We start from the raw sequence: 55,883 nt of genomic DNA, 5'->3' as shown, positions 1-55,883 counted from the left end.
CCACCCTGGCAATGACTTCGCCTACACGGACCGATTGCCCCTTGGTCACTGCAATGCCCTGCAGGTGGTTATACGTGGCGACAAGGCCGTTGCCGTGATCGATTTCCACGCGATTGCCGCCGCCCCAGGGGTGCCAACCCACGGCCCGGACCACGCCGGAGTCGGCTGCGTAGACCAGCGTGCCGCAAGCCGCGGCGAAATCCTGGCCCCAGTGGAACTCGCCCGGCAATCCGGTGAACGGATCGATCCTCAACCCGAAGGGAGAGCTCGGAAGCAGCATTTCGAGCGGCGCGTAGAGTTTCCCGGCAGGCGGCCGGTCGAGGGAGCTCGACGAGACATTGAGAGTGCCAACGCCGTTCTTATCGAGGGTTTGGACCGGGGAGCGTTCAAAAGACACCGTGGCTTTGTCACCTGCCTGGACCGGGGCCGACGGCGGGCTTGGGGGCACGGTCTCCTCGGCGCTCGAGGTGGCACCATCGGTGGGCAGCATTCCGGGTTCGACTTGGCCAGTGGCCAAGGATCCATCGCTTGCCGCTCCGCCCAAACCCGGGCCCTGGAAACCGAAAGCGAGGATTACCACGACAGCGAGGAAGCACGCCGAAAGGACCCGGCCGAATTTTCTTGTGAGCACCAGGTCGACGACCTGGCCAGACTCATGATGCTTTCCCACAGCGGCTCCTGAGACGGGCGCTCATCCCCAGTACGGGCGCGCTTGTCCCATTGTGGCCGTTGCGAAATCGAATGGGAACACTCGACTTCATACTTGGCCGGTCCGCGAAACACTCGCCGGACCGTGGCGGGCTACTCGCCGAGGTTCTCTTTAAGCAGGGCGCGGTGCTCGACGGCGGCATCCGAATGCAGCGTGCGCCCGGCGTCGGTCAGCTCGAGGTACAGCGAGCGGCGGTCATCCGCGCAGGTCACGCGGGACACGAGTCCGGCTTTCTCCAAGCGGTCAACAACCTTGGAGACAGCGCTCTGGGTCATGGGAGTCCGCTCGCCCAGCGCCTTCATTCGGCAGGCAGAGTCAACGCTTTCGGCAACAAGATCGAGGATTTCGAACTCGTTCAGGCCGATGTCGAACTTGGCTTCGAGGGCGCGGTCGATCGCGGCCGCGGTGCGGAAGTACGAGTTCTGGATGCTGCGCCATTGCTCAACCAGCTGGCGATCCTGCGTTGTTGCCATGGCCCGATTCTAGTCGAAACCCCAAATAAAGTCCACGTCATAAGATTCCTAGTCATATTCCTTGTCATTGAATGACGCGTCATATAGATTGATCTGCATGACTTCACCAAGCACCCTCACTAGATCTGCCGAGCAGCTCCACAGCCGTCCGCTGGACCCGGGCCCAGTGGCTGCTGCTGATGGTGGTGTGCACCGTTCTGGCCCTCGACGGCCTGGACGTTTCCATGGTGGGCGTAGCCCTTCCCTCCATCGGCCACGAACTCCACCTCGGAACCGATTCCCTGCAGTGGATCGTTTCCGCCTACGTCCTGGGGTACGGGAGCCTGTTGCTCCTGGGCGGGCGGCTCGCCGACCTGCTGGGCCGGCGTCGGATCTTCCTGATCGCCTTGACCGTGTTCGCTGCGGCTTCGCTCCTCGGCGGCCTCGTGAACGATCCCACCCTCTTGATCGCAACGCGCTTCGTCAAGGGCCTGGCCGCGGCATTCACTGCCCCCACCGGGTTCTCCATCATCACTACCAACTTCGCCGAAGGCCGCGAGCGCAACAAGGCGCTGTCCATCTTCACCACTTTCGGCGCGAGCGGCTTTTCGCTCGGGCTGGTGGTTGGCGGGCTCATGACCAGTTTGAGCTGGCGCTGGACCTTCCTTGTATCGGTACCGATCGCCGTCGCCGTCGTGCTTCTCGGCATGTTGTTCATTCCCCGGGATAAGCCGTCCACGGAAGAAAGCGGCCACGACGTCTGGGGCGCGGTGACCCTCGCACTCGGCATGCTTGGCCTCGTGTACACCTTGGTTTCAGCGCCGGAGAAGGGCTGGGGATCTGTGGCAACAATCGCCGGATTCGCCATCTCTGCTGCCGTGCTGGCAACCTTCGCCGTCATCGAAAACCGCGTCAAGCACCCGCTCATCCGCTTCGGCATCCTGCGTGAAGGCTGGGTGGCCCGCGCCAACCTGAGTGCCGTTGGACTGTTCGGCTCCTACCTGAGCTTCCAGTTCATCCTCACCATGTACCTGCAGTCGGTGCTCGGCTGGTCTCCCCTGGGCATGGCGCTTGCCTTGCTTCCCACAGGGCTCCTGGTGGCAACGAGTGCACCCTTCGCGGACAGGTTCATTGAGAAATTCGGCGCCCCGAAGCTCATCCTCACCGGCCTGACCGCAATGGGACTGGGCTACGTCTTGTTCCTCCGCGTCGGAACGTCGCCCAACTACGTCCTGGACATCCTGCCCTCGGTCATCCTGCTGGGCATCGGTTTCGCTTTGGCCTTCCCGTCCATCAATGTCCAAGCCACCGCTGGAATCCGGGATTCGGAGCAGGGACTGGCCGCCGGACTCATCCAGACCAGCACGCAGGTTGGCGCGGCACTCGTCCTCGCCGTGACGACCGCCCTCGTCAGCGGGCATGACACCGGCGCAGGCACAAACGGCACCGTCAGCGCGGCGGCCATGCTCGATCAGTACCGGCCCGGCCTGGTCCTGAGCGCTGCGGTGGCGATTGCGGCCCTGCTCGTGGCAGCGTCCCCGGCGCGCCGCCGTCGGGCACTTGCCGAGCAGCCCGCAGCCTAAGCGGACTCGCGTGAAAAGTGCCGGCCCGCTCATTCCAAGGCGGGCCGGCACTTCTGCGTTAGCCCGGTACCGCTGCATAAACAAGACGGCACCTTGCGCCAGCAGAATGAAGCGCAACAATGGACCATGGTCAACTTCCTGAAGAAGTGGCAAGCGGAACTGCGGATGACTTTTACGGGTCACCCGCAGTCCACGCCTGACTGGGTGCTGCGGCTTGCCGAGGGAAACGACCCCGGGTACCACCTTCCCGGATCGGCCGTCTGGGCCGTCCACGGTTCCATGTCCACGATCATCGCGGGAATCCGGGTGCTGCTCATGCAATCCCTGCATCCCGGCGCTTTGGCGGGGGTGTACGACCATTCAGGCTTCAAAAGGGATCCCCTCGGCCGCCTGGCAAATACCATCCGTTGGATCTTCACGGTGAGCTACGGCTCCATGGACGCAGCCCACACGGCAACCCACTTCGTGCGGCGGGTGCACGATTCCGTCAAGGGCAACTACGTTGACGCCCAGGGCCAAACCCGCGAGTACTCAGCAAACGATCCCGAGCTTCTCCGCTGGGTCCACGTTGCGTACGCGGATTCCTTCGTTGCGGCGCACCGGATCTGGGGCGGGGCGGTCCCCGGCGGCGCCGACGCCTACATCCGCGAATGGGCCCAGGCCGGCCGCCTCATGGGAGTCGAGGACCCTCCCTTGAGTCTCGCGGAAGTGACGGCGGAAATGGACCAGTGGTACGCCTCCGGACATCTCCGCGCGGACGAGCGGCTCAGGGAAACCATCGAATTCATCAGGTACCCCCCGTTGAAAGCGTCGCTGCAACCCGGTTACCGGATTCTGTTCGCCGCGGCCGTCGCCAGCCTGGAGCCCCGATATCGGGAATTGCTGGGGCTGGAAAAAGCCCGTATCGGCCCCATTCCGCTACCGTCGATTCTCGCCGCGCGGGTGGTGCTCGCTGTCGTGCGCCTGACGTTGGGCCGCAGCGGCCCCAGCGAGCAGGCCGCCCGGAAACGATTGCGGCGCCTGGGGTACGAGGCTTAGACGCAGAGGAGCCCGGCGGAACGGTGTGGCCGTTCCGCCGGGCTTCCTTGACGAATCGCTAGATCAGCGCGTCCGACAAGTGGTTCGGAGTGCCGAAGCGGTGCGCCGTGATGCTGATGGCCTGCTCGTGCAGGAACGGCAGCATCTCGATGCGGCCGGCCGGGGTCACCGTGCCGTGGTAGATCGCGACGTCGGGACGGCCGCCGGTCGCTGCGCTCAGCGCGCTGCTGTCCCCGCCGATCAGGCGGATACGGCCGCCGTTGATGCCTGCCGCGGAAACCAGCCATTCGGCGTCGTTCTGGATGCGGGTGCCCACGCCGAGCCCCGCGAACGCTGCGATGACAGCTTCGGGAAGTTCGACAGCGGAGGACACCGTGAGCGCCGAACCCGCCACTGCACCGGCTGCCACGACGCGAAGCAAGTCCACGAGCTTCCCGCCCTCGGACAAGCGGATGGTCACGGGGATGGCCCGGTACCGGAAGACGTTGCGCTCGGCGCTCAGGCCGGAGACGTCCTTGCGGGTGCCGAATTCCGTGGCCCATGCCTCGGCGTCGCTGAAGAGCGCCTTCTGCAGGGCCTCAGCCTCGCTGGCTTCGACAAGCGAGCCTGCGGCCTTGGCGGCGGCCAGGATCGAAGCGGCCGCACCCTTGAGCGTGGCACCGCGCTTGGCGCGGGGCTCCGTAGGGAGCCAGCTACCCAGCCCCACCAGGTAGTTGGGTCCGCCGGCCTTGGTGCCGGCGCCCACGGCCGACTTCTTCCAGCCGCCGAACGGCTGCCGCTGGACGATTGCGCCCGTGATGCCGCGGTTCACGTAGAGGTTGCCGGCCTGGATGGTCTCCAGCCAGACGCCCATTTCACCGGAATCGAGCGAGTGCAGCCCGGCGGTGAGGCCGTATTCGATCTCGTTCTGGATTGCGATGGCTTCTTCCAAGGTGGACGCCGTCATGACGCCGAGGACCGGGCCGAAGAACTCGGTCAGGTGGAAGTAGGAGCCGCGCTTCACGCCGAACCGGATGCCCGGGGACCACAGACGGCCGGTCTCGTCCAGCTTCTCGGGCTTCACGGCCCAGGTCTCGCCCTCGCCGAGGGTGGTCAGCGCGTTGAGGAGCTTGCCGTTGGCCGGCTCGATGATCGGGCCCATCTGGGTGGTGGCCTCTTCCGGGTAGCCCACCTTGAGCGAGCGGGCGGCATCCACGAGTTGGTTGTGGAAGCGCTCGGACGTGGCTACGGAACCCACCAGGATCACCAGTGAAGCGGCGGAGCACTTCTGCCCTGCGTGCCCGAAAGCGGAGTACACAACGTCCTTGGCGGCAAGATCGAGGTCGGCGTGCGGGGTGACGATGATGGCGTTCTTGCCCGAGGTTTCCGCGAGCAGCGGGAGGTCCTGCCGGAAGGACCGGAAGAGCTCAGCGGTCTCGTAGCCGCCGGTGAGAATCACACGGTCAACGCTGGGGTGCGAGACCAGCTGGGTGCCCAGCTCGCGTTCTTCGAGCTGCACGAGCGCCAGCACTTCGCGCGGCACGCCGGCCTCCCACAGGGCGTCCACCATGACGGAACCGGAGCGGCGGGCCTGCTTTGCGGGTTTGATCACGACGGCGGATCCCGCCGCGAGTGCCGCCAGTGTGGAGCCCGCGGGAATCGCCACCGGGAAGTTCCACGGCGGGGTCACAACGGTGAGCTTCGCTGGGACGAACCTGGCGCCGTCGACCGTTTCCAGGTCCTTGGCGCGCTCGGCGTAGTAGTGCGCGAAGTCGATCGCTTCGCTGACTTCGGGGTCGCCCTGTTCGATCGTCTTGCCGGTCTCGGAGGCCATGACCTCGAGAAGTTCGGCGCGGCGGGATTCCAGGATGTCGCCTGCGCGGTGCAGGATAGCTGCGCGCTCGGCGGCAGGCATGGCGCCCCAAGTTTTGCCGTGTTCCACTGCGGTGGCAATGATGCGTTCCAGTTCCTGCGGGTCGCTGACCTTGCTGGCTTCAACGATCGCGTTTCCGGCAGTGGAGCCCGGGATGCGGTCGAGGATGGCACGGCCCCAGGCCCGGTTGGCGGGCAGGGCAGGATCGGTGTCCGGAGTGTTGGCGAAGCCCTGGCTTGGCATGGCGGCCGCGGGCTTGTTGCGGTCCTGCGTGCGGTTGGGGGCCGGAACGGCGTCGTCCAATTCTGCGAGGGAGGCGAGGAAGCGCTGCTTCTCACGCTCGAACAGCGATTTGTTTTCGCTGAGTTCGAACACAGCGGACATGAAGTTGTCCTGGCTGGCGCCTTCTTCGAGGCGGCGGATCAGGTAGGCGATCGCAACGTCGAACTCGCCCGGGTGCACCACCGGCGTGTACAACAGGAGGCTGCCGACGTCCTTGCGGACGGCCGTGGCTTGGCCCGTGGCCATACCGAGGAGCATCTCGAACTCAATGCCCGCCGTAACGCCGCGCTCCTTCGCGAGCAGCCACGCAAACGCGATGTCGAAGAGGTTGTGGCCGGCGACGCCGATGCGGACCGCATCGATGTGTCCTGGGGTGAGCGCGTAGTTCAGGACGCGCTTGTAGTTGGTGTCCGAATCCTGCTTGGTGCCCCACGTAGCGAGCGGCCAGCCCTGGACGGACGCCTGGACCTGTTCCATAGGCAGGTTGGCGCCCTTGACGACGCGCACCTTGATGGGAGCGCCGCCGTTTGCCCGGCGGGCCGCAGCCCATTCCTGCAGTTCCTGCATGGCCGACAGCGCGTCCGGGAGGTAGGCCTGCAGCACGATGCCGGCCTCAAGGTTCTTGAACTCGGGCTTGTCCAGGATCCGGGTGAACACGGCCATGGTCAGGCTGAGGTCCTTGTATTCCTCCATGTCCAGGTTGATGAACTTGGGCTTGGGGAACGATGCGGCCAGCTCGTAGAGCGGGGTGAGCTTCTCCACCACGTGGTCCACTGCTTCGTCGAAGGCCCACAGCGAGTGCGGGGCCACCGTGGAGGACTCCTTGATGGAGACGTAGTCGACGTCGTCACGGGCCAGGAGCTTGAGGGTCCCCTCGAGCCTGCGGCTGGCTTCGCGTTCGCCCAGGACGGCCTCGCCCAGCAGGTTCACGTTCAGGTGGACGCCGTTCTGCTTGATCTTGGCGATGGCCGGGCCAAGCTTGGCATCGGTGGCGTCCACGATCAGGTGGCCCACCATGTCGCGGAGGACTTTGCGTGCGATCGGGATGACCACCTGCGGCAGGACCGGAGCCATGAGGCCGCCGGTGCGCACAGCAGCGCGCATGTACCAAGGCAGGAAGGCCGGGACCTTCGGGGCAAGCTTGGCCAGGTTGCGGCCGGCGACGGACAGATCCTCAGGGCGGATGACGCCGTCGACGAATCCCACCGTGAAGTCCAGGCCGTTCGGATCCTTCAGGACGCCGGCGAGGCGCTGCGCGGAAACGTCAACGGGTACCTTCGAGGCTTCGGTGAGCCAATGTCGAACCAGTTGGATGGCTTCGTGGGCCAACTCCTGGAGGTGCCCGGATTCCGGGGTGGATTGTGTCCTGGCGTCGATGCTCGAATCCCGGGTTGGTGTGCTCATGCGCTTCGTTCCTTTTGGTGCGGAGAGTGCTTTGTTTCCATCAGTATGGATCTACAATCAGATTAGGAAAAGCGATCTTTTCTGAAGAATATTCATTAGATTTCTCGACCCTTCTGGAGAGCCGAATGCTGGATGTCCGCAGGCTGCGCTTGCTGCACGAATTGAAGATCCGCGGAACGCTCGCAGAAGTGGCCGACGCCATGAAGTACAGCCCGTCCTCGGTGTCCCAGCAGTTGACCTTGTTGGAGAAGGAAGCGGGCGTGAAACTGCTGAGAAAATCCGGCCGACGGGTGCAGCTGACGCCGCAGGCCGAGATCCTCGTGGAACATGCGGCCGCTTTGCTGGCCACCCTCGAGCGGGCAGAGACGGATCTCGCGGCGTCTCTGTCCACAGTGACGGGAACAGTGCGGCTCGCCGTGTTCCAAACCGCCGCCCTGGCCCTCATGCCGGACTTCCTCACCATCATGAAGGGCGAGTATCCCGAAGTGCGAGTGGAAATGATCCAGCGCGAACCCGAGACTGCGCTCTATGAAACCTGGGCCCGAGACTTCGACATCGTGGTGGCCGAGCAATACCCAGGGCACGCAGCACCACACCACCCCGGCCTGGACCGCGCAACCCTGACCAGCGACGCCATCAGGCTGGCCACTCCCCCGATTGGCCTCGGTGGCGAGTCGATTTCCTCGCTCGCGGATACGGCTCCCCTGCCATGGGTCATGGAACCGCATGGTGCGGCGTCCCGGCACTGGGCAGAACAAGCATGCCGCTCCGCTGGCTTCGAGCCCGACGTCCGGTACGAAACCGCCGACCTCCAAGCGCAAATCCGGCTCATCGAGTCCGGCAATGCCGTGGCCCTCATGCCGGACCTCGTCTGGACGGGCCGGACCACTCCGGTCCAACTGCTGGACCTCCCCGGGCTCCCGAAGCGGACAGTCTTCACGTCGACGCGCACCGCCGGCCGGATCCACCCCGCAATCCTGGCATGCCGGGAAGTGCTGGAACGGGTGGCTGCGGAACGGATGTAGGGGTTCGGCTGGCTGGTGCGGTCGGATTCTGCACGATCATTCCGCATGCAGGGACAATTCGAAGAGAGCCAAAACGCAAAAAGGCCCCGGTCCAAGGACCGGGGCCAAACGCGGAGAATGGGGGATTTGAACCCCCGAGGGCGTTAACCCAACACGCGTTCCAGGCGTGCGCCATAGGCCGCTAGGCGAATTCTCCATGCTTCTGAATCAAAAGCAGACTCCACTGTACCCGAGAATTTCGGCATCGCCCAATCGGGACATTCATGGTGTCGAGCGGGCCCTCCGTGCGCTTAAACGTAAAAATGGACGCCCCCAATGCGTCCATTCCTCCGGCACTCCGTTGAGCTGCTGGGTCCAGCCCCTGAAACCAGGCCCTGCGGCTCACAATCTTGAGATTGCCCCAATCGGTGTACATACCCATAGTCCGCTGCGTTCAGCGGTTTGGCAATGGAGATTGGAAACCATCCTTTGACCTGTTTTTGAGCGGCCGCTGGGAGGATGGTGGAATGAGCCACCTGCACGCCCTCGTTGTCTACGTCCCGGTATCCCATAGCGAGAGCTTGCTGGCCGCGATCGGTGATGCCGGGGCGGGCAGAATCGGCGACTATTCGCATTGCTCCTTCACCACTCCGGGCACTGGACGCTTCACCCCCATGCCAGGGGCACAACCGTTCATCGGCGCCGTGGGGCAAGGCGAAACGGTGCCGGAAATCCGGGTCGAGTGCGTGGTTGAGACGGACTTGCTCGACGCCGTAGTGCAGGCCCTGCGCTCAGCCCACCCTTATGAGGAGCCCGCGTTCATGACGTGGCCCGTGAACGGTTGGCGCTAACCCCGCGGGACATGTCCAGTGGATCCCCCGAGCGCCCAGGGGACATGTCCATTTTTTGGCTCCCACAAGGCACATGTCCGCAAATTCGGAGGGCTCGAAAACTTCGGGTAAGCTTGTCGACGGCCCCTCATGTGGCGTCATCCTGTTGAACTCCCCCAGGACCGGAAGGTAGCAAGGGTAGATGGGCTCTGGCGGGTGCATGAGGGGTCTCTTATTTAAATGTCAGTCCCTATAGGTAGGTTTCCCCTGTGACTGTTACTACTGCGCTTTACCGCAGATATCGCCCCGATTCTTTCGCGGACGTTATCGGGCAGGAACACGTCACCGAGCCGCTCATGACGGCCCTGCGCAAAAACCGGGTCAACCACGCCTACCTCTTCTCCGGCCCCCGCGGCTGCGGAAAAACCACGTCCGCCCGCATCCTCGCCCGCTGCCTCAATTGCGCCGAAGGCCCCACGGACACTCCTTGCGGCAAATGCAACAGCTGCATTGAGCTGGCCCGCGGGGGCTCCGGCTCCCTCGACGTCATCGAGATCGACGCTGCCAGCCACGGTGGCGTGGACGATGCCCGGGATCTCCGCGAACGCGCCACCTTCGCCCCGGTCCGGGACCGCTACAAGATCTTCATCATTGACGAAGCCCACATGGTCACCTCGGCCGGCTTCAATGCGCTGCTGAAGATCGTCGAAGAGCCGCCGGAACACATCAAATTCATCTTCGCCACCACGGAGCCGGACAAGGTCATCGGCACCATCCGCTCCCGTACGCACCACTACCCCTTCCGGCTGGTGCCGCCCGAGCCGTTGATGCAGTACCTCGAGCTTCTCTGCCAACAGGAAAACGTGCCGGTGGCTCCCGGCGTGCTTTCCCTCGTGATCCGGGCTGGCGGCGGTTCGGTGCGCGACTCGCTCTCCGTACTGGACCAACTCATGGCCGGCGCCGGACCCAACGGCCTGAACTACGAACTCGCCGTCGCATTGCTTGGATACACCCACGCTTCACTGCTGGACGACGTCGTCGAGGCGATCGCCGCGTCAGACTCCGCCACGGTTTTCCGTGCCGTGGACCGTGTCATCCAAACGGGGCATGATCCCCGCCGCTTCGTCGAAGACTTGCTGGAGCGGTTCCGCGACCTCATCATCGTCCAAGCCATGCCGGAAAGCGCCCAAGCCATCCTCCGCGGCATGCCTGCGGACCAGATAGCCCGGATGCGCAGCCAGGCAAACAACCTCGGTGCGGCCGAGCTATCCCGTGCCGCCGATGTGACCAATACCGCGCTCACTGAGATGACCGGCGCCACTTCGCCGCGTCTGCACCTCGAACTGCTCTGCGCCCGGATCCTACTGCCCAGTTCCGAGCAGACCGAACGCGGGATCGCGGCCCGGATCGACCGCGTCGAACGCCGTCTCAACTACGGCGGGGCACTTCCCCTCGCGGAAGCCCAGACGCCGCCGGAAGCTGTTGCGGCTCCTTCCACTTCCGCCGTGCCAACTGCGCGCCCAGCGGAACAACCAGTGGAACGCCCGACGGCGGACGCCAGTCCCGCTCCCGCCTCACCAGCGCTCCACTCACCAACGCCCGGGGCAGCCGCGTCCGGGCTGGCCGCGCCCTTGTCAGCCACGTTCGCCGAGGCTCCGGCCCCCGGCCGTTCGCCTGCCTCCGAGGAACCGTCCAGGGAGCAGCTGACGCCGCCGCGGGTCTCCACTACTGACTGGCCCGTGGATGAATCCAGGCAGCAGGCCGGCCGCCCCGCTCCCGAGCCAGCTGCACAGGCTCCAGCTCAAACGCCCTCGCCGGCCCAGGCTCCGGCGTCAACCCCCGTACAACCGCCGGCGCCCGCGGAGGCGCCCGCCCCGCAGCCAGCGCCCGCTCAGGCGCCTCGCCCCGCTGCCGGTGGTGCTGATGTAGAGGTCATCCGGCGGGCTTGGCCCGAAATCCTCCAGACGCTGACCAAGATCAAGCGCAGCAGCTGGGCGTTGGTCGGAGCAAACGCGCAGGTGGCACAGTTCGACGGTCAACTTCTCACTCTTGCATTCAGCACTGACGGCCTTGCGAGCGCCTTCAGCCGCGCAGACCATGCCGAGAACCTTCGCCAGGCCATCCACAAGACGATCGGCATCGACTGCCAGATCACTTCGGTCGTCGGAGGCAACAGCTCAGGTAGCTCTGAACCAAACCCAAAAGCACCGGCTGACCCGGCGCCCCCTGTAGGGGGTGGCGGCTCCCCGGCTGTATCGTCCGCCGTGGACAGCGCGTGGGGACTTGCCCCTGCGGCCCAAAGCCCTGCCATACCGGAAGCAGACAAGCCCGAGGCAGCACCGGCATCCGGGTCCGCTCCGAGCCAGGCCGTTTCCGCGGCTCCGGATCCGGCCCCAGCAGCCACTGGGGCATCGTCCGCCGCAGAAGCTGCCTCGACCGCAACGGCACCGGCAGACCCGGCCGCGGACTACTCCTATTCGGACGATGATTGGGGCCCCCCTGGGGACGAGGACGCTCCCCCGCTGGACGAAGAACCGCCCATGGATTGGGAGCCGTCGGCGTCCCCGGGCTTCTCCGCCATGCCCACGGCGGGCCCACGCGCCGCGGCCGCTACGCCACGCACTGATTCCCCAGCCCCCACGAACAAGCGCTCCACCCAAGCATCTCCGGAGAAAGCACCTTCGGGGAAAAAATCGAAGACCCCGGAAGATCCATGGTCCAGGGCTGTAGAGCACGCGCCGGGTTCGTGGGTGGTCGGCACCGAGTCCAACGTTGGTTCGGCGGCTTCGGGCACCTCCGCCAACCCTGGTAGCCCGGCCACTTCGCCCTCGCCGGCCACGCCGAGTCCCGTCTATGAACCTGCCGCCGCGCAGGTTCCAAACCAGCCGCAGGCGTCAGTGCCGGGACTGGCCACCGAGCCGGCCGCCGAACCCGCGCGTTCGGCCGTAACACTCGCACAAGCCCCTGCCCCTGCCGCTGCCCAAGCGGCCCCTGCAACAGGGTCGGCGCCTTCGGGAAGCGGGAAGCAGAGCCTTTACCAACGGCTTTCGAACAGCCCCGAAGCGATGGCCGGCCGCGAGAAAGCACCTGCACGGGCCGCCGTCGCTCCCGGCACCGTGGTGGAAGACATCCCGAGTGCCGACGATGAAACCATCGAGGAATCGGGAGTCTTTGGACGGGCCGCGGTCGAGCGTATTCTGGGCGGGAAGCTACTGGAAGAACGGTCGCTGGACAGCATGCGCCGCTAACAAACTGACGCCGTCACCACACCCTGCGCGCGAGAGCCCCGCCGGCGCCACAAAGGGTGCCACCAAACCGCGACGCCGCCGAACGGCAAAGGCGTCCACACCGAACGAACGAGGACATTGTGTACGAAGGCGCAGTACAAGAGCTGATCGACGAGCTCGGCCGGCTCCCCGGCGTCGGGCCGAAGTCGGCGCAGCGCCTGGCCTTCCACATCCTTGAGGCCGATCCCGAGGACATGAAGCGGTTGGTCGCGGCCATCACCACCGTCAAGGAACGGGTGAAGTTCTGCACCGTCTGCGGCAACGTCACCGAGCAGGAGCTGTGCAACATCTGCCGCGATCCGCGACGCGACCCCTCGGTGATCTGCGTGGTCGAAGAATCCAAGGATGTCCTGGCTGTGGAACGCACGCGGTCCTTCCGCGGCCGGTACCACGTCCTCGGCGGCGCCATCAATCCGATCGCAGGTATCGGGCCTGAGCAGCTCCGTATCCGCGAGCTGCTGACACGGCTCAACGACGGGGCCATCCAGGAAATCATCATCGCGACCGACCCCAACCTCGAAGGCGAAGCGACGGCCACCTACCTGGCCCGCATGCTGAAGTCGATCGGCATCACCGTCACCAGGCTTGCTTCCGGCCTCCCGGTGGGCGGAGACCTGGAGTATGCGGACGAAGTCACCCTCGGTAGGGCCTTCGAGGGCCGCCGCAACGCCCTCATGTAGGCGGCTCGCTTCCAGGAACACCCCCGACGCCGTTGCGGACCCCTAAGCGAGCCGCCCGTTTACGCGATCCGCGTCCCGCTGGCTAGCCGGCCGGCAGGGGTCCGCAGCGACCGCCAGCCGAGCCACATGAGCAGCCCCGCCAGGACCAATTGCAGGCCGAGTCCCAGTGGCCACAAAGGCGTTGTTTGCTTGAGGTACTGCGGCTGCGGCACGCCGTTTGCGCATAGGTAGGAGTGCTCCGGCCCGGCGAGCGCGGACCTGGCCCCCTGGCTGATGCCCTCGATCATCCCGACGGAGTAGAACGCCGTCCCGCTCCGGTCCGGATACGGAATGGCGTCGGCCACCACCACGTAGGGATTCAACGCGAGCATCCACGCAACGCGTTCGGTCCGGACGGCCGGGTGCTCCACCAAGGGCCCCTCGCAGGTGTATGCCGGCTGCGCTGGTTCCGTCGGCTGCTGATTCGGCTGAACCGGCGCATACAAAACGCCACGGCCAACGGGAGAGTTGGCCAATACCGTGCCCTGCGCCAGTTGCGATCCCAGTCCGAAGGAAATCAACGAGCCGACCACCAGCGCCGCGACTACCAAGTAGGTCACCACGATCGAGAACAGTGGCCGCCCGGCAAGCGCCGAAATCCCCACTCCGATCCCGCACACAACGGCCAGTTCTACCGCCAGCATCAACAAGGAAACCACCACGTGCCCCGGGGTCAGGCCGCCTTGGAACATTCCGAAGACAAGGAACGGGGCGCTTGTCGCCAGGAAGGCGAGCGCCGCGAGCCATCCGGCGCAGAACTTGCCCCAGAGAATCTGGCCAGGGGTAAGCAAGGTGATCTGAAGGATGGCGAGTGTGCCACCGGCCCGGTCTCCATTGATGGCATTGGCGGACAGCGCAGGTGCCACAAGCAGGGCAAAGAGGAGCACGAAGGCCAGCACGACCTCGAAGATCATGGACCCGGCTCCGTCCTGGGGCGCCAGCGCCGAAGGCGGCATCGTGGAACGCCGCGCTTCCATGCTCGCGTTCCAGGCGAGCCACGTCAGCCACGTCACTACCGCGATGACAAAGAACCAGATGCCCAACATGATGTACCAGCCGCGGGAGCGCAACCGTTGTTTCATCTCGAGGACCACGACGTCGCGTATTCCCCCGAGGTAGCCGACGACGGCGCTCCAGCCTCCCGTAGCTCCCTGCGGTCCCGCCGGAGGTCCCGCTGAAACAGGCACGGATTCACTCACGTCGCTCATGGCCTCTCCGTATCCAGGTTCATGTACGTCTCTTCCAACGCACCGGCTGCGGGGGCGAAGGAAACTACTCCGATGCCGGACCGGACGAGTTCGCCCAAGAGGGCGGCAGCGCCGTCGTCGTGCGTCAACAGCAAGGTGACCGACGGGCGGCGGCCCGCTTCCACCCGGTATTCCAGCCCGAGTTCGCTGAGCTTTGCGGTGAGGGCCGCATTGTCGAGGGTTGTGATCGCGTAGCGCCGGCCCTGCAGGGCCGCCTCCTCAAGGGTCTGCTGTTTCACGGTCCGGCCCTGGCTGACGAACACCGCTCCGTCCGCGATTTCATCGAGCTCACTGAGTACGTGGGAGGAAACCACCACGGCTTTCCCTTCCCCGGCCAGGCGGCGCAGCAGGTTTCGGAGCTCCACCCGGGATCCCGGGTCGAGGCCGGACGCTGGCTCGTCGAGCAGAAGCACGGAGGGATCGTGAATGAGGGCCCGGGCCAGGCTGAGCCGTTGTTGCTGGCCCCTTGAGAGGACCCGGGCGGGCTGGTCGGCAAGGGTGTCCAGCCGGACAAGTTCGAGCAAGCCGGCAACACGCTGGGCGATGCCTGCCCTGGGCAGGCGGTAGAAGCGCGCCATCTGGACCAGGATTTCGCGTGCGGTCAAGGACTCCCACACCCCCAGGGTGTCCGGCATCCAACCGATCCGAAGCCGCGCGGCCGCGCTGTGGTGCAAGGGATCCAAGCCGTTGATCCGAATGGTCCCGGAGTCGGGCCGCAGAAGCGAGGCAAGCATGAGAAGGAGCGTCGTTTTGCCTGCGCCATTGGGCCCAATGAGCGCCGTGACCTTCCCTGGCGGGGCGTGGAAATCGATGTGCTCGACGGCGTGGACCGTGCCAAAGCGGCGTGAGACGCCTTCCGCGGATACTCCCGGGGCGTCACCAACCGGGACTCTTGAACTTTCAGCTATGGACATGCTCTACTCACCTGTTTCCCCCAAACAGAACAAGTACGCTTCAACTCCCGTGAGCCCACATGCCCGCAGGCTGCGTATTTCTTGATCGTACGCCAAGCCGAAACCGCTCGGCGTGCACCCAAGGGCCGAGATTTGGTCACAATTCCCCCGCCCGCCGTGCCCGGCGATAAACTGGCCACATAAGCCACGTAGCCGTGCCGCTACCTGGCCACGCAACGTATGATCCCCAATTGAGCAGTGAGGGTGCGCGCATGAGTTTGCCCACTACCGATGTGAAAACCGAAGACCTGACCGCGCAGCCTGCCAAGACCAAGCAGCTGATCGTGCAGAAGTTCGGCGGCTCCTCGGTGTCCGATGCAGAAGGCATCAAGCGTGTTGCCCGCCGCGTTGTTGACGCACAAAAGGCCGGCAACGAGGTTGTCGTAGTGGTTTCCGCCATGGGAGACACCACGGACGAGCTCCTGGACCTCGCCGCCCAAGTCACCGATTCTGCTCCCGCCCGTGAGATGGACATGCTCCTCTCCGCAGGCGAGCGCATCTCCATGGCCCTGCTCGCCATGGCCATCAACAAGTTCGGTGCCTCCGCCCAGTCGTTCACCGGCTCGCAGGCCGGCATGATCACGGACGGCATCCACGGGAAGGCGCGCATCATCGACGTCGACCCCCACCGCATCCGCACCGCTTTGGACAAGGGACACGTCGCCATCGTGGCCGGCTTCCAGGGTATGACCCGGAGCACGCGGGAGATCACTACCCTTGGCCGCGGCGGATCCGACACCACTGCGGTGGCCCTCGCAGCCGCGCTCGAAGCAGACGTCTGCGAAATCTACACGGACGTCGACGGCATCTACACCGCGGACCCCCGCGTGGTCTCCACTGCCACGAAGATCGACCGTATTTCCAGCGAGGAAATGCTGGAACTGGCAGCTTCCGGCGCCAAGATCCTGCACTTGCGTTGCGTGGAATACGCCCGCCGATTCGGCGTGCCCCTGCACGTCCGGTCCTCATTCAGCCAGAACGAAGGCACCTGGGTCCTGCCCAGCGCCGACGACAAGATCACGATTCAAGAGGGAGTTGCCTTGGAGCAGCCAATCATCTCCGGTGTTGCACACGACCGTTCAGAAGCCAAGGTCACCGTGGTCGGCGTCCCGGACATCCCCGGCAAGGCCGCCGCGATTTTCCAGGTCATCGCCAAAGCACATTCGAACATCGACATGATCGTCCAGAACGTGTCCACGCACGGTACCGGCCGCACGGACATTTCCTTCACCCTGCCCATCGTGGAAGGCGCCGATGCCCTCACCGCCCTCCGTGCTGCGCAGCCTGAAATCGGCTTCGAGAGCATCGAATACAACGAGAACGTCGGCAAGCTTTCGCTGATCGGCGCCGGCATGCGTTCGCACCCGGGCGTCTCCGCCACCTTCTTCAAGGCGCTCTCCGACGCGGGCATCAACATCAACATGATTTCCACCTCGGAGATCCGCATCTCCGTGGTCACGCACGCCGATCTGCTGGATGACGCCGTGCGTGCCATCCACAAAGCGTTCGAGCTCGACGGCGACGCCGAGGCAACCGTCTATGGCGGCACCGGCCGCTAGACGAACTCCGCCGTCGGGCACCCGCCGTCGGAATCTGGAGTACTTAACGTGAAAGAACCGGAGCTTGTGCTCCGGTTCTTTTGCTTTCCTGCGGCTTTGGAGCCGCGAGCGGCTTCAGGCGCCTTCCTTGCGGACTCCGTAGTGGTGGCCCTGGTCGTCCGTTTCGACGACGAAATGCCCCAGGTCTTCTTCCGACGCCGTCTCGAAGTCGTCATGCTTGTGGACTACGGGCGCATCAATGTCGCCCCGGGTTGCCGGGCCGAACCAGAAACGCAGTCGATCGGTTACCCTCATGAAACTATCGAGTGCATGTCCCACAATTCCCACCTCCTTCCCCGCTGCGAGGTCCAGCCGTACGGTTGGAGCTGAGTGGTTCCAGTGAGGCCAATTTTACGCCCGGAACCGGCAAAAGGCCCGGGGTCGGCGTCGATCGCTGAGAGCGAGAAGCCCCTAGCGAAGGGACTTGTCATCCGGGTTCTTGGGGACCACGTAGGTGCTGCCGTCCGGCCGGCGGACGGTCTCCCATTGCTGCGCTTCGGCCTGGCGCCGCACGAGGAGACGCTTGTTCTCCTCGGTCATTTCATGATCCAGGGAACTGCTGTGCGCCGGTCCGAAAATGATCCGAAGCTTGCCAGTTGCGCGCATGAATCTCTGGGTCATGGTCTCTTTGGCCACCGGGTCTACCCTCTCTCAAAAGGATGTTGTGGTTTAAGAGTACACTAACAATTAGTGCACTAACTATTGGCCGGCGCAGTCCGGTCATCGACACGGAACGGAGCAAGCCATGGCCGCACCCATTGCCCCCGAAACCGCCGCCCTGCCTGAAGACGACCTTCTACTCGAGCGCCAATTGTGCTTCGCCCTGACCGTGGCGTCGCGGAGCGTGGTGGGCGTCTACAAGCCGGTGCTTGAAAAGATGGGGCTGACCCATCCCCAGTACCTCGCGATGCTCGCCCTATGGGAACGCAGTCCGCGCACGCTCAAGGACATCAGTGAGGCACTCCTGCACGAGCCTGCCACCCTTTCGCCCATCCTGCGCCGGCTCGAAGAAGCAGGATTCGTCACCCGCAACCGCATCCACGGAAACGAACGGGCACTTGCCATCACCTTGACGGAAGCCGGCTCCGCCCTCAGGCAACAGGCGACGGCCGTGCCGGGAACCATCATGGAGCGGCTCCAACTCACGCGTGCCGAAGTAGCGGAACTGCACCGTGCAATGACCGGGCTCATCGCGGCCACGCAACACCCCACTGCCGGTGCGGGCGATAAACTGGCATAAATCAAGGAGAACCCCATGCGCCTGCGAATAGTCCGGTCTTTGTTGGCCGTCGTCGCCGTCGCTGGTCTTGCCGCCTGCACGCCCGGCCCCGGGGGCGGTTCGCCCAGCAGTTCGGCGCCTGGCAGCAGCACGTCGTCCTCGCCGTCGGGCAGCCCTACCGGGCTTTTGCCCGACGAAACGGCGTCTCCCAACGGCAAACCGACTCCTTCGATCTCCCCCACGGCGCCCGGCTCTCCCGGCTCCGCAGAGGCCGAGCTTTCCATCATCGTCAAGCTCTCCGCTTCGGCAGCCCCTGAAAGCTACACGCTCGTCTGCACCGGCGGCGTCCCCTCCGCGGAAAGCCACCACCCCACCGCAGCCGCAGCATGCGCCGCCCTGAAAAAGAACCCCGCCCTTCTCACGCGCACGCCGCGCTCCAGCGACCAGGTCTGCGACCAGCGTTACGGCGGACCCCAGACGGCAATAGTCACCGGGGCCGTTGATGGCGTGGGCGTCGAGTCCTCCTACAAGCTCACGGACGGCTGCGAAATTGCCGCGTGGGCCGCCGTCGCCGACATCCTTGGTTCAAGCGGTGCCGGAGCTTAAGTACAAGCACCTCCCGCAAGAGGAATGGCTCGCGCTGGAGGCTGCCCACCACGCCCGCGTCGAACGCTATGCCAAGCCCTACTTGGCCCGGCGCTCCGCAGGCGAGAAACATCCCGTCGAAGACTTCCTCTTCACGTACTACACCCAGAAGCCCGGCCAGCTGCTGCGCTGGCACCCGGGCGACGGCGTCGTCCTCTCCGGCCCCAAAGCCGCCGAGCGGGCCGGGTGGAAGTACTACCGAGTGCTCGACGACGGCGCGCTGGCGGCCGCGGGGCTGCCCGCCGGTACCGTTGCCGTCACCTTCGATCGCAGCCGCTTCGTGGCCGACCGCACCGAAGCCATCCGCTTCGCCGGCATCATCCTTGCCGGAACCGTAGCGCGGCCCGCCCAGTTTGGTTGCTTCGGACTCCACGAGTGGGCCATGGTCTACCGCCAGGACAAGTTCGATCTTCGCCACGAACACCTCAAGCTGCGCCTCGGTTCAGAAGGCACTGACACCGTGGTGGAAGACAACCGGATCCGCTGCTCGCACTTCGACGCCTTCCGTTTCTACACGCCGGACGCCATTCCGCTCAACGAACTCACCCCGACACGGGACAACCAGCGCACCATGGAGCAACCGGGCTGCCTGCACGCCAACATGGACCTCTACAAATGGGCGTACAAACTGACGCCGGCCTTACCGAGCGAGTTGGTGATGGACTGTTTCGAACTGTCCTGGCGGATCCGGGCCATGGACATGCAGGCCTCGCCCTACGACCTTGAAGAGTGGGGATACCCGGCCATCAGGATCGAGACACCACAAGGCAAGGCCGAGTACGTTGAGTATCAGAGGGCGTTCGCTGCCGAGGCCCAAGCGCTCCGTGCGCGGGTCCTCGACCACGTGCGGCCGCTCCTGGATCTCCTGGTACAAACACCGTCTCACGAAGGACAGCGATGACTTCAAGCACAAAGTACGACGTCGAGCTCACCATCACGCTGACGGAGTCACCGGGCGCCGCGGACTACGAGTTCGTCCTGCTCGGCTCGGGCGGCGAAGTCTCCGAAGGCTCGACCCTTCCGGACCCCCGGGCGGCGCTTGCCGCCGTCGAGCAGTTCGGCGAGGAGATCTTCTTTCCCGTTCCCCGGCCGGACCGCATATGCACCCAGCAATACGGTGGTCCGCAAGTGGCCTTGGTGACCGGCCGGTTCCGCGGGCGCGAGGTCAGCAGCCGCTTCAGCCGGACGGACGGCTGCGAAATCGCCCGTTGGCGCACCATGGCCGCCCTCCTCGGCGGCGTGGCAGGATCCACGGGAAACATCTAACACCCGACCCGACGCCCGCTCACAAACAACCGTCCCGACCCCAACGCCCGCTCACAAACAAGTGCCCCCCAGCCGGACGCCCGCTCACAAACAACCGTCCCGACCCCAACGCCCGCTCACATCATCTGCAAGAGGGTTCCGCCGTTTGGCCATTAAGGTGAGCGAGCGTCCGCCAAAAGGGACATATAGGTGAGCGAGCGTCCGGGGGGACGATAAGAAAGCGGCCGGCGGGATATCCCGCCGGCCGCTGCCTCGCATGTCTCAGACCATTAATGCCGCGCTACGGCGCGTTGTTTGACTGGTCCTCCCCCGCGTTCTGCAGTTTGCCCTTGCCGTGTTCGCCTTCCTGGTCATCGTTCGGCACCACGGACACGATGCCGCTTGCCGAGACCAGGACGGACACAAACGTCGGCGCGCTGGTGCCGTCAAAAGTGAGTCGGCCGATGTAGGAACCCGGCGTCAGGTTGTTCCACGCGAAAGTGAGCTTCCCGGATTTGCCGTTCTTCATCTTGATCGGGTTGGGCGTGACCGTGGCGTTGCCTTGGTTCGCGCCCAGGATCGCGGCGTCAACGCTGGCCTTGGTGGGCCGGTTGTTAGGGCTTGCATATAGGTTCGCGATGATGGTGTACGTTCCAGGCTGGGGGTTGTCGAGCGAGAGCGACTCACTGGCACTCGGTGTCGCTGCCGTGAACAACTGGCCCGACGGCGACAGGACATACAGATCGAAATCCGCCGTGGGATCGGAGGAAATCACCGAGAACTTCGCGAACGCCGTTCCGGGCGGAACCGTGGCGGTCTTGACGAAGTTCGAGGCGTTGTTCGCAACAGCCACGGGACCCGGAACAAGTTCCGCGGCCGAGGAATCAGCCTTGGAGAGACCGTCAATGGTCACAGCAGTGGGTGAGTCGGAACCGGAAACGATGTTGATGTCCGCCGATCCGCTTGCCTCCTGGGACGTGAAGGCGACGCTCTTGGAGGCCAGCACCGACTGCGGACGGACCGCAATTGGAGAGACCACCGACTTGTTGGCACCTTCCCACTTCAGCGATCCCATCGCGAAAGTACCCAGTGCGGCCGTCTTGTTTTCGAAGGTCACCTTGAAGGTCTTCTTCTGGCCGACTTCGTTGAAGTTCAGCACGGACGGAGTGACCTTGACGTCAACGCCGGGGACATTGACTGTGGCCCGGTATTGTCCCGGAGTCAGGGCGGTGACGGTGCGGGTGACCTCGATCTTGCCCGCGAGGTTACCCAGGGCGAACGAGGGGAGGTTCATGTCGCGGGGCAGTGTCGAGCCCAGCCCCGGCTTGCCGAGATCGACGCCGGTACCCTGGATGAACTTCAGGTAGTCCTCGGTTCCGGCATCGTAGACCAGGCCCGGTTCCAGCACGCTGGCAGGGTTCATTTCTCCCGCACCGGTGGCGAAGACGTCCTGGTTCTTGCTTCCATCGGCCAGCTTGACGTCACTCGCCGTCGTCATCATGGCCGACTTGACCGTCGCAGGGGACCAATCGGGATTCTTCGCCAGGATCAAGGCTCCGAAACCTGCAATGTGCGGGGACGCCATGGAGGTACCGGACATGAATCCGTACTCATCACCTTTGCTGCCGATCGGCGAAACACCCGCGAGCACCGCAACGCCGGGAGCCGAGACGTCCGGCTTGAGGAGATCCGAATCGGTGGCGAGGAGCGGGCCGCGGGAGGAGAATCCGGCGATCTGCGGCTGGGCCTCGAGCGGAAGACCGGTGGTGTCGTGGTCAACCAGGGAAACAGTAAGTGCCGGGTTGGCCCCGACCTTGTCCTTGATGGCCTGCGAGGCGGGAGGATTCACGTGGACAGTAGGCACCGCGTGCTTGTCCGTGTCCAAGGAGGAACTGGTGAGGTTCACCAGGATCATGCCCACGCCGCCACCGCGGAGCACCTCGGCGCTCTTCGCGACGCGGTCAACCACTCCACGGTCACACACCACTACCTTGCCGGCGATTTTCGCCGGGTCCAGGGACCCAGGCGCGCAAAGTGCCGCGTTACCGGCGCCTGACGCGGCGTTTGCGGAAAGCACGACGCCGGCCCCGCTCACCTGGTGGTTCATGATGCTGGCTCCGCGGAACTTGGTGCCGTCGGAGAATTCGACCGTTCCCTGGAGTTCCTGCGAGAAGGAGGTAGCCGCAACCGTGGTCATCCAGGGTGCGCCGTGGTTGACGGTGCTGGCCTGAGGTCCCGAGTTACCCGCGGATGCCGCCACAAAGATGCCGGCCGACGCAGCAGACAGGAACGCGAGCGAGACAGGGTCGGTGGTGGTGTCCGTGGCGCCGGAAATGGAGTAATTCAGGACGTCCACGCCGTCGGCGATGGCCTGGTCAATGGCGGCGATGGCCGCGGAACTGTAGCAACCGCCCGTATTGGGGTCGGTGTCTTCCCAGCACACCTTGTAGATGGAGAGCTTGGCAGCTGGTGCCACGCCGCTCGTCTTGCCGAAGCTCCGGCCATCCACGAACGTTTCCACGCCAGGGTTGCCGGCGGCGGTGCTGGCCGTGTGCGTACCGTGGCTCACGACGTCGATGGGCGAGATTTGTTCCTGGGGTGCCCGTTGGGCTGGCGGAACCGTCTGGAGGAAGGCATCTGCGAAGTAGTGGGCGGCGAGGACTTTGGAATTGCAGGCAGTTCCGTCAAAGGCCGCTCCGGTGTCGGTGCCTTTCTGGCACTCGCCGACGAAGGTGTCTCCGTTGGCCTTCAGCATGGCGATCTTGCCGTCACCCGTGCGGTACGGGACGCCCACCTGGGGGTCCCCGACCAGCGGCTGGACGGGATCGCCGGCGAAGAACTTGCTTGTGGGCGTGTAGCCGGTGTCGATGACGCCCACCACGGTGCCTTTGCCGGCCTGGTCCTGGCCGCCGAACTGGGTATTCCAAGCACCATTCGGTCCGCTGAGGTTGAGGAAATCGGTGGTGGAGTAGTCAGGAGCAGACTGCGTGTCCGGGGCCACGAGGAGAACATCGGGATTCTTCGCGAGATTGACCGCCTGGTTCGCGGAAAGCGTGGCGCTAAAGCCGTTGATGGCTGTGGTGTAGTCGCGGTTGATGGTTACGCTCTGCTGCTTGGCCACGTCCTGCTGCTTCTGCTGCAAGTGGGCCTGGTACTGCTTCACTTCGGCCTTGCCGACATCCAGTTTCTTGCCCGCCTGCGGCTTGGTGGGCACATAGCCGGGGGTTCCGCCGTCGTAAGTGGCCGCTGGCTTCTCTGCCAGCACCACAACGTAACGGCCATCCTGGTAAGACTTGGGGTCGACATTGCGGGCAACTCCCGCGGCCGTTGAACCGAGGACCGTTGAACCGGAAGCGGGCGCTGCTTGTGCGGGTGTCAACGCCACCGAGGAGAGCAGAACCGGTAATCCGACGGCTAGCGCCGCAGCTTTTCGAAGCCCCCCGCTTCCAATGAAGCTCTTTCCTTGTGAATTCACGAGTGATTGCACCTTTCCGGGCGATCGTGGCGGTCATGTCAAGATCAATCAACAAAGGATGGGCACCGATTGACAGTTCTTGTAATCAGGTAAAGCCCAGCCGATTCATAGAGTACAGAGCGATAGTCGAATATGACATAGGACACATTTCACGTTTTTTGTCATGTCATTCGGCATCAGAATACATCCGCACGCAGCAGCGGGCACGCCCCCGTCGGAAGGGGACGTGCCCGCTGTGCGGATATTCAAATATTCAGGCGAAGAAGGACTGAAAGGCGCCTCAGGCGTGCTGGTACGTCAAGCAATCAGCCGCTTCGGCACCGGGGCCGATCCGGACATCGTGGGCCTCGCACATGAGGTTGTTGTTGTGGGTGCATTCCGAGCGCTGGCATGCACCGACATGCGCCAGGACTTTGGGGAGTCCTCCCATGAGCGTGGTGTCAATGAAGGTGGCGCAGGATGCGTGGTCCGCGGTTCCGCCAATGGTGATCCCGAAGGCAGTGCAGCCATGATGGTTGAATCCGCAGCTGCCAACGCTGCAGGCGGACACTTCGGCGACGTGTTCGGTCATTGCTCCTCCTGGTGGACGGGGAATTTCCTGGACAGTAATTCCAAGCTACTCCCGAATACTCGCCTTTAACCCGGAGGATTAGCGCATTTGCGCGTACCCTATTGCGCTCAACGTGGCGCCGGCGGGCAGGCCGCGCTAGGAATGGATCCCTCGCAACGCGTCGCTGATTTTGGCCCTCGTCGAAGCATCCGGCGGGACGGAAATGCGGTTTTCCCGGGCCGCCCGGTCCGCCATGATCCTTTGGAAAACCATCCTCCCCAGGCCGGCAAATACAGCGGCAAGGACCACGGGCAAAACCATCGACTTAGCGTTCTCGGCCATGCCGCAATCCTAGTGAGCCAAACCACCTCCGGCCAGAGCCGCCGTCGTTCGGTGGCCAGAGCCGCCGTCGTTCATCCAAAACCCCCGACGACGGCGGGGCGCCGCCGCCAATTGGCGCGTACCTTTTGCTTGGTAGCCACCTCTTCACCGATCTCCCGCAAATAGGGTATGTAGCGATTTGGCCGGTAGAATGGGCATGCAAGCTCGCGGAGCGCCCCCCTTATTCCGTAAGACCCTGCCGTTAAACACTGTTGCTGAACACTGTTTGGAGGCAGTTCCGGCGTGAGACGGCACCACTCCGCGGCAGCCTTTAACCAAGGTTTAACCAACGCTCACGCACAGGAGTTACCGGATGCCCCGGATCGTCGTCGACGTCATGCCCAAGCCCGAGATTCTGGACCCTCAGGGGAAGGCCATCGTGGGCGCACTGCCCCGCCTCGGCTTCACCAGCTTTAGCGCTGTCCGCCAAGGCAAGCGCTTCGAACTGACCGTTGACGGCGAGGTGACCGATGCCATCCTCGCCCAAGCCCGTGAGGCCGCCGAGACCCTGCTGTCCAACCCGGTGATCGAAGACGTCGTCAACGTCGAGGTCGTCGAGGCCTGACATGACTGAACTTCCTTTGATCGGCGGAGCCCCCGTGGCCGTCGAACCCCATTTGGCCGGGGCCAAAATCGGCGTCGTCACCTTCCCTGGCACCCTTGACGACCGCGACGCCGCCCGTGCGGTCCGCCTCGCAGGCGGCACCGCCGTCGCACTTTGGCATGCGGACACACAGCTGGCCGACGTGGACGCCGTGGTCATCCCGGGCGGATTCTCCTATGGCGACTACCTGCGCGCCGGCGCGATTTCCCGCTTCGCTCCGCTGATGTCCCGCATCATCGATGCCGCCAACAGCGACGCCAAGCTGCCCGTGCTGGGTATTTGCAACGGTTTCCAGATCCTGACCGAGTCGCACCTGCTCCCGGGCTCCATGATCAAGAACGACCACTTGAAGTTCTTGTGCCGCGACCAGGTGCTGCGCGTCGAGAACAACAAGACCTTGTGGACCTCGGATTACGAGGCTGGCGAGGAAATCACGGTTCCGCTGAAGAACCAGGATGGCCAGTACATCGCCGACGACAAGACCCTGGACGCCCTTGAGGCCGAAGGCCGCGTCGTGTTCCGCTACGTCGGCTGGAACCCGAACGGTTCACGCCGCGACATCGCCGGCATCAGCAACGCCGCCGGCAACGTAGTGGGCCTCATGCCTCACCCTGAGCACGCGGTGGAGCCCGGATTCGGTCCGGAGTCCAACGCCGGCACGGATGGCTTGGGCTTCTTCACTTCCGTCCTGAACAAGATCGTGGGAGGCGCACAGTGACCACCTCAGCTGAAACCGTCGGCAAGAAGTTCAACATCGACACCGTCGAGAACGCCGCGAAGACCCCGGACACCGAGCTTCCCTGGGCCGAGCTCGGACTGAAGCAGAACGAGTTCGACGAGGTCGTCAAGGTCCTGGGCCGCCGCCCCACGGGCGCCGAACTCGCCATGTACTCCGTCATGTGGAGCGAGCACTGCTCCTACAAGTCCTCGAAGAACCACCTGCGCCAGTTCGGCGAAAAGGTGACCGAGGAGATGAAGAAGGACATGCTCGTGGGCATCGGCGAAAATGCCGGCGTCACCAACCTGGGCGACGGCTGGGCCGTGACGTTCAAGATCGAGTCCCACAACTCGCCGTCCTTCGTGGAGCCCTACCAGGGTGCCGCGACCGGCATCGGCGGCATTGTCCGCGACATCATCTCGATGGGCGCCCGCCCGGTCGCCGTGATGGACCCGCTGCGATTCGGCGCCATCGACCACCCGGACACCGCCCGCGTCATGCACGGTGCCGTTGCCGGTATCGGTGGCTACGGCAACTCGCTGGGCCTGCCGAACATCGGCGGTGAAATGGTGTTCGACTCCGTGTATCAGGGCAACCCGCTGGTCAATGCGCTGGCAGTCGGCGTCATGCGCCACGAAGACATCCGCCTGGCCAACGCGTCCGGCAAGGGCAACAAGGTTGTCCTGTTCGGTGCGCGCACCGGCGGCGACGGCATTGGTGGCGCCTCGGTGCTGGCCTCGGAGTCCTTCGACGACACGAAGCCTTCCAAGCGCCCCGCCGTCCAGGTGGGCGACCCGTTCGCCGAAAAGGTGCTCATCGAGTGCTGCCTGGAGCTGTTCAAGGGTTCTCTCGTTGAGGGTATCCAGGACCTCGGCGCGGCAGGTATCTCCTGCGCCACGTCCGAGCTCGCTTCCAACGGCGACGGCGGCATGCAGGTTGAGCTGACTTCCGTGCTGCTCCGCGACCCCACCCTGACCCCGGGCGAAATCCTGATGTCCGAGTCGCAGGAACGCATGATGGCCGTTGTCACGCCGGAGAACATCACCGCGTTTGAAGCGGTCATGGACAAGTGGGCCGTGGAGTACTCCTGGCTGGGCGAAGTGACCGACACCGGCCGCCTCATCATCACGTGGGAAGGCGAAGTCATTGTCGACGTCGACCCGCGCACCGTCGCCCACGACGGTCCGGTCTACGACCGCCCGTTTGCCCGCCCCTCATGGCAGGATTCCGTCCAGGCCGATACCTTCACGGGCTCCGTGCAGGACGCCGGCCGCCCGTCCACTTCCGGGGAACTGGCTGCCGCCATCACCGAGCTCATTGCTTCGCCGAACATGTGCAGCAAGGCCTGGATCACCAAGCAGTACGACCGGTACGTCGGCGGCAACACCGCCATGGCGTTCCCGGACGACGCCGGCGTGGTCCGCGTGGACGAGGAAACCGGCTTGGGCGTGGCCCTGGCCACCGATGCCAACGGCCGCTACACCTACCTCGATCCGTACCACGGCGCACAGCTGGCACTGGCCGAGGCCTACCGGAACGTCGCCACCTCCGGCGCCGTCCCGATGGCCGTCAGCGACTGCCTGAACTTCGGTTCCCCCGAGGACCCGGACGTCATGTGGCAGCTGGCCGAGTCCATTCGTGGCCTGTCGGACGCGTGCATGGAACTGGGCGTCCCGGTCACCGGCGGCAACGTCTCGCTGTACAACCAGACCGGTACCGTGCCGATCCACCCCTCCCCCGTGGTTGCCGTGCTGGGCAAGCTCGACGACGTCGCGCGCCGCACGCCGTCGGGCTGGAAGGAAGATGGCCAGGCCATCTACCTCCTGGGCACCACGGCCGCGGAACTGGACGGTTCGGAATGGTCCAACCTGCGCGGACACCTCGGCGGCTTGCCGCCGAAGGTTGACCTGTCCATCGAGCGCCAGCTCGGCGAGATCCTCATCAACGCCTCGCGCGACGGCATGATCGACGCCGCGCACGACCTCTCCGAGGGCGGCCTTGCCGCTGCGCTGGTGGAGTCCGCACTCCGCTACGGCGTCGGCGCCCGGATTGCGCTGGACGAACTCGTGGAGCGCGACGGCGTGGATCTGTTCACCGCGTTGTTCTCCGAGTCCCAGGGCCGGGCCATCGTGTCCGTTCCGCGCTCCGAGGAAATCCGCTTCAAGGACATGTGCACGGCCCGCGGCTTCGCCCACCTCCGGATCGGCGTCGTCGACGCTGCCGGCGGCAAGCTGGAGATCAACGGCGTGGACGAGCTCTCCTTGGACGCTCTCAACGAAGCCCACGAGGCCACGCTGCCGAAGTATTTCGGCTAGCGCCTGGCAACCCCAACGCGGGGTCACTTACGGCCCAAGAATCCCCTCGGGATGGGCCGTAAGTGACCCCGCGTTGTGTTTTCAGTCTTCGCTGTGGAGGTCCCGGCGTCGGGCGCTCAGGAGCTCCAGTTCCGGGCGTGCTGCAACGAAGCGTTCGACGGCGTCGAACACCTCGACGAGATGCGCCCGGTCTGCTGCCACTGCCCCCGCGCCGATGAGTACACGGCGATGCTGGTCCAAATGCCCGGTCTCGGCGGCAGAGACTTCGAAACGCCGTTTCAACTCGGCGATCAGCGGACGCACGAGGGAACGTTTCTCCTTCAGGCTGTGCACTTCGCCGAGGAGGATGTCGAACTCAATCCACGCGATCCACATGCGCCCATCGTATCCAGTAGTCCGCGCGCCCTCCCGCTTCGGAGCCCACGGTGGCAAGATAAGGGCAGACTAAAGGAGCTCCATGGGCGCGGACGATCATACGAACAAGGCCGGCAACGCAGTATCCCGGGGTGCCGATTCGGTGGGAGACGCCGTAGACGATGCGAAGGATTCACGCACCGTCAAAGTAGTGGCACGGGCCGGGTTCGTCGCCTTAGGGCTGATACACCTCCTGATCGGGATCATCGCCTTGGGGATCGCGCTGGGCGCATCCGGCCAAGCCGACCAAAGCGGTGCGGTCGGCCAGCTGGCCGCCACGCCTGGCGGCGTCGTCCTGTTATGGGCGGGACTCGTGGCCTGCGGTGTCCTCGCGCTCTACATGGCGAGCGACGCCGTGATGGGGTGGAGCGGGGGTGGCAGCTCGAAGCCCTGGATGAATCGGCTCAAGGCAGCCGGGCAGGCGATCGTCTTCGCTGTTGCCGCGGTGACCTTCGGAAGCTTCGCGCTCAGCCGTCCGAGCAGCAGCAGCGAGAAATCCCGCTCGACCAGTGCAGACCTCATGTCCAGCACTCCGGGAACTGTCCTCTTGGTGATCATCGGAGTGGCGTTGCTGGCGGCTGCCGGCACCTACGTCTTCCTGGGGATCACACGCAGGTACGAAAAGAACCTGAGGGGAAAACCGTCGGGAGCCTTGGGAGATGCGTTCACGGTGCTTGGAGTAGTGGGCTATTGCGCAAAAGGGGTGGCGCTTGGCGCCGTCGGCTTGCTCATCCTGATTGCCACGGCGGAGCACGACCCCTCCCAACAAGGGGGCCTCGACTCCGCACTCAAGGCCTTCCTGAAACAGCCCTTTGGCGGATGGGTGCTCGGGTTCGTCAGCCTCGGACTGATGGCCTACGGCGTCTACTCCTTGTTCCGTTCCCGTTACCAGCGGCTCTGAAAGCGGGCCCAACCTTCGGGTGGTGGGCAGAAACGCCCGACGGCGGCCCCCACCAAAGGTGGGAACCGCCGTCGGGCGCTTTTTTAGCCAGGTTGTGCTACTTGGACGTGCCTTGCGACACCGAACCCTGCAACTGGCGCTGGAAGATGACGTAGACGATCAGAACCGGAACCACCGTGACGGTGACTGCTGCGAACAAGGCGCCGAAGTCCACCGCATAACCCATTTGGCCGGCGAAAGCGGCCAGTCCTTGGGACAGCACGCGCGGCCCGGCCGCGTTGATGGCCACCGGAATCAGGAACTGGTTCCACAAACCCAGGAAGTTGAAGATGGCCACGGAAGCGAGTCCCGGCTTGGCCATCGGCAGCATGACCTGGAAGAACGTCCGCCACTCGCCTGCTCCATCTAAGGCAGCCGCTTCCGTGATTTCGTGAGGGAGCGACTTGAAGAAGGAAAACAGGAAGAAGACCGTGAACGGCAGCGCGAAGCCGACGTACACCAAGGTCAAACCCGGGAGGGTGTTGAGGAGGCCGAGTCTCTTCATGACGAAGAACAAAGGCACCATGGCGAGGAAGATCGGGAACGTGAGGCCGGCCAGCATGAGGTAGTAGATCGCCTTGCTACCGAAGAAGACATAGCGCGCCAGGACGTAGGCGCACATGGCCCCGAGGACCATGACGATGACCAGGGCGCAGCCCACCACAATCACGGAGTTGAGGAAGTAGCTTCCGATGCCGGCCTCGGTCCAGGCCTTGACGTAGTTGTCGAAGCGCCACTGGGAGGGCAGGGCGAACGGCGAAGCGAAGATCTCGCTGGAGGTCTTGAAGGAGGACATGAAAGTCCACAACAAGGGCAGGATCACGATCAGCGACCAGATGGTCAGGGCAGTGTGCGAAACGGCGCCCACCACCTTGTCCCCTGGTGTCGTGGCCGGTTTGCGCGGGTTGAAGTGCAGCGACTTCATTTCCTGGCTGGCTATTTTGGTAGTCATCAGAGGGACACATCCTTGTCGCCACCAGTGAGCCTGTTGACCAGGAACACGAGGCCGGAGAAGATCAGGGTGGCTACGGCCAGCACAACGCCCATGGCGCTGGCCAGTCCGAACTGGCCCTTCGTGAAGGCGGTGAAGAAGAGCTGCTGCGACATCACCAGGGTGGAGTTGTCCGGACCACCGCCGGAGTTCAGGGCGGCCATGTAGACGAAGGCATCCAGCGCCAAAATGCCCATGTAAATGTACGCCGTCTGGATGTTGTCCCGGATCAGCGGGATGGTGATGGACACGGCAGTGCGGAAGCGCCCCGCGCCGTCAATCCGGGCGGCCTCGAACAGTTCGGCGGGGATACCTTTGATACCCGCCACGAAGAGCACCATGTAGAAGCCGATGAAGCCCCACACGATCACGAACATCGTGGCGATCATGGCGGTGTTCTTATCTCCAAGCCACGCGTAGGACTTGAATTGGTCCATGCCGAGGGAAGTGAGGATGCCGTTCAACAGACCCCCGGAAGGATCGTAGATCTGGCCCCACATGATGCCGATGGCGATCGCCGGAATCGTGTAGGGGAAGAAAGAGACAACCCGGTAGAAGCTGGAGTTGCGCAGGCCCTTGATCTGGCCCTTGCTGCTGCCGCCCACTGTCACCAAGGTTGCCAGCACCAGGCTGAGGATGATGGTGATGATGGGCAGGCAGATGACCAGCAGGATGTTGTTCCCCATGGCCTTCATGAAGATGTCATCCGTGAAGAGCTTCCGGTAATTCTCGAGTCCGATGAAGTTCTGGTCGGGTGAGAAACCGCTCCAGTCAGTCAGGGAGTAGCCGAACGCCTGGATGAAAGGCCAAATCACAAAGAGGAGGTAGATCGCCAGAGGCAGGCCCAGGAAGACCACGAAGAAACTGACCTTGTCGAACGTCAGGGGCTTGCGCCGCCTCTTGTAGACGGGTGGTGCGGTATCCGGAACGACGACGGCGGACGCGCCGCCGTCGACCCGGAGGGTTTTTGCTTTCACTGAAGTCACTTCACTTCAATCTTCTTGACCGAGCTGTCGTTACGGACCTTGTCGGTGATCTTCTGCAGGTCCGACGTCAGTGTGGCGACATCGGACTTTCCATCGAGGAACGTGTTCCACACAACCAGCTGGTCCTTGTTGGTGCCGTAAAGGTCAATGAAGTTCCAGGTGTAGATGTTGTCGCCCGCGTCGCTGAGCAGCTTCGTCTGGGAGACGAGTGCCGTGGAGCCGAAGCCATCGGAGGGAACGGTGTCCTTGACGATGGTGGGGGCCAGCTTGGTCTTGGCGAAGTTGGTCGCAGCGTCCTTGGAGAGCATGACGCGGAGCAATTCCTTGCCGCCGGGAACGTTCTTGCCCTGTGATGGAACCACGAAGGGCTCGCCCGCTGCGCTGTGCAGTGCCGCGTAGGGCAGTTTGGAGCTGGTGGTCACCGAGGGGACGGGCGCACCGGTCATCTTGAAGCCGGCCTTGGTCTGGTCCTTCATCTCGTTTTCGATCCACGAACCGGACGGGTAGAACACTGCTTCCTGGGCGTTGCTCCACTGTGCCTGTGCTGCCGTGAACTGCGTGCCCGAGCCACCTGGCTTGAAGTGGCCTGCCTTGACGATCTTTTCCAGGGCGGTGAAGACGCTCTGGAGTGCAGGGTGGGACCAGCAGTCTGCCTTCAGGTTTTCAAGGCCGAGGCGAACGTCGTGGCCACCCTCCTTGATAGCGGAGGCGATCGCCATTTCCTGGTAGTACGTGGCGGCTTCCTTGCCCCAGACGAACAGGTATTTGCCCTTGGCCTTGGCTTGCTCGCCGAGCGCGTACATCTCATCCCAGGTCTTGGGAACGGACCAGCCGTTGTCCTTGAGCAGGGCATCCGAATACCACATCGCGTAGACGGTGAGGACGTAGTTCAAGGCCGCCAGCTTGCCCTCGAAGGTACCCGGGGCGAGCACTCCGCCGTAGAGGGTGTCCTTGATGACCTTGCCTTCGAGGTTCTTGGCGTTGACCACGCTGGTGAGGTCTTCAAGCTGGGCCAGGATGGTGCTGAAGCCGATTGCCTTGGCACCCGAGTTGTCGATCAGGTCCGGCGGGTTGCCTCCGACGAATCGTGGCTGCAGTTCCTGTGCGATGTCCGTGGACGGGGAAATCTTGGCAGTGGAACCTGAATGTGCGCTTTCGAAGCCCTTGCCCGCGAAGTCGACATAGTCGATTCCGTACCCGCCCTTGAAGATCACTGCGTCAACGGTGGACTTGTCTGCCATGCCGAAGGGATTGGTGTCCGAAACGGTCCCCGTTGGACCAGTTGTTCCTCCGCCGCCACCCCCCGCGCAGGACGCCATCGAGCCGGCCAACGGCACAAGCACGGCCGCGGCAAGCGCGCCGCGGAGGAAACCGCGGCGTGCAAAAGACTGCTGCTGAACGTTCATCCTAAAACCCTCCAGAGACTCGTAGTACCTCACGCTGACGGCGCCTCGGCCGGCAGTCGATCGGTCAGGGCACCGCCGCTGCGACGCGCCCTTCGTGTGACATACTTCACCACGAGTGATTGAAAAGCAATATTTGAGGGCAGTTTCAATCAACTTTTGTCAAAATGTGATCTGACGATTCTGCCGTCCGGAGGGGTCGTTTGGGTGTTTTAGCCCCGTAAATTCAGGGATTTTGCGCACTGGGCGATAGCCTCGCGCGCCCATTGCTGCTGTTGCTCGGTTCCTACCCGCTCAGCCCATTGCTCGGCGAGCTGGAACTCCACCATCGCCTCGGTGCGGCGACCGTCGTCGTACATCGCCCAACCGAGGTTGTTGTGCAGGGAAACCATCCACCGTTTGGTGCGTGCATCCTCGACGGCGGACGCGTACTCAAGCGCGCTGCGCGTCCACGATTCCTGGTGGCCGGAGTCCGCGATAGCCAGCATATGAAGTGCATCCACAGCGAGGAAATCTTCGCCCAGGAGGTCGCCCATCTCGGCGGCCTGCTCAAAGAGCGGAACGGCCATGGCAGGGTGGCCGGCGGAGTTGAGCAGGCGGCCGCGCTCCAGGAGGATCCGCACCGCAATGGTGGGCTCCTCTTCGGCGTCGATCCCGTCCAGGAGGGCGTCCGCCTCCTCGAAGCGGCCCTGCAGGCCGATTGCCCGGCCCAATTGGGTGGCGAGCTCGGCCCGTTCAAAGGGATCGTAGGCGGGATCGGCCATGGCTTCGCGGAATCGGGCTTCCGACAACGCGGGGTCCTCAAAATTCCACAGCTCATCGAGGGTCTTTTGTTCCAGCATCTGGCTCCTCCTGATTGCTTCGAGGCGATGGAAGGTGCAGTCCACTCACAATCTAGCCGAAGCGGCAGGCGGGGTCCGCGTGTCAGTCCTTGGCGAGCCGGGCCCAGCCCAGTTGCTCCTGCTGCTTGCGGCTCAACGAGGAAACCACCAGGTCATAGGAATCCTCCACCATGTCCCGGACCATGGAGTCAGGGAGCGCGCCATCCAGGCGCACGCCGTTCCAGTGCGTCTTGTTCATGTGCCAGGCACCGGTGATTTCCGGATGGGCCGAGCGGAGTTGCACGGCCAAGGCGGGATCGCATTTGAGGCTTACTGCCAGGTTCTGGTCGTCCATGGCGGATGCGGCGAACATCTTGCCTTCCTGCTTGGATCCGCCGGATACGGCGGCCCGGACCTTGAAAACCGAGGTTTCCGGGCCGAACGGGAAGTCTTCATAGCTCCCGGGGAAGCCAAGGCAGATTTGGCGGAGTGTCGCAGCGTCCATGTAGCGAGACTAGCGGACCGATCGCCTCACGCAACGTCCAGGAAGTCCTCGAGGAGCACCACTTCCAGCCCGGCAGCCACTTGCGCCGAGCGGAAGGCCTCGAAGTCCGCCGCGAATTCGGGGCGGAAGTGCATCAAGACGATGTCGCCGGGCCGGAGGGAATTGCCGTACTGGTAGTCCATCCGCCCGGCATTGGCCTTGGCCTCCCACGTAACGATCGCCTTCAAGCCGGCGGCGGCCACGGCTTGCCGCATGGCGGTCGAATAGGCACCCCCCGGAGGCCTGAACAGTGTGGGCTTGCGGCCGTACTGCTGGAGGGCGAAATCCTGCATTCCTGCGATGTCGTCAAGCTGCCGCTGGTAACCCCATTGAGTGGTCATGTTGACGTTGTGGCTGACCGTGTGGTTTTCAACCAGGCTCCCCTGCGCCATGAATGCCTTGAAGAAGGCGGGGTTGTCGCGGACCGTGTTGCTCGTCAGGAAGAGCGTGGCCGGGTAGCCGTTCTCCGCGAGGAGCCGGACGCTTTCCGGGGACTTGACCAGTCCGTCGTCGATCGTGAGGAACACCACGGGATGTTTGGTGGGGATTTTGGTGATCACGGGAGCCAGTCCGCCTTGGATTGGCGGCAGCGTGAAGTCGGGGGTGAAGGGGTTCCGGAGCCGCCCGGGACCCGCAGGGCTTGGCGTGGGACTCATCGCGGCGCTTGCGGACGACGACGGCGAGAGGCCTACCGTGCGGGGCGCCGCCGTCGGGCTTTCCGCGGACTGGTTTCCCGGGACCGCGCAAGCCCCCAGCCCGGCCACGAGGGAAGCCCCGAGGAAACCGAGCGCTGTGCGTCGGCTGGCGGTGGAGGGATGGTGGTCACACATGGGGATTCCCTGGTCTCGAAAGGGTGATTGCCTCCAAAACATACCAGCGGCCGGTTAACAGAAAACGACGGCTAGATGCCGCTCCGCCAGCCCATCTGGGCCGGGCAAGCGTTCATGACGACGTCCAGGCCCGCAGCTTTGGCCCGCTCCGCTGCGTCCTCGTCAATGACTCCGAGCTGGAGCCACACAGCTTTCGCTCCCACGGCAATCGCTTCGTCCACGACCGCGCCGACGCGCGAGGAGTTCACAAAGCAATCGACGACGTCGATGGGCTGTTTCTCGAGGGGCACGTCCGCAAGGAATTTGTACCCGGTTTCGCCGTGGACGTCTTCGCCCTTTTGGTTGATCGGGATGATCTCCATGCCCATGGTGTCGCGAATATAGAGGGCTACTTCGAACGCGGAGCGCCATTCATTCGTGCTGAGTCCCACGATGGCCCAGCGGCCCTTTGTTCGCATCAGCCGGTCTATGACTGCCGGATCGTTGACATGTGTCATAGCTTCAGCCTACTAGCGGGACAGCAGTCCAAGGAGCCAACGCAGCGAGGGCCCGGCAGGCTTCAGGGACACGTCGTCCTGGGTGTTCTCGACTGCTTGCTGCACTCCGTTTTGGAGGTCCTTCGCCGTGGGGGCTGATGGGATGGCAGTTTTGGGCTGCGGAAGGATTCCCTGAGAATCGTTCTTAGGCTCGGTGTGGGCTGCCTTCGGGGCTTGCTCCTGCGTTGGCTGGCTTGCCGGAGCCCGACCGGCCGCCGGTGCTTCCGGCGCGTGCGCCGCCTCGCCAGTACCAGCTGGAGCAGTGACCACGGGATCCGCCGAGGGGCCCGCCACCGGGGGCGCCGGCGGCAGGTCAACGGGCGCCGGGTGCGTCGTAACCTTCGGGGAGTCCTGGGCGGGGGCCGGAGGTACCAGCGACGGCGGAGCTGTGGTCCAAGCGGGCGCCCAGCCGGAGATCAGCGTCTGCATGAATTCCGGCGTTCCCTTGCTGAATCCGCCGCTCGCGGCCGCAACGCCACCAACACCCAGGCCCATGGCGGTCAGGACCGCAGCACCAATAACGGCGGGGCGATGCTTGCGCAACTGACGCCGCTTGCCGAGCTCGTCGAGGGGAAGAGTCTCGCCCACAGCCGAGCCAGCCAACATCGCCGCGAGCGCGGGCCCGGGGACAGGCGCCGGCATGGAGGCAAACGATTCCAGTGCCTTCAACGAATCCGTGACTTCAGGGGCGTCCGTGAGGCCAGCCTCAAGCATGAGCTCGAGGATGACCGCGTCGCGGTCAATGTCCTTGCAATCCCAACGCATCATGGTGCCACGTATTCCTTTACTACCGAGTGCTCGCGGAGTGAATTCAACGCCCGGCGCTGCAGTTGTTTGACTGCGCCTTGGCTTTTCCCCATGATTTCGGCTGCTTGGTCAACGGTCAGACCGGCAACAATACGAAGGGTCAGGACTTCCCGCTGATCTTCCCCAAGGAGGTCCAGCAGCGCCATGACTTCCCCGGGCGCCACGCGGTTCATCGCTTCGGCTTCTGCCGAACTCGACTGGCGCGTGTCACGTTCAGGTTCAAACTCGTGATGCTCAGGTGCCCTGCTTTGACGGCGGTGGTCATCCACCATCCGCGCATGGGCCACCGAGAACACGAACGTCCGCAGACCGCTGACGCCGCCCGTGATCGTCTCGACGCGAGGCAGGACGGCAAGAAAAACGTCTTGTGTGACAGCTTCGGGATCCGAGACACCTTTCGCCGTCAGGTAACCGAGCACCTGGCCCGCAAAGGCCTGGTAGACGGCGCTGAACAGTTCAGCTTCGCGGCCGCGAAGGGCCAGCAATGCTGCATCGGTCAAGGCGTCGGTCACTGAAGCGTGGCTTTCGTTGGGGAGCGAATGTCCGGATCCATGCGAGATCCTCGGTGCCGCCCAAACGCGGCAGGGCCGGGCAACCTCACCTAGCTTAACCGCTGCTCCCGCTATGCCCAAGGACCAGCCTTCGGTTCCGGGGACCTGCCTCTCCCGGACTTTTTGCACATCCACGAAACCCCTTCAGACATGAAAAGGGCCGAGCTGAAACATGATGGGGGACAAATTTCAGCTCGGCCTTTCAAAGAGGTAATCGTCGGGGCACCCCAAAGGGTTACGCGGATTCCAAAAGTTTTTTCCGACGGCGTTTTGTGTGCCTTTTGGCGCGGAACGCACGACGGCGGGCCACCCCTGAAAGGGCGACCCGCCGACGTCGTGATTTAGCTTTGGTGACTAGTCCTCGATGAGGTCGTGCACCACGATCGTCTGGTCCCGGTCCGGGCCGACGCCGATCGCGGAGAAGCGCGTGCCGGAGAGCTTCTCGAGGGCCAGCACGTACCGGCGGGCGTTCTCGGGGAGGTCTTCGAGCGTCTTGGCGCCGGTGATGTCCTCGGTCCAGCCGTCGAAGTACTCGAAGATCGGCACTGCGTGGTGGAATTCGGTCTGGGTCATGGGCATTTCGTCGTGGCGGACGCCGTCGACGTCGTAGGCCACGCAGACCGGGATCTGCTCGATGCCGGTCAGGACGTCCAGCTTGGTGACGAAGTAGTCCGTGAAGCCGTTGACGCGGGATGCGTGGCGGGCCAGGACGGCGTCGTACCAACCGCAGCGGCGTGGGCGGCCGGTGTTCACGCCGAACTCGCCGCCGGTCTTCTGCAGGTACATGCCCATCTCGTCGAAGAGTTCCGTGGGGAACGGGCCGGCGCCGACACGGGTGGTGTAGGCCTTGATGATGCCGATGGAGCGGGAGATGCGGGTGGGTCCGATGCCCGAGCCAACGGACGCGCCGCCGGCGGTCGGGTTGGACGACGTCACGAACGGGTAGGTGCCGTGGTCGACGTCCAGGAACGTGGCCTGGCCGCCCTCCATGAGGACCACCTTGCCCTCATCCAGTGCGTTGTTGAGGACCAGCGTGCTGTCAATGACCAGCGGCCGCAGGCGCTCGGCGTAGGACAGGAAGTAATCCACGATCTCGTCCACCACCACATTGCGGCGGTTGTAGACCTTGACCAGGAGCTCGTTCTTTTGGCGCAGCGAGCCTTCCACTTTCTGGCGGAGGATCGATTCGTCGAAGACATCCTGCACGCGGATACCCAGGCGGGCCACCTTGTCCATGTAGGCCGGGCCAATGCCCCGGCCTGTGGTGCCGATGGCGCGGCTGCCGAGGAAGCGCTCCGTGACCTTGTCCAACACCTGGTGGTACGGCGCCACGAGGTGGGCATTCGCGGAGACACGCAATCGGGAGGTGTCGGCGCCGCGGGCTTCCAGGCCATCGATCTCCTGGAACAGCGCTTCAAGGTTCACCACGCAGCCGTTGCCGATGATCGGAATCGCGTTGGGGCTCAGAATGCCGGCAGGAAGGAGCTTGAGCTCATACTTCTCACCGCCCACCACAACGGTGTGCCCGGCGTTGTTGCCGCCGTTGGGCTTGACCACGTAGTCAACGCGGCCACCGAGCAGGTCGGTTGCTTTGCCTTTGCCTTCGTCGCCCCATTGGGCTCCGACGATCACGATAGCTGGCATGGGATCCTCCCCCATTCTTTCGGGCCGGTCCTGGCGGGATCACCAAGGCTCAGCGCCGTACATGAGAACGCCCCGAATCTTTCGGTCCTGCCCGCAGACTTTCGCAAAAGTTCATCGGCGGGATCAGCAAGAGTTCCGGGGCTCTTACCAGCCAAGTTTAGCCGATGCGGCTCTTGGACCTGTTGTCACACGGTCGGAAGGCGACATGAAAACAGGGAGGGCACCCTCCAAGTTCCCCGTGAGCAGAATGTGAACTCTTCCCAAACAGTCCGCTTCGAGCCTCCAAAACGGCCCTCGGGCCCCAGGCGAGCGGCTACATTCTTTGTGAATCCTCACCCCCAGCGGGCACTTCCGTGAATCTGAAGGGAAATCGATGAATTTTCGCAACAAGCGGCTCTTGTCCACGGCAGGAGTGAGCGCACTCGCAGCATCCACGATCGCTGCCGGCCTGATCGGGTTCGGCATGACGCCGGCCTCGGCCAATAACGACCACAAGGACACCGCGACGCCTATCAAGCACGTCGTCGTAATTTTCGGCGAGAACGTCTCCTTCGACCACTACTTCGCGACGTATCCGCAGGCAGCCAACACGGCAGGCGAAACCCAGCAAGGAAGCGGCGCAGCGGCTCCCGCGTTCACGGCGGCCAAGAACACGCCGAAAAACATCGCCACCCTCGCCAACGACAAGCTCTTGGCACCTAACAATCCCAACTCGGTCCAGCCCCAGCGGCTGACTCCGGGCCAGGCAATCACGTGCGACCAGGACCACGAATACACCGCGGAGCAGAAGGCCTACAACGGTGGCTTGATGAACAAGTTCGTCGAGAACACGAGCATGGACACCTGTTCGGGTGGCCAGTTCGGGCGTCCCGGGCTCACCATGGACTACTACGACGGCAACACCGTCACCGGGATCTGGAACTACGCCCAGAACTTCGCCATGAGCGACTCACACTTCAGCACCGTTTTCGGCCCGTCCAGCCCCGGCGCGCTCAACCTCGTGTCCGGCCAGACCCACGGCGTCACCGAATTCACCGCCGCCGGACAGCCCGTCAAGCCGGCAAGCAGCGACTACACGGTCAAGTTCCCTGACGCGAACGGCGTCGGCACCATGACGGAAGACCCGGATCCGGTCTACGACGACTGCTCCAACAAGAGCCACGCAAGCAAGAACAACCTCGCCGGCATGCAGGGCAAGAACATCGGCGACCTGCTCAACGACAAGGGCGTCAGCTGGGGCTGGTTCCAGGGCGGCTTCGCCCCGACGACGCCGGCCACGGACACCACCCCGGCAGCCTGCATGACCACCCACACCAACATCGCGGGTGCCGCGGTGACTGACTACAACCCGCACCACCAGCCGTTCCAGTACTACAAGTCAACGTCGAACCCCCACCACCTTGCTCCGGCCAGCGTGGACGAAATCGGACACAACGGCCAGGCCAACCACCAGTACGACACCACGGACTTCGCGAAGGTGGTCAACTCGGACAACATGCCTGCAGTCTCCTTCCTGAAGGCGGGTAACTACCAGGACGGCCACGCCGGCTACTCCGATCCCCTGGACGAGCAGAAGTTCATCACGCAGCAGGTGAACGCCATCCAGAACTCGAAGAACTGGGAAAACACCGCAATCGTCCTCGCCTACGATGACTCCGATGGCTGGTACGACCACGTCGCGGCTGGCGTGAAGAACTCCTCCAACACCACTGACGACGCCGCATGGTGCCTCAACGCGTACAACAAGGGTGTCCCGATGGCCGGAGGCTATGCGGACCGTTGCGGCCCCGGCCCCCGGCAGCCGCTCGTGGTGATCTCGCCCTTCGCGAAGAAGAACTTCGTGGACCACACCCAGACGGACCAGTCATCCATCCTTCGCTTCATCGAGGACAACTGGCACACCGGCCAGATCGGCGACTCCTCGGCGGACGCCAAGGCCGGCTCCATCAACGCCATGTTCAACTTTGACAACGCGCGGGACGTGAAGCTTATCCTCAACGAATCGAACGGCACCGTGGTCTCCCGGACCAAGGAAAGCGACGACCAGAACGAGAACAAGCAGTAGCAAGGTACTTCCGAAACGGCACCGTCCCGAATGCATCGGGATGGTGCCGTTTCCGTTAACGTACGGCCTAGCGCACGGCCCGGTCCATGCCCGGAAGCCGGCTCCCGCCGTCGAGAGTCCCACCACAGAAGTCCCGATTCACCCCACAGCTCACCGCCGTTCCGGTAGAGTTAACCAGCCCCCAACACTGCACCCAATCTGACCGGTCGCGGCAAACCGCTCCCGGCCGGATAAGTGCGCCTCGCTACACGTAGGAGACCCAAGCCCATATGCAAGACCTGGCGACTGAAACACGCGAAGAGCAGCTCTGGAACCGACGTTTCGAACCCCACATCGCCGAGGTCACGGGGCTTTGCGATTCCCTCAAAGAACAGAAGCCGGGCAGCGAAGTCCTCTACGTGGACCCCGTCCACAGCGTTGACGAGTGCCGCATCATCAGCCTTTTCTCCAACACCCGCACCACGGAGGGCTCGGGCTTCATCGTCCCGGGTGACGCGGATGCCACCACCCGCATGGTGGGCATGCAGTGGCAGTTGGGCCTTCGTCCCGAACTCATGATGCCGTGGAACGTCTACCCGTGGATCGAGCCCGACGGCGAACCGGGCAAGCTGACTCCTGCCAACATCACCGAAGGCCTCAAACCGCTCCTGCGCCTGCTGGCGATCGTGCCGCGCACGTCCGTGCTGGTAGCCCACGGCAATGAAGCCCATCGATTGGCAGACCAGCTGATGAAGGCTGCTCCGCAGAGCATCCACCGCCGCGGGTTCAAGACATTCAAGGTCCGCTCGCTCGGTGGGCGTTCCTTCGCCGGCTCCCCCACGCGCCAGCAGGAGTACCTGGACCTCATTCATGGCGCCTACGCCGAGGCCATGGCCCGGACCGGCCTCACCCCGGTCTCATAGGACCCGCCCGACCCAACTGACTCGCATTTGTTGTCGTTATGACGCCTCATAACGACATTAACTGCGAGTTAGTTGGGTGGGGAAAGCGCGACGGCGGCCGCCCACCTGAGTGGGAGGCCGCCGTCGGCGTTTAATTCACTTGTCCTAGCCTTCGATCGCTGCCTTCGCGGCGGGATCGGAGTCGTTCAGGAATTTCTCGATCCGCTCCGGTTCCTCAGCCTCGCCGATGGCAGCCGACGCCCGGCCGAGGGAGTACAGGGCGCGCAGGAATCCCCTGTTGGGCTCGTGCTCCCACGGGATGGGCCCGACGCCGCGCCAACCGTTGCGCCGCAGCGAATCCAGTCCGCGGTGGTAACCCACGCGGGAATACGCATAGGAATCGATGGTCCGGCCGTCAGCCCAGGCTTCTTCGGCCAGGATCGCCCACAGCAACGAAGACGTGGGGTACTTGGCCACGAGGTCCAGGGCCTCCTGCCCCAAGGCAAGGTGCTGGTACACCTCGGTCTCGGCAGGGAGAAGCGTCGGCTCCGGGCCCATCAGGTTCTTGCGGAATTCGTCGGACATTAGAAGGTCTTGCCTACCGAACCGAGCTGCTTTGCGGCTTCCACGATGCGGGCAGCCATGCCGGCTTCGGCGGAGGCTCCCCAGACGCGGGGGTCATAGGTCTTCTTGTTGCCCATTTCGCCGTCGACCTTCAGGACGCCGTCGTAGTTCGAGAACATGTGTCCGGCAACCGGGCGGGTGAACGCGTACTGGGTGTCGGTGTCGATGTTCATCTTGATGACGCCGTAGGAAACAGCGTCAGCGATTTCCTGCTCGGTGGAGCCGGAGCCGCCGTGGAAGACGAGGTCGAACGGGTTGGTCTTGCCGATCTTGGCACCGACCTCGGCCTGGATCTGCTTGAGCAGTTCGGGGCGGAGCTTGACGTTGCCCGGCTTGTACACGCCGTGCACGTTGCCGAAGGTCAGGGCGGTCAGGTAGCGGCCGTTCTCGCCGGCGCCGAGTGCCTCGATGGTGGCGAGGGCGTCTTCGGTGGTGGTGTAGAGCTTCTCGTTGATCTCGTTCTCGACGCCGTCTTCCTCGCCGCCGACCGTGCCGATTTCAACCTCGAGGATGATCTTGGCCGCAGCTGCGCGTTCCAGGAGTTCGCGGCCGATCCGCAGGTTCTCGGACAGGGTCTCGTGCGAACCGTCCCACATGTGCGAGTTGAAGATCGGGTCCTTGCCGGCCTTGACGGCTTCCTCGGAAGCGGCCAGCAGCGGCAGGACGAAATCAGCCAGCTTGTCCTGCGGGCAGTGGTCCGTGTGGAGGGCGATGTTCACGTTGTAGTTCTTGGCGACTTCGCGGGCGAAAGCCGCGAAACCCAAGGAGCCGGCAACCATGTCCTTGACGGAGGCGCCGGACCAGTAGGCAGCACCACCGGTGGAGACCTGGATGATGCCGTCCGATTCGGCCTCGGCAAAGCCGCGGATGGCGGCGTTCAGGGTCTGCGACGAGGTCACGTTCACTGCCGGGAACGCGTATCCACCGGCCTTCGCGCGGTCGATCATCTCGGAGTAAATCTCTGGGGTTGCGATGGGCATGCTGACTCCTATGCTGATTTTCGTCTGTGGGTTTTGTTGACCCTGGAGTAGACCTATACGGCTAGGCACCATCCTAGCGACTGAAGAATCCGACACCGTGTTTCCGGTCACGGAGACGGGTAACACTTGCGGACCTTTTGCCTCCGGGTCCTCTCAGGACAGGCTGACTCAAGACACGCGCTGGCCGAAGTTGTGCCGGCGGATCCAGGCGTGCATCGCGATGGCCGCGGCCGACGCCGCGTTCATGGACCGCGTGGAACCGTACTGCTCAATCGACAAAGTGGCGACGGCGGCGTCGTGCACCTCGGGAGTCAAGCCGGGGCCCTCCTGCCCGAACACAAGGATGCAGTTGCGCGGAAGTTCGTAGGTTTCCAGCGGCACGGAATCGGGGAAGATGTCGATGCCGATGATGGCCAGCCCCTCCCCCTGCGCCCACTCCACGAAATCCTCCACGGTGGGGTGGTGGCGGACGTGCTGGTAGCGGTCGGTGACCATGGCGCCGCGACGGTTCCACCGGCGTCGTCCGATGATGTGGACCTCCTTGGCGAGGAACGCATTGGCCGTACGCACAACGGTGCCGATGTTGAGGTCGTGCTGCCAGTTCTCAATGGCAATGTGGAAATCGTGCCGGTGGGCGTCCAAGTCCGCGACAATCGCTTCGTGCTTCCAGTACCGGTACTTGTCCACGACGTTGCGGCGGTCGCCGTCCGCCAGGAGGTCCGGGTCCCACTGCTCGCCTTCCGGCCAGTCGCCCTCCCAGGGCCCGACGCCGACCTCCGGTTTCGCTTCGGACTCCCCTTCGGTAGAGGAGACGAACGACAGGTTGGTGGGGGCAGGGTTCTGGGGCCGGTCAGTCACTCCTCAACCCTAGCCCGGCCAGTGCCGCATGCGGCGCCGATACCCGGCCCCGTAACGCAGGACACCCGGGTGTCTCGGAGACCGAAAGATGAAAGACTTGGGACGAGAAGCAGCCACTACGCGGAGGAAAAGCATGGAGAACGCAACCGAGGCCCCCAAGAGCTCAGCCCTTTACCGCAACGGACATGAAATCGAATGCTGGCTCACGGACATGGACGGTGTCCTTGTCCACGAAAACCAAGCGGTTCCCGGAGCGGCTGAACTGATCCAGCGCTGGGTGGACACCTCCAAGCGATTCCTCGTCCTCACGAACAACTCCATCTTCACGCCGCGGGACTTGGCAGCCCGGTTGAGCTCCTCAGGCCTGGAAATCCCGGAAGAGAACATCTGGACATCGGCCCTGGCCACGGCCCAGTTCCTCAAGGACCAGGTGCAGGGCTCCGAGTCCGGGAACCGCGCCTACACCATCGGTGAGGCAGGGCTCACGACGGCGCTGCACGAGGCCGGCTTCATCCTCACCGACCAGAACCCGGACTTCGTGGTGCTCGGCGAAACCCGCACCTACTCCTTCGAAGCGATCACCATGGCCATCCGGCTGATCCTCGCGGGGGCGCGTTTCATCGCCACCAACCCGGATGCCACCGGTCCCTCGAAGGACGGGCCGATGCCCGCCACCGGCGCCATCGCCGCGCTCATCTCCAAGGCGACCGGCCGCGAGCCCTACATTGTGGGCAAGCCAAACCCCATGATGTTCCGTTCCGCGATGAACCAGATCGACGCGCACTCCGAGACCACGGCAATGATCGGTGACCGCATGGACACCGACATCATCGCGGGCATGGAAGCCGGGCTGCACACGGTCCTGGTGCTCAGCGGCATCACCCAGCGGGAGGACATCGCGGCCTTCCCGTTCCGGCCGAACCAGGTCCTGAACTCGGTAGCGGACCTCAAAAACCAGATCTAAGAAGAAGGGCCGGTGCCATGGCTGTGCTGAACCTCCGGTCCCTGGCCGGTGGCCGTATCCTGAGGGGCAGCCAGCCATTTGGCATGGGCACCGCGGCGACGGCCGCGTTCCTGGAACGTCATGGCATCCAGGCCGTCGTGGATCTCCGGAGCGCGTACGAGCGCGCCATCGTGCCCTGGCAACTTGCCAACGGCGCGGTGGAGCTCGTGGAGAACCCCCTCGATCCGCGTACCGCTTCTGCTGGGCTCCAATCGATCCACACGGCCGAAGACCTTGGCGAGCTGTACCTTGGGTGGGTTCGCGCCCGCCCGGATTGGGTGGCCGAATCGCTGCGTCCCGCGGCCCAGGGCAAGCGGACGCTCATCCACTGCTCGCTCGGCAAGGATCGCACCGGCGTCGTATCCGCTCTGGCGCTCCTCGCGACGGGCGCTGACCGCGCGGCCGTCGTGGCGGACTACGCCGCAAGCACCGCGGCCCTCCCCACAATGCTGGAAACCATGTCAGCAGCTTGGCGGCTGGCTGTCCCCGAGGTTCCGGAGGAGGCATTCAGTCCCTCGCTCATGCTGCTGCAATCCCCCGAAGCCGCGATGGAATACTTCCTGGACCGTTTCGGGCACGAGTTCGGCGACGCGGCGGATTACTTGCGCGTCGCCGGCCTCAGCGGTTCCGAGCTGGACGGACTGCGGCGCAGGTAGGGAGGCACCGTCAGTAGAACACCACCCGCGAGCCGGCCCGGGGCAGCGGAAACAGCTCGTTCTCCAGGTCCTCAATGATCGGATTGTAGATAAAGGGATTCCACTGCGGGCTCGCATGGGCGGGGCGGGCGCCGTCGGTCCTGCGGCCCGTGGACGCGATGTTGAGGGGGAATACCTTGGCCCACGCGGCCCGGGCGGTTTCGTAGTTCACGGTGTCGTCGTTCGGGTTTCCGATGAAGGCCATGCGGGTGTCTCCCAGCCCGTCGACAAACCGTGTGCCGTCAAAGTGGTAGATGTAGTCCGATTCGCTCTGGATCAGCACGCTCGACGGCGCGATCGGCGAGAGCTGCTCCAAGGTCTGGTCCCAGATCTGCCCCCATGTGCGTTCGTGCTTGTTCACCACGCGCTCGCCCAGCTCATAGCCGCCGCGGAGGACTGACGGAACCTGGAAGCCGCTCTCGTACAAGAACACGACGCCGTCGAACCAGCTTTGGTCGAGGATGTCGTACTTACTGAACGGCGAGGAATCCAACAGGATCAGCTTGACGCTGACGTTGCGTTCACGCAGGCGTGCGGCCACCTCAGTGGCCAACATCCCGCCGAAACTGTGGCCGTAGAAATACAGGGTGTTCAGCTTGCGCTCATTGATATAGGCGAGCACAGCGTCCACCACCTCAGTGACTTCCATCCCCAGGTTGGAGTATCCGACGGCGGCCATCTGGCCGCGCTGCCGGAGCGAACCGCGGATCGAGTTGAGGATCCATTGGGCCTCTTCCCAGCTCGTCTTATAGCCGGGAAAGAGGATCCAACTCGAGTTGGGGTAGTACGACTCCGCGAAATCGTCCCCTACCGGGAGGATCTTGGTGGTGCGGCGTTCCGCCTGGACCTGGCGGGTGAACAGCATGTCCGCTGCGAGGGCCGTGGAAGCACCGGCTCCAATCAGGAAGGAACGGCGGGAAAAGCTCTTCAGCTCGGCGGCTTGGCGGAGCACCCGGGCAAGGGAGCCCGGGTCCTGCCAGCGCTGCTGCCTCCGAGGGAATTTCCCCGCCCGATAGTTCACGCAGCCAGCTTAGGCGCTTCGGCGGACGGGCACACGGTCCCCTCAAACCCGCCCGGCCTTGGCAGAGTTAGTCGAGTCCCAGCTCGTCCTTGCCGAAGGCGAAGAGGTACGGCACGCCGGTTTCGGCCTCGATCTTTTCCTTGGCGCCAGTGTTGCGGTCCACGATGACGGCCACGGCCACCACGTTGCCACCGGCCTTGCGGACGCCCTCGACGGCGGTCAGTGCCGAGCCGCCGGTGGTGGAGGTGTCCTCGAGAACCACGACGTTCCGGCCTTCCACTGAGGGACCCTCAACCTGGCGGCCCATGCCGTAGGACTTCTGGGCCTTGCGCACCACGAAGGCGTCAACCGCGCGGCCGGCGTCGGCCGCGGCGTGCATCACGGCGGTCCCGACCGGGTCCGCACCCATCGTCAGGCCACCGGCGCACTCAACGGCGATTCCGGCGTCGTCGATCATGGAGAGCATCACCTGGCCAACAAGCTTCGAAGCCTCGTGGTGGAGGGTGATGCGCCGCAAGTCGATGTAGTAGTCCGCCTCGGCACCACTGGAAAGGATCACCTTGCCGCGGACAACCGCCAGTTCTTTGATCAATTCAAGGAGGCGGGCACGGGCAGCGGCAGTGTCAACAGCGGGAGTCATGGTGCCCATTCTACGTAAAGCCGTTCGACGCAAGGGAATGGCGAGCGTCATGCACTGTCCACGGCGCCGGCACGTCACCCGCCGTAACCTGTGAAATATCTGCGCGGGAGGCGGTGTTCCCCCACGTATGACAACAATCGGAATCATCGGTGCAGGACACATTGGCAGCCAAGTCGCCCGCAAAGCAGTCGAGCTTGGCTATGACGTAGTGATCAGCAACTCGCGGGGACCGGAAACCCTGGCGGAACTGGTGGCGGAGCTTGGCGAACATGCCCGGGCCGCAACACCGGCCGAGGCAGCAGCGGCGGGCGATTTCGCCGTCGTGACCGTTCCGCTCAGGAGCTACCAGGACATTCCCGTGGAACCGCTCGCGGGCAAGATTGTGATCGACACGAACAACTACTATTGGGAGCGGGACGGCCGCATCCCGGAGCTCGACAAGGGCGAGGCCACCACGTCGGGCCTGCTGCAGAAGCACCTGCCCACGTCCAAGGTCGCCAAGGGCTTCAACCACATCATGGCGAAGGAGATCGGCACTGACGGCTCCCCGTCAGGCGCCGAGAACCGCCGCGCATTGGCCACCGCCAGCGACTACCCCGAGGCGGCGGAACTCGTGGCGAAGCTCTACGACGAGTTCGGTTTCGACACCGTCAACATCGGCCCGCTCGATGAGAGCTGGCGCGTGGAGCGTGACCGCCCGGCCTACGTGGTGCGGCAGAACGCTGCCGAACTCAAGGACAACCTGGCGAAGGCACCGCGCACCATCTGAGCAACCTCCAAACAACACAGCAGCCGCTTGCCTCCGAAAGGCAAGCGGCTGCTGTGCTTAATCGTGGACGCCCGGACCGGTCAGGATGCAGAAGCGGGATCGACGACGGCGAACCCCGCCAAGGCGGCTGCCTTCCGGACATAAGCCAAGTTGGACGCCGTCCGTTCCTCCAACGGAAGCTCGGTGGAAAAGTCCTCCAGTGTGACCCAGGAGTCGTAGCCGACGTCAGCGAGCGCCCGGAAGTAGGCGAGGACACTCGCCTGGCCCTCGGCAAGAGGGGCCCATTCGTTGACCCACACGGCCGCACCCGAATCGTCTTTCGAGTCGGTTCGGACCCAGCGGGCGTTCTTCACATGGACATGTGCCAAATAGGGGCCGAGGAGCTGGAGGGCAGGCAAAGGTGATTCCCAGCCCTCGATCAGCAGATTGCCGAGGTCGTGGATAACGCCGACATGCCGCGGATCCAGGCCTTCCAACAATCGACGGGCCGAGGAGGCCGACGCCGTCACGGTTCCATGATGAAGTTCCACGAGGGCTTTGACGCCGTGGTGTGCTGCACGGGAAGCAACCCACTCGTAGTGTTCCCGGGTGGCGGCAAAGAGTTCCGGGTAGGGCAGGCCTGTGGGTTCCGGGCCGCCCATGTTCGAGTTGCCCAGCGGCAGCACGTTCACCCGGACCTGCCTGGCACCCAAGGCCGCTGTCGCCGCGAGGACCCGATCGACGTCGTCGTGGTTGTCGCAGCGGGCGTAGCCGCCGAGGCCGGAGAATTCCAACCCTGAATCGGCGGTGAGCCGGGCAATCTCCGGGACCGAATCTTCCAGGCCCGTCATGGGCCAGGTGGCACGGTTCCCTGCCCAGAAGCCCGGTTCTGCTGCCTCTGCCTGGTCCGTGACCCGCCATTCGATGCCGTCCCACCCTTGGGCGGCGAGCTTGGTGGCGGCTTCCTGCGGCGACCACTCGGGCGTGGATGCGGTGAAGACGGAGAACTTCATGCCGATACCTCCTCGCGGGCGTCCGGGTGGGAAGCAGCCCCGCCGGTACGGACCTCCACGTTGTTGTACTTGCCCGCTATGACATCGTCGATCAGCACCGGCTGGCCCAGGGTTGCCGAGACATACAGGGCGCGCACCGTGGCCAAGGCGGTCACGGCGTCCCGGACGGTAACGCCCGCGGGGCGTCCTTCCCGGATCGCCGCGACGATGTCGCGGTACTGCCGGACATGTCCAGCCGGGTACACTGTGGGATCCAGTGCTTCGACGGTGTCGTCAGGGTATTTGGCGAGCTCGACGGCGGCCTGGTTCCCGCCGCCGAGGATGCCCATCGCACTGCTCTCCGAAGGATCGGCGGCGTCTGATGCGTGGAAGTACGCGAGGTCGTCGTTGTCGATCACTGCGGAACCCTTGCTGCCCATCACCTGGAGGCGGACCGTCAAGCCAGGGTACGCCGCCGTCGTCGCGTGCAGCACGGCAAGGGCCCCGGACTCGAAGGTGACGGTAGCTACGGCGGTGTCCTCCACTTCAACACCTTCGTGGGCGAGAAGGGCGGTCTTGGCGCTGATCTCAAGGGGCCGGCCGAGGAACCACAAGAGCAGGTCCACGGTGTGCACGCCCTGGTTCATGATGGCGCCTCCGCCGTCCATGGCCCAGGTTCCGCGCCACGCGCCCGAATCGTAGTAGCCCTGGCTCCGCCACCAGCTGACCGAGGCGACGGCCGAGGTCAGCGTACCGAAGCGTCCGGCTCGGCGGGCCTCGTCCACCACCCGGCTGGCCGGATCGAAGCGGTGCTGGCTGATCACCGTGGCCACCAAGCCCTTGGCCTCGGCGGCCTTGGCCGCGGCCAGGATCTCGTCCGCCTTGACCAAGTCAACGTCAAGGGGCTTTTCGATCACCACGTGCTTGCCGGCGTCGAGCGCTTCCAGCGCTTGCTGGATATGCAGCCCGCTGGGCGTCGAGACGATGACCAGGTCCACGGGTACAGCGGCGAGCGCCTCGGCGAGCGTCAGGAAGACTGCCGGCCTCGGGTCGCCCTGGGCTTCGATCTTGGTGGCGAGCGCCTCGGAAGCCTCGGAAACCACATCCACAAGGGCCGTGATGACGATCTCCGGGAATTCGCGGACCGCGGCCGAGTGGGTGCGGCCGATCACGCCGCACCCTACGATTGCGGCCCGGATCTCCGCGCCGGAAGCGTTTGAGGCCTCGCTCACTTCGTCTCCACTCCTGCTTCATTGAGGACTTTCGCGAACGCCCTCGCTGCGATCCCGAACGCCGTCGGGCCGGAGAAACCGCCCAGTCCGTGGGCGCCGGCCAAGTGCGGCTCAAGGCTCGCGAAACCGGTGTATCCGTCGGCCTTCAGGGCCTCAACCGTGCGGAGCACATCGCCGTCGCCCTCGCCTGCCGGGACCACGTGGGCGTTCGAGAACAAGGCATCCTTCACCTGGAGGTACTCAAGGTGCGGGCGGAGCTTGGCGTAGCCGTCCTCGAAAGGCTTGACGCCCACCTGGACGAAATTCGCGGCATCCCAAGCCACTTTCAGCGCGGGAGAGGCCACGGTTTCGATGATGTCCAGGACCCGTTCGGGGATGTCTCCGTAGATGTCCTTCTCGTTCTCGTGCAGAAGAACGACGCCGGACTCTTCCGCCACGTCCGCAAGGGCACGCATGCGTTCGATGACCGCCTCCCGGATGCTCTCCACCGCCACGTCCTCGCCGTAGTAGAAGGAGAAGATCCGGATGTAGCGGGATTCCAGGACCTGTGCGGCGTTGACTGCCCGGCGGAGCCTTTCCACCTCGTGCTCGACGGGGAGGGAAACGTCCACTTTCCCGATCGGCGAGGCGATCGCGGAAACCTTCATGTCCGCGGCATCCAGCAAGGACTTCAATTCACGAAGCTGTGCGTCATCCAGATCCACGATGTTGGTGCCCCAGGCGCTGCGGACCTCAATGTGCTTGGCTCCCAATGCCTGCATCACGGCAATCTGGATCTTGGGGTCGTCGTCGATCTCGTCGCCGAAGCCCGAGAGCTCCCATTCAACAGCTGGCGTGCTCATAGTTACTTGACTCCTCCGGCGGTCAGGCCGCCCACTAGGTAACGCTGGAAAATCAGGTACAGGATGACCACCGGGGCAGCACACACAAGGGAAGCTGCCATCATCTGGCCGTAGAAGGGAATCGCGCCGCCTTCCTGCGAGGCGCCGAAGACCTGGAGCGCGACGGCGGCGGTCTGGCTTTCCGGCCGCGTCATGACTGAGGCGAACAGGACGTCGTTCCAGCCGAGCAGGAAGGCGAAAATGCCGGAAACGACGACGCCGGGCCAGCTCAGCGGGAGGATGATCCGCACCAGCACGCCCAGGTTGCTGGCACCGTCGATCCTTGCCGCTTCTTCGAGTTCGCGCGGCAGGCCGCGCAGATAGGTGACCATCACCCAGGTGGAGAACGGCATCGCGAACGTCAAATAGGTGATGAACAAGCCCCACTGCGTGCCGATGACCTGGATGCCCAGATAGGTGGCGGACGAAGAGAACAGGACGAAGACCGGAAGGACCATGAGGGTGCCGGGAACCGACTGGAGTCCCAGCAGCCCGCGAAGGATCGTCAAGCGGCCGCGGAACTGGTAGCGGACCAGGACGTAGGCGGTGGCGATCGACATGAGCGCGGAGACCACGGCGGTGGAACCGGCCACAAGCACGCTGTTGGCCAAGCCGGTGGCCAGTCCAACGCTCGTCCAGATGGTCGAGTAGTTCTCAAAGGAGAAACTGGACGGGAAGAACTCGCCCCTGGCCACGCCGATGTCCGAGTTCACGGACGCGAGGAAGATGTACGCCACCGGAATCAGCACCAGGGCACACAACAGAGTCAGGATGATGGCGAGCATCGGCCCTGGCATGAGCCGGGTGACTTCATGCTGGCGCTTGGAGCCCGGACGGAAGTCCTCCTTCGATTTGCGTCCGACGGCGGTAGTTGCGGTGCTCACTTTTTGCCTCCGGGAGTTTCGGCGTCGTCGAGTTTGACGGCACGCAGATAGACGAACAAGGGAATCGCGATCAGGATCAGCGAGATGAACGCCATGGCCGCGCTGAGCCCGAACCGGAAGCTCTGGAAGCTGGTGACGTAGGTGAGGATCGGGAGCAGTTCCACATCGGACGGAGCAGGTACCCCGAACAGGACGAACGGCAAGGTGAAGTTGTTGATGTGGTGCAGCATGCCGATCAGGAATGCCAAGGAGAGCGGACCCTTCAGGTAAGGGAACACCACGTAGCGGAGCTTGTTCCACCACAGGGCGCCGTCAAGGGCCGAGGCCTCGTGGACCTCATGGTCCACGGACTGGAGCCCGGACAAAGCCAGCAGGTAGACAAACGGCCACGACGCCCAGATCTGGACAAGGATGAGCGTCCAATACGACTGGGGACCGTTGAGCCACAGTCCGGGGTCGATGCCCACCGAATGCAGCATGGAGTCGATGACGCTGCCCGGCTGGAACATGGTCCGCCACACCGTCGCCACCACGAAAGAAGGGAGGACGTAGGGGATCAGGAAGATGGAACGGATCACTGCCCGGCCCTTGAACGCGTTCTGGGTGGCGACTGCCCCGGCGATGCCGAGCTGGATAGTGACCACCATGGCGAGCAAGGAGTAGCTGACGCTGAGCCAGATGGCGTGCAGCAAAGGCGATGCGGTCAGCGCTTCGACGAAGTTCTGGACTCCGATGAACGGAGCGCTGACCCACTTGCGCAGCGAATACTGGTCCAGGTCCAGCCCCGACATGAAGATTCCGAGCAGGAGCGGCACTACGATGATGATTGTCATCAGCAGGCCGCCTGGAATCAGCATCCACAAGGGGCGGTTGCGTTCGCTCAGCCCCTTGCGGCGCCGGGAAGTGTCATTCGGTGACTGCGGGTCCGGCTTGGCAGCGCGGGACGACTTGCGGCGCGTGGACTTGCCCGCAGTCAATGAATCGGTGGACATGTCAGTTCCTACTTACTTCGATGCCCGGTCGAGTGAGGCCTGGCCCTTGGTTTGTGCGTCCTTGAGGCGCGTCTGGAGGCTCGAGTCGTCCACGGAACCCTTGGAGAGATCAGGGATCGACTGGACCACGACGTTGAGGAGAGCGAGCTGGATGTCGCCCCAGGCTCCGGTGAACGGCGTGGCCTTGGACTTCGCCGCGGTATCGGCAACCGGTTGGAGCGCGGGGTTGCTCAGGGCCTTCAGGGCTTCGGCGTTGGCCGGCAGGTCTCCGAAGATCTTCTGGTAGTTCAACTGCTCGTCCTTGGACGTGATCAGGTTGATGTAAGCGAAGGCAAGGTCCTTCTGCTTCGAGTAGTCGGCAACAACCACGTTGTCACCGGACAGGATGCTGGCCGCATTCGCCCCGTCGCCCTGCGGAGAGGACTGGCCCGGGGCCGTCGTCGGCATGGCCGTGTAGGCGTACTTGCCCGCGACAGCCGACTTGTCGAGCGTCGGGAGGGAACTCGACGTCGTCATCATGAGGTATCCGGCCTTGCCTGAGGCAAAGGCGGCAACGGCGTTGCTGTTGCTCCACCCGATGGAAGCCGGATCGACGATCTTGTCCTTAGTAAGCCAACCGAAGTAGGTTTCATAGGCCTTCTTGACGGCCGGGTCGTCAAGCTTGAGCGTCTTGCCGTCCACGAGCGGGTTTCCTGCCTGGACGGACATGGCCCAGATGAACTTCCAGGGGTCGAAGTTGTCCTTGTACCCGGTGGCCAGGCCGAAGGTGCCGGTGGACGCGTCGGTCATCTTCTTGGCCTGGGTTGCGAGCTCGTCCCAGCTAGTGGCGGGCTTGTCGATTCCGGCTGCTTTCAGGATGTCCTTGTTGTAGGCCATCACGAACGGCCGGCTGACAAAGGGAATGCCCGCTTGGTGCTGGGCGTCCGGGCCGGAAATTCCGAGGGCGGCCTGGTTGAACTTGTCCTTCCCGCCTACCTTCTTCCAGTCGTCGTCGGACAACGTCACGAAGGCCTTGGTTGCGTACGCGGTGGGCGTGAAGGTGGTGCCAAGGCTGTAGACGTCGGGTCCCTGTCCGGAGACGACGGAGGTCTGGATGCGGGTCAGTTCGTCGTTGGCCGACGCGAACGTTTCGAATTCGACATCGGCACCGGTCTGGGCCTTGAACTTGGCCGCAATGTCGGTGAACCACTGCTTTTGCTGGGCAGAGTACTGGTTGTTGACGCCTGTCAGGACGCTCAGCTTCTTGCCCTTCCCGTCGACGGGCCCGACGCTCCCCCCGGAGCTGGTGCTTCCGCCTCCACAGGCGGTCAGAGCTAGGGCGGCTGTTACGACAACAGCGGCAAATTTGGCGGACGATGCAAACTTCATTGTTTTCCTCCCTGGAGACCCGATGGCCTCATTGGCGTGGTGCGCGTCACATCGGGTGATTTCTCCGAGTCTAGGGAAGCGCAACAGCGATGACAAGCGATTGCCAAAAATTGTCATCGGTGCTGCAATTGTGGGACAAGTCACTCGTTGAAGAGCGGCTGCGGCAGATGAGGAACACCTAGGCGATGGCAGAACTCCAGCTCCAGTCACCAGGCAGGCAGCCCACTATCCGCGATGTGGCGGAGCTTGCGGGAGTGGCAACATCAACAGTCTCGAGGGCCCTGAGCAATCCCGGCCGAGTGAACCGGGTAACGCGCGAGCGGATCGAAGAAGCGGCCGCGCAACTGAATTACATTCCAAGCTCCCAGGCCCGCGGGCTCAGCTCCGGACGCACCCAGACAGTTGCCGTCCTGGTTCCGGACATCACCAATCCGTTCTACTTCGACATCATCCGTGGGACGCAGCACCAGTTGAAGGCCGCCGGCTACACGCAATTGCTCGTAGACACCGAGGAATCAGCGGAGATGGAAGCAGATGCCCTGCAGAAAATGCGCCGCTCGGCAGACGGATTCATTCTTGCCGCGTCCCGCCTGACGGATGCGCAGCTGGCCGAGGCGGCGGCACAGCAGCCTTTGGTCACCATCAACCGGGCTCCGGCTATCGCACCCACCGTGGTGATCGATACGCCGTCAGCCATCATCCAGGCGCTGGAACATCTGGTCTCGCTGGGGCACACACGTATTTGCTTCGTTGGAGGCCCGGCCACGTCCTGGTCCAATGCCAAGCGGTGGCAGGCATTCCAGGACGAAACCACCGAGCGGAAGCTGACCACGTTCAGCGTGGGGCCGTTCGCGCCCAAGACCACCTCCGGAGCGGCCGCAGCGGACGCCGCAGTGCACACTGGGGCCACTGCGTGCATCGTCTTCAACGACCTGCTGGCCATCGGAATGCTGCAGCGCCTGCGCGAACGCGGTATTCGGGTGCCCGATGACATGAGCATTGTGGGCTGCGACGACATCTTCGGAGCCGATTTCTGCAACCCTCCCCTGACCACCATGGCGTCGCCCATTGAACAGGCCGGGCGAGTGGCCGTCTCCATGCTGTTGTCCAGGCTCAATCCCCAATATGGCGGCACCAGCCGGCGCCTGGCGGTCATGCCCACGCACCTCACGGTCCGGGCATCGACGGGCACCGCGCCGTCGTAATCCCCACCGACGCTCGCTCACTTATGGTGCGTTTTGGCGCGACCCTCGCTCACATCATGAGCGAGCGTTCCTCGATTAGCGCCCATATCTGAGCGAGCGATCGTCGAAGTAGCTCGGGGGTGGTGACAAACAGCCCGGACACACGACGGCGCAGCCCCTCCCAGGACGCTCGCTCACTTATAGTGCGTTTTGGCGCGACCCTCGCTCACATCATGAGCGAGCGTTCCTCGATTAGCG

Annotated in this window: 53 protein-coding genes, 1 tRNA gene and 1 other RNA gene (1 of these 55 running past the window's edge); 22 read left to right on the top strand and 33 right to left on the bottom strand. The window is 64.1% G+C overall.

Features of this window, described 5'->3' with window-relative positions; all coding sequences use genetic code 11:
- Window positions 1–670, bottom strand: partial view of a M23 family metallopeptidase gene (locus QRN51_RS03590; protein WP_284988652.1) — the start only. It extends 743 nt beyond the left edge of the window; the window shows 670 of its 1,413 coding nt (coding positions 1–670); its start codon is at window positions 668–670; its stop codon lies beyond the left edge, outside the window.
- 131 nt (window positions 671–801) lie between these two features.
- Window positions 802–1,182 carry a MarR family winged helix-turn-helix transcriptional regulator gene (locus QRN51_RS03585; RefSeq protein WP_059388526.1) on the bottom strand — a complete coding sequence of 127 codons (381 nt, stop codon included), beginning with the start codon at window positions 1,180–1,182 and terminating at the stop codon, window positions 802–804.
- 179 nt (window positions 1,183–1,361) lie between these two features.
- Here QRN51_RS03585 and QRN51_RS03580 point away from each other — a divergent pair, with 179 nt between their 5' ends.
- Both QRN51_RS03580 and QRN51_RS03575 read left to right on the top strand, forming a co-directional pair.
- Complete coding sequence (locus QRN51_RS03580) at window positions 1,362–2,744, top strand: MFS transporter (protein ID WP_284988651.1); 1,383 nt, start codon at window positions 1,362–1,364, stop codon at window positions 2,742–2,744.
- A 126-nt stretch (window positions 2,745–2,870) separates the two neighbouring features.
- Window positions 2,871–3,782: an oxygenase MpaB family protein gene (locus QRN51_RS03575; RefSeq protein ID WP_284988806.1), complete on the top strand. Its 912-nt coding sequence runs from the start codon at window positions 2,871–2,873 to the stop codon at window positions 3,780–3,782.
- A 58-nt stretch (window positions 3,783–3,840) separates the two neighbouring features.
- Here the strand turns inward: QRN51_RS03575 and QRN51_RS03570 are convergent, their stop codons facing one another.
- Window positions 3,841–7,320 (bottom strand): bifunctional proline dehydrogenase/L-glutamate gamma-semialdehyde dehydrogenase, encoded by a 3,480-nt coding sequence (locus tag QRN51_RS03570; protein ID WP_284988650.1) that lies wholly within the window; start codon window positions 7,318–7,320, stop codon window positions 3,841–3,843.
- Window positions 7,321–7,445: 125 nt separating this feature from the next.
- Between QRN51_RS03570 and QRN51_RS03565 the strand changes: the two genes are divergently transcribed.
- Window positions 7,446–8,345: a LysR substrate-binding domain-containing protein gene (locus tag QRN51_RS03565; protein ID WP_284988649.1), complete on the top strand. Its 900-nt coding sequence runs from the start codon at window positions 7,446–7,448 to the stop codon at window positions 8,343–8,345.
- Window positions 8,346–8,456: 111 nt separating this feature from the next.
- On the opposite strand, the gene QRN51_RS03560 is transcribed toward QRN51_RS03565, so the two are convergent.
- A tRNA-Ser gene (locus QRN51_RS03560) sits at window positions 8,457–8,541 on the bottom strand.
- A gap of 310 nt (window positions 8,542–8,851) precedes the next feature.
- On the opposite strand from QRN51_RS03560, the gene QRN51_RS03555 reads away from it, so the two are divergent.
- The 4 genes from QRN51_RS03555 (at window position 8,852) to recR (ending at window position 13,121) form a co-directional block, all read left to right on the top strand.
- A complete protein-coding gene (locus QRN51_RS03555; protein WP_284988648.1) occupies window positions 8,852–9,175 on the top strand; it encodes a YqfO family protein in 324 nt (107 codons plus the stop codon).
- A gap of 118 nt (window positions 9,176–9,293) precedes the next feature.
- Window positions 9,294–9,390: signal recognition particle sRNA small type (gene ffs, locus QRN51_RS03550), an RNA gene on the top strand.
- Window positions 9,391–9,423: 33 nt separating this feature from the next.
- Window positions 9,424–12,402, top strand: coding sequence for a DNA polymerase III subunit gamma and tau (locus QRN51_RS03545; RefSeq protein WP_284988647.1), 2,979 nt, complete (start codon window positions 9,424–9,426; stop codon window positions 12,400–12,402).
- Between the two features lie 119 nt (window positions 12,403–12,521).
- Window positions 12,522–13,121, top strand: coding sequence for a recombination mediator RecR (recR, locus tag QRN51_RS03540; RefSeq protein WP_028265726.1), 600 nt, complete (start codon window positions 12,522–12,524; stop codon window positions 13,119–13,121).
- A 59-nt stretch (window positions 13,122–13,180) separates the two neighbouring features.
- On the opposite strand, the gene QRN51_RS03535 is transcribed toward recR, so the two are convergent.
- The gene (locus tag QRN51_RS03535; protein WP_284988646.1) at window positions 13,181–14,368 is read right to left on the bottom strand and encodes an ABC transporter permease; all 1,188 of its coding nucleotides are present in this window, start codon (window positions 14,366–14,368) and stop codon (window positions 13,181–13,183) included.
- On the bottom strand, window positions 14,365–15,321 hold the full coding sequence (locus QRN51_RS03530) for an ABC transporter ATP-binding protein (protein ID WP_284988645.1): 957 nt from the start codon (window positions 15,319–15,321) through the stop codon (window positions 14,365–14,367). The genes QRN51_RS03535 and QRN51_RS03530 overlap by 4 nt, the downstream gene beginning before the upstream one ends.
- A gap of 251 nt (window positions 15,322–15,572) precedes the next feature.
- Here QRN51_RS03530 and QRN51_RS03525 point away from each other — a divergent pair, with 251 nt between their 5' ends.
- Complete coding sequence (locus QRN51_RS03525) at window positions 15,573–16,919, top strand: aspartate kinase (RefSeq protein WP_234752629.1); 1,347 nt, start codon at window positions 15,573–15,575, stop codon at window positions 16,917–16,919.
- 114 nt (window positions 16,920–17,033) lie between these two features.
- On the opposite strand, the gene QRN51_RS03520 is transcribed toward QRN51_RS03525, so the two are convergent.
- Complete coding sequence (locus QRN51_RS03520; protein ID WP_113990642.1) at window positions 17,034–17,213, bottom strand: hypothetical protein; 180 nt, start codon at window positions 17,211–17,213, stop codon at window positions 17,034–17,036.
- A 156-nt stretch (window positions 17,214–17,369) separates the two neighbouring features.
- Window positions 17,370–17,579: a hypothetical protein gene (locus QRN51_RS03515; protein ID WP_253257261.1), complete on the bottom strand. Its 210-nt coding sequence runs from the start codon at window positions 17,577–17,579 to the stop codon at window positions 17,370–17,372.
- Window positions 17,580–17,703: 124 nt separating this feature from the next.
- On the opposite strand from QRN51_RS03515, the gene QRN51_RS03510 reads away from it, so the two are divergent.
- The 4 genes from QRN51_RS03510 to QRN51_RS03495 are packed head-to-tail and all read left to right on the top strand — an operon-like array spanning window position 17,704 to window position 20,088.
- Window positions 17,704–18,198, top strand: coding sequence for a MarR family winged helix-turn-helix transcriptional regulator (locus QRN51_RS03510; protein ID WP_284988644.1), 495 nt, complete (start codon window positions 17,704–17,706; stop codon window positions 18,196–18,198).
- Between the two features lie 15 nt (window positions 18,199–18,213).
- Entirely contained in the window at window positions 18,214–18,783 is a 570-nt protein-coding gene (locus tag QRN51_RS03505; RefSeq protein ID WP_284988643.1) for an SSI family serine proteinase inhibitor, read from the top strand.
- Window positions 18,680–19,723, top strand: coding sequence for a 3-methyladenine DNA glycosylase (locus QRN51_RS03500; RefSeq protein ID WP_502870846.1), 1,044 nt, complete (start codon window positions 18,680–18,682; stop codon window positions 19,721–19,723). Before QRN51_RS03505 ends, QRN51_RS03500 begins: the two co-directional genes overlap by 104 nt.
- Entirely contained in the window at window positions 19,720–20,088 is a 369-nt protein-coding gene (locus QRN51_RS03495; RefSeq protein ID WP_284988641.1) for a serine protease inhibitor, read from the top strand. The genes QRN51_RS03500 and QRN51_RS03495 overlap by 4 nt, the downstream gene beginning before the upstream one ends.
- Before the next feature lie 280 nt (window positions 20,089–20,368).
- Here QRN51_RS03495 and QRN51_RS03490 read toward each other — a convergent pair whose 3' ends face one another.
- The 3 genes from QRN51_RS03490 to QRN51_RS03480 form a co-directional block, all read right to left on the bottom strand.
- Window positions 20,369–23,542 carry a S8 family serine peptidase gene (locus QRN51_RS03490; protein WP_284988640.1) on the bottom strand — a complete coding sequence of 1,058 codons (3,174 nt, stop codon included), beginning with the start codon at window positions 23,540–23,542 and terminating at the stop codon, window positions 20,369–20,371.
- A gap of 280 nt (window positions 23,543–23,822) precedes the next feature.
- Window positions 23,823–24,113 (bottom strand): DUF1540 domain-containing protein, encoded by a 291-nt coding sequence (locus QRN51_RS03485; RefSeq protein WP_059388517.1) that lies wholly within the window; start codon window positions 24,111–24,113, stop codon window positions 23,823–23,825.
- 135 nt (window positions 24,114–24,248) lie between these two features.
- Entirely contained in the window at window positions 24,249–24,434 is a 186-nt protein-coding gene (locus tag QRN51_RS03480) for a hypothetical protein (protein ID WP_059388516.1), read from the bottom strand.
- Between the two features lie 352 nt (window positions 24,435–24,786).
- On the opposite strand from QRN51_RS03480, the gene purS reads away from it, so the two are divergent.
- The 3 genes from purS to purL are packed head-to-tail and all read left to right on the top strand — an operon-like array spanning window position 24,787 to window position 28,110.
- Window positions 24,787–25,038: a phosphoribosylformylglycinamidine synthase subunit PurS gene (gene purS / locus QRN51_RS03475; protein ID WP_028265707.1), complete on the top strand. Its 252-nt coding sequence runs from the start codon at window positions 24,787–24,789 to the stop codon at window positions 25,036–25,038.
- Between the two features lies 1 nt (window position 25,039).
- Window positions 25,040–25,795, top strand: a complete 756-nt coding sequence (gene purQ / locus QRN51_RS03470) for a phosphoribosylformylglycinamidine synthase subunit PurQ (RefSeq protein ID WP_284988639.1) — start codon at window positions 25,040–25,042, stop codon at window positions 25,793–25,795.
- A complete protein-coding gene (purL, locus tag QRN51_RS03465) occupies window positions 25,792–28,110 on the top strand; it encodes a phosphoribosylformylglycinamidine synthase subunit PurL (RefSeq protein WP_284988638.1) in 2,319 nt (772 codons plus the stop codon). Before purQ ends, purL begins: the two co-directional genes overlap by 4 nt.
- Window positions 28,111–28,191: 81 nt before the next feature.
- Here the strand turns inward: purL and QRN51_RS03460 are convergent, their stop codons facing one another.
- Window positions 28,192–28,485: a DUF503 domain-containing protein gene (locus QRN51_RS03460; RefSeq protein WP_284988637.1), complete on the bottom strand. Its 294-nt coding sequence runs from the start codon at window positions 28,483–28,485 to the stop codon at window positions 28,192–28,194.
- Window positions 28,486–28,567: 82 nt separating this feature from the next.
- Here QRN51_RS03460 and QRN51_RS03455 point away from each other — a divergent pair, with 82 nt between their 5' ends.
- Window positions 28,568–29,425, top strand: a complete 858-nt coding sequence (locus QRN51_RS03455; RefSeq protein ID WP_284988636.1) for a DUF1206 domain-containing protein — start codon at window positions 28,568–28,570, stop codon at window positions 29,423–29,425.
- 97 nt (window positions 29,426–29,522) lie between these two features.
- Here QRN51_RS03455 and QRN51_RS03450 read toward each other — a convergent pair whose 3' ends face one another.
- From QRN51_RS03450 to QRN51_RS03405, 10 genes are all read right to left on the bottom strand, one after another.
- Window positions 29,523–30,416, bottom strand: a complete 894-nt coding sequence (locus QRN51_RS03450) for a carbohydrate ABC transporter permease (protein WP_059388511.1) — start codon at window positions 30,414–30,416, stop codon at window positions 29,523–29,525.
- Window positions 30,416–31,441 (bottom strand): carbohydrate ABC transporter permease, encoded by a 1,026-nt coding sequence (locus QRN51_RS03445; protein ID WP_172465567.1) that lies wholly within the window; start codon window positions 31,439–31,441, stop codon window positions 30,416–30,418. The genes QRN51_RS03450 and QRN51_RS03445 overlap by 1 nt, the downstream gene beginning before the upstream one ends.
- Entirely contained in the window at window positions 31,438–32,847 is a 1,410-nt protein-coding gene (ngcE, locus tag QRN51_RS03440; RefSeq protein WP_284988635.1) for an N-acetylglucosamine/diacetylchitobiose ABC transporter substrate-binding protein, read from the bottom strand. Before ngcE ends, QRN51_RS03445 begins: the two co-directional genes overlap by 4 nt.
- 209 nt (window positions 32,848–33,056) lie before the next feature.
- Window positions 33,057–33,686 carry a hypothetical protein gene (locus QRN51_RS03435; protein WP_284988634.1) on the bottom strand — a complete coding sequence of 210 codons (630 nt, stop codon included), beginning with the start codon at window positions 33,684–33,686 and terminating at the stop codon, window positions 33,057–33,059.
- Window positions 33,687–33,768: 82 nt separating this feature from the next.
- A complete protein-coding gene (locus QRN51_RS03430; RefSeq protein ID WP_284988633.1) occupies window positions 33,769–34,170 on the bottom strand; it encodes an MmcQ/YjbR family DNA-binding protein in 402 nt (133 codons plus the stop codon).
- 26 nt (window positions 34,171–34,196) lie between these two features.
- Window positions 34,197–35,039 (bottom strand): polysaccharide deacetylase family protein, encoded by an 843-nt coding sequence (locus tag QRN51_RS03425; protein WP_284988632.1) that lies wholly within the window; start codon window positions 35,037–35,039, stop codon window positions 34,197–34,199.
- A 71-nt stretch (window positions 35,040–35,110) separates the two neighbouring features.
- Window positions 35,111–35,536 (bottom strand): CoA-binding protein, encoded by a 426-nt coding sequence (locus QRN51_RS03420; protein ID WP_284988631.1) that lies wholly within the window; start codon window positions 35,534–35,536, stop codon window positions 35,111–35,113.
- A gap of 12 nt (window positions 35,537–35,548) precedes the next feature.
- Complete coding sequence (locus QRN51_RS03415; protein WP_284988630.1) at window positions 35,549–36,343, bottom strand: NADH-quinone oxidoreductase subunit E; 795 nt, start codon at window positions 36,341–36,343, stop codon at window positions 35,549–35,551.
- Entirely contained in the window at window positions 36,340–36,894 is a 555-nt protein-coding gene (locus QRN51_RS03410; RefSeq protein WP_284988629.1) for an RNA polymerase sigma factor, read from the bottom strand. Before QRN51_RS03410 ends, QRN51_RS03415 begins: the two co-directional genes overlap by 4 nt.
- Before the next feature lie 393 nt (window positions 36,895–37,287).
- Entirely contained in the window at window positions 37,288–38,577 is a 1,290-nt protein-coding gene (locus QRN51_RS03405) for an adenylosuccinate synthase (RefSeq protein ID WP_284988628.1), read from the bottom strand.
- 373 nt (window positions 38,578–38,950) lie between these two features.
- Here QRN51_RS03405 and QRN51_RS03400 point away from each other — a divergent pair, with 373 nt between their 5' ends.
- On the top strand, window positions 38,951–40,642 hold the full coding sequence (locus tag QRN51_RS03400; RefSeq protein WP_284988627.1) for a phospholipase C: 1,692 nt from the start codon (window positions 38,951–38,953) through the stop codon (window positions 40,640–40,642).
- A gap of 269 nt (window positions 40,643–40,911) precedes the next feature.
- Window positions 40,912–41,544 carry a uracil-DNA glycosylase family protein gene (locus QRN51_RS03395; protein WP_059388504.1) on the top strand — a complete coding sequence of 211 codons (633 nt, stop codon included), beginning with the start codon at window positions 40,912–40,914 and terminating at the stop codon, window positions 41,542–41,544.
- A gap of 144 nt (window positions 41,545–41,688) precedes the next feature.
- Here the strand turns inward: QRN51_RS03395 and QRN51_RS03390 are convergent, their stop codons facing one another.
- The 3 genes from QRN51_RS03390 to QRN51_RS03380 form a co-directional block, all read right to left on the bottom strand.
- Window positions 41,689–42,108 carry a DUF3151 domain-containing protein gene (locus tag QRN51_RS03390; protein WP_059388503.1) on the bottom strand — a complete coding sequence of 140 codons (420 nt, stop codon included), beginning with the start codon at window positions 42,106–42,108 and terminating at the stop codon, window positions 41,689–41,691.
- The gene (fbaA, locus tag QRN51_RS03385) at window positions 42,108–43,199 is read right to left on the bottom strand and encodes a class II fructose-bisphosphate aldolase (protein ID WP_268819367.1); all 1,092 of its coding nucleotides are present in this window, start codon (window positions 43,197–43,199) and stop codon (window positions 42,108–42,110) included. Before fbaA ends, QRN51_RS03390 begins: the two co-directional genes overlap by 1 nt.
- A gap of 96 nt (window positions 43,200–43,295) precedes the next feature.
- Window positions 43,296–43,985 carry a TrmH family RNA methyltransferase gene (locus QRN51_RS03380; protein WP_502870845.1) on the bottom strand — a complete coding sequence of 230 codons (690 nt, stop codon included), beginning with the start codon at window positions 43,983–43,985 and terminating at the stop codon, window positions 43,296–43,298.
- Between the two features lie 133 nt (window positions 43,986–44,118).
- Here QRN51_RS03380 and QRN51_RS03375 point away from each other — a divergent pair, with 133 nt between their 5' ends.
- Both QRN51_RS03375 and QRN51_RS03370 read left to right on the top strand, forming a co-directional pair.
- Window positions 44,119–44,949 carry an HAD-IIA family hydrolase gene (locus tag QRN51_RS03375; RefSeq protein ID WP_113990628.1) on the top strand — a complete coding sequence of 277 codons (831 nt, stop codon included), beginning with the start codon at window positions 44,119–44,121 and terminating at the stop codon, window positions 44,947–44,949.
- A gap of 17 nt (window positions 44,950–44,966) precedes the next feature.
- Window positions 44,967–45,644, top strand: coding sequence for a tyrosine-protein phosphatase (locus tag QRN51_RS03370; protein WP_284988626.1), 678 nt, complete (start codon window positions 44,967–44,969; stop codon window positions 45,642–45,644).
- A gap of 10 nt (window positions 45,645–45,654) precedes the next feature.
- On the opposite strand, the gene QRN51_RS03365 is transcribed toward QRN51_RS03370, so the two are convergent.
- Entirely contained in the window at window positions 45,655–46,704 is a 1,050-nt protein-coding gene (locus QRN51_RS03365) for a thioesterase domain-containing protein (protein WP_284988625.1), read from the bottom strand.
- Window positions 46,705–46,771: 67 nt separating this feature from the next.
- Window positions 46,772–47,344: an orotate phosphoribosyltransferase gene (pyrE, locus tag QRN51_RS03360; protein WP_268023778.1), complete on the bottom strand. Its 573-nt coding sequence runs from the start codon at window positions 47,342–47,344 to the stop codon at window positions 46,772–46,774.
- 127 nt (window positions 47,345–47,471) lie between these two features.
- Between pyrE and QRN51_RS03355 the strand changes: the two genes are divergently transcribed.
- The gene (locus tag QRN51_RS03355; protein ID WP_284988624.1) at window positions 47,472–48,113 is read left to right on the top strand and encodes an NADPH-dependent F420 reductase; all 642 of its coding nucleotides are present in this window, start codon (window positions 47,472–47,474) and stop codon (window positions 48,111–48,113) included.
- 80 nt (window positions 48,114–48,193) lie between these two features.
- On the opposite strand, the gene QRN51_RS03350 is transcribed toward QRN51_RS03355, so the two are convergent.
- The 6 genes from QRN51_RS03350 to QRN51_RS03325 form a co-directional block, all read right to left on the bottom strand.
- The gene (locus QRN51_RS03350; protein ID WP_284988623.1) at window positions 48,194–49,105 is read right to left on the bottom strand and encodes a sugar phosphate isomerase/epimerase family protein; all 912 of its coding nucleotides are present in this window, start codon (window positions 49,103–49,105) and stop codon (window positions 48,194–48,196) included.
- Window positions 49,102–50,316, bottom strand: a complete 1,215-nt coding sequence (locus tag QRN51_RS03345) for a Gfo/Idh/MocA family protein (RefSeq protein WP_284988622.1) — start codon at window positions 50,314–50,316, stop codon at window positions 49,102–49,104. Before QRN51_RS03345 ends, QRN51_RS03350 begins: the two co-directional genes overlap by 4 nt.
- Window positions 50,313–51,158 (bottom strand): sugar phosphate isomerase/epimerase family protein, encoded by an 846-nt coding sequence (locus tag QRN51_RS03340; RefSeq protein WP_284988621.1) that lies wholly within the window; start codon window positions 51,156–51,158, stop codon window positions 50,313–50,315. Before QRN51_RS03340 ends, QRN51_RS03345 begins: the two co-directional genes overlap by 4 nt.
- A 2-nt stretch (window positions 51,159–51,160) precedes the next feature.
- Window positions 51,161–51,994, bottom strand: coding sequence for a carbohydrate ABC transporter permease (locus QRN51_RS03335; RefSeq protein ID WP_307052942.1), 834 nt, complete (start codon window positions 51,992–51,994; stop codon window positions 51,161–51,163).
- Window positions 51,995–52,077: 83 nt separating this feature from the next.
- Complete coding sequence (locus tag QRN51_RS03330; RefSeq protein ID WP_284988617.1) at window positions 52,078–53,073, bottom strand: carbohydrate ABC transporter permease; 996 nt, start codon at window positions 53,071–53,073, stop codon at window positions 52,078–52,080.
- Window positions 53,074–53,085: 12 nt separating this feature from the next.
- Window positions 53,086–54,441 carry an ABC transporter substrate-binding protein gene (locus QRN51_RS03325; protein ID WP_059388497.1) on the bottom strand — a complete coding sequence of 452 codons (1,356 nt, stop codon included), beginning with the start codon at window positions 54,439–54,441 and terminating at the stop codon, window positions 53,086–53,088.
- A gap of 185 nt (window positions 54,442–54,626) precedes the next feature.
- Between QRN51_RS03325 and QRN51_RS03320 the strand changes: the two genes are divergently transcribed.
- Window positions 54,627–55,646, top strand: a complete 1,020-nt coding sequence (locus QRN51_RS03320) for a LacI family DNA-binding transcriptional regulator (RefSeq protein ID WP_284988616.1) — start codon at window positions 54,627–54,629, stop codon at window positions 55,644–55,646.
- Window positions 55,647–55,883 lie beyond the last annotated feature (237 nt).

Origin of the sequence: Arthrobacter sp. efr-133-TYG-120, assembly GCF_030209785.1 — a bacterium.
Taxonomy (GTDB): Bacteria; Actinomycetota; Actinomycetes; order Actinomycetales; family Micrococcaceae; genus Arthrobacter.
This window is presented reverse-complemented; position numbering and strand designations above follow the sequence as displayed.

Excerpts from the sequence above, each read along its gene's own strand:
- QRN51_RS03585 (WP_059388526.1), bottom strand. The coding sequence starts at position 1,182 with ATGGCAACAACGCAGGATCGCCAGCTGGTTGAGCAATGGCGCAGCATC.
- QRN51_RS03580 (WP_284988651.1), top strand. The coding sequence starts at position 1,362 with ATGGTGGTGTGCACCGTTCTGGCCCTCGACGGCCTGGACGTTTCCATG.
- QRN51_RS03575 (WP_284988806.1), top strand. The coding sequence starts at position 2,871 with ATGGTCAACTTCCTGAAGAAGTGGCAAGCGGAACTGCGGATGACTTTT.
- QRN51_RS03570 (WP_284988650.1), bottom strand. The coding sequence starts at position 7,320 with ATGAGCACACCAACCCGGGATTCGAGCATCGACGCCAGGACACAATCC.
- QRN51_RS03565 (WP_284988649.1), top strand. The coding sequence starts at position 7,446 with ATGCTGGATGTCCGCAGGCTGCGCTTGCTGCACGAATTGAAGATCCGC.
- QRN51_RS03555 (WP_284988648.1), top strand. The coding sequence starts at position 8,852 with ATGAGCCACCTGCACGCCCTCGTTGTCTACGTCCCGGTATCCCATAGC.
- QRN51_RS03535 (WP_284988646.1), bottom strand. The coding sequence starts at position 14,368 with ATGAGCGACGTGAGTGAATCCGTGCCTGTTTCAGCGGGACCTCCGGCG.
- QRN51_RS03530 (WP_284988645.1), bottom strand. The coding sequence starts at position 15,321 with ATGTCCATAGCTGAAAGTTCAAGAGTCCCGGTTGGTGACGCCCCGGGA.
- QRN51_RS03525 (WP_234752629.1), top strand. The coding sequence starts at position 15,573 with ATGAGTTTGCCCACTACCGATGTGAAAACCGAAGACCTGACCGCGCAG.
- QRN51_RS03520 (WP_113990642.1), bottom strand. The coding sequence starts at position 17,213 with ATGAGGGTAACCGATCGACTGCGTTTCTGGTTCGGCCCGGCAACCCGG.
- QRN51_RS03515 (WP_253257261.1), bottom strand. The coding sequence starts at position 17,579 with ATGACCCAGAGATTCATGCGCGCAACTGGCAAGCTTCGGATCATTTTC.
- QRN51_RS03510 (WP_284988644.1), top strand. The coding sequence starts at position 17,704 with ATGGCCGCACCCATTGCCCCCGAAACCGCCGCCCTGCCTGAAGACGAC.
- QRN51_RS03505 (WP_284988643.1), top strand. The coding sequence starts at position 18,214 with ATGCGCCTGCGAATAGTCCGGTCTTTGTTGGCCGTCGTCGCCGTCGCT.
- QRN51_RS03500 (WP_502870846.1), top strand. The coding sequence starts at position 18,680 with ATGGCGTGGGCGTCGAGTCCTCCTACAAGCTCACGGACGGCTGCGAAA.
- QRN51_RS03495 (WP_284988641.1), top strand. The coding sequence starts at position 19,720 with ATGACTTCAAGCACAAAGTACGACGTCGAGCTCACCATCACGCTGACG.
- QRN51_RS03485 (WP_059388517.1), bottom strand. The coding sequence starts at position 24,113 with ATGACCGAACACGTCGCCGAAGTGTCCGCCTGCAGCGTTGGCAGCTGC.
- QRN51_RS03480 (WP_059388516.1), bottom strand. The coding sequence starts at position 24,434 with ATGGCCGAGAACGCTAAGTCGATGGTTTTGCCCGTGGTCCTTGCCGCT.
- purS (WP_028265707.1), top strand. The coding sequence starts at position 24,787 with ATGCCCCGGATCGTCGTCGACGTCATGCCCAAGCCCGAGATTCTGGAC.
- purQ (WP_284988639.1), top strand. The coding sequence starts at position 25,040 with ATGACTGAACTTCCTTTGATCGGCGGAGCCCCCGTGGCCGTCGAACCC.
- QRN51_RS03460 (WP_284988637.1), bottom strand. The coding sequence starts at position 28,485 with ATGTGGATCGCGTGGATTGAGTTCGACATCCTCCTCGGCGAAGTGCAC.
- QRN51_RS03455 (WP_284988636.1), top strand. The coding sequence starts at position 28,568 with ATGGGCGCGGACGATCATACGAACAAGGCCGGCAACGCAGTATCCCGG.
- QRN51_RS03450 (WP_059388511.1), bottom strand. The coding sequence starts at position 30,416 with ATGACTACCAAAATAGCCAGCCAGGAAATGAAGTCGCTGCACTTCAAC.
- ngcE (WP_284988635.1), bottom strand. The coding sequence starts at position 32,847 with ATGAACGTTCAGCAGCAGTCTTTTGCACGCCGCGGTTTCCTCCGCGGC.
- QRN51_RS03435 (WP_284988634.1), bottom strand. The coding sequence starts at position 33,686 with ATGCTGGAACAAAAGACCCTCGATGAGCTGTGGAATTTTGAGGACCCC.
- QRN51_RS03430 (WP_284988633.1), bottom strand. The coding sequence starts at position 34,170 with ATGGACGCTGCGACACTCCGCCAAATCTGCCTTGGCTTCCCCGGGAGC.
- QRN51_RS03425 (WP_284988632.1), bottom strand. The coding sequence starts at position 35,039 with ATGTGTGACCACCATCCCTCCACCGCCAGCCGACGCACAGCGCTCGGT.
- QRN51_RS03420 (WP_284988631.1), bottom strand. The coding sequence starts at position 35,536 with ATGACACATGTCAACGATCCGGCAGTCATAGACCGGCTGATGCGAACA.
- QRN51_RS03415 (WP_284988630.1), bottom strand. The coding sequence starts at position 36,343 with ATGATGCGTTGGGATTGCAAGGACATTGACCGCGACGCGGTCATCCTC.
- QRN51_RS03405 (WP_284988628.1), bottom strand. The coding sequence starts at position 38,577 with ATGCCAGCTATCGTGATCGTCGGAGCCCAATGGGGCGACGAAGGCAAA.
- QRN51_RS03400 (WP_284988627.1), top strand. The coding sequence starts at position 38,951 with ATGAATTTTCGCAACAAGCGGCTCTTGTCCACGGCAGGAGTGAGCGCA.
- QRN51_RS03395 (WP_059388504.1), top strand. The coding sequence starts at position 40,912 with ATGCAAGACCTGGCGACTGAAACACGCGAAGAGCAGCTCTGGAACCGA.
- QRN51_RS03390 (WP_059388503.1), bottom strand. The coding sequence starts at position 42,108 with ATGTCCGACGAATTCCGCAAGAACCTGATGGGCCCGGAGCCGACGCTT.
- fbaA (WP_268819367.1), bottom strand. The coding sequence starts at position 43,199 with ATGGTGCCTAGCCGTATAGGTCTACTCCAGGGTCAACAAAACCCACAG.
- QRN51_RS03375 (WP_113990628.1), top strand. The coding sequence starts at position 44,119 with ATGGAGAACGCAACCGAGGCCCCCAAGAGCTCAGCCCTTTACCGCAAC.
- QRN51_RS03370 (WP_284988626.1), top strand. The coding sequence starts at position 44,967 with ATGGCTGTGCTGAACCTCCGGTCCCTGGCCGGTGGCCGTATCCTGAGG.
- pyrE (WP_268023778.1), bottom strand. The coding sequence starts at position 47,344 with ATGACTCCCGCTGTTGACACTGCCGCTGCCCGTGCCCGCCTCCTTGAA.
- QRN51_RS03355 (WP_284988624.1), top strand. The coding sequence starts at position 47,472 with ATGACAACAATCGGAATCATCGGTGCAGGACACATTGGCAGCCAAGTC.
- QRN51_RS03350 (WP_284988623.1), bottom strand. The coding sequence starts at position 49,105 with ATGAAGTTCTCCGTCTTCACCGCATCCACGCCCGAGTGGTCGCCGCAG.
- QRN51_RS03340 (WP_284988621.1), bottom strand. The coding sequence starts at position 51,158 with ATGAGCACGCCAGCTGTTGAATGGGAGCTCTCGGGCTTCGGCGACGAG.
- QRN51_RS03335 (WP_307052942.1), bottom strand. The coding sequence starts at position 51,994 with ATGCCAGGGCCGATGCTCGCCATCATCCTGACTCTGTTGTGTGCCCTG.
- QRN51_RS03330 (WP_284988617.1), bottom strand. The coding sequence starts at position 53,073 with ATGTCCACCGATTCATTGACTGCGGGCAAGTCCACGCGCCGCAAGTCG.
- QRN51_RS03325 (WP_059388497.1), bottom strand. The coding sequence starts at position 54,441 with ATGAAGTTTGCATCGTCCGCCAAATTTGCCGCTGTTGTCGTAACAGCC.
- QRN51_RS03320 (WP_284988616.1), top strand. The coding sequence starts at position 54,627 with ATGGCAGAACTCCAGCTCCAGTCACCAGGCAGGCAGCCCACTATCCGC.